Here is a 54,810-nt window from a genome sequence, read left to right as displayed (position 1 = left end):
GCCTTTTTCGTATTCCCTTGCGAGAGGAACCAGGCGGCGATACATGTCGTGTGGAATAGTTGCGTAGCCAGACAGGCCGTTGTCGTCCCGAAGGCTGTACGCTTTTCTTTGCGCAGCTTCTTGCGCCAGTTGCTTAAACCTTTCGCTCATTTTCGCTTATCTCCCTTCAACATAAAGGCGGAGCTTAAGCCGGCTTGTTACCGGCATACTCCGTTAAAAGATCGTTCAGCTTATCGTTTCGTTCGAACTGCCAGAACTGACGCATAGTTGACTCGTTCAGTCCGGTACAAATATACTTAACGCCCGACTCCCGTAAAAACCGGTACAATACCGGCGAATAACAGTAGAAAAATCTATTCTCCATTCAAACTACCTCCGCATAATCAACTGTCTCGCCAAAATCCTTTATCTCTTTGTCGGCAGCGTCCGCAATCTTCACGATCAACTTAAGCCGTTTGCGGTAAGCCTCTTTAGATTCGTCGCTGGTTAGCATATCTATGAATTTATTAACGGAAACAACACGCACTTTATCGGTAATGTTGTAGTCCTTGTCATCACCGATCAGATAAACGAGAATTAACTTATCGCAGTGGCCAACGTATTTACTTATTGACTTTGACCTTAACGCTGTTAGTTCCGTTAACTTTGCGTCAATCCACTTTTCACTTACGGGGGTTCTGACGATAAAGTCCGGTCGGCAGCCGTTTACTGTTTCTTGGATCACGTTGAGCTTTAATTCAGCTAATATATCGCCAAGGACCTCCTCAAAAAGAAGGCCCGTAGCGCTTTTAATAGAATTTAAGTTTCGATTTCGATGGAAACAGACCGCAGGATTAAGGCCGTGTTCGAGTAAAAACTCTTCGTACGTGCCATAGAGTTTCTTGGCTGCACTGTAAAAGCCCTCGATGTTACCAACACTTTGCGGATTTACTTTCTTTCCATCGGACATTAGTTCAAATAATTGTTTTCGCAGAGAATCTTTTGTCCACTCTGACATGTTTAGCCTCGCTCCTTTCAAATTAAAAAACCCGACTGGCATAATCAGTGGAGAGCATCGCCAAACTCGGGTCGAGATAGTACCTGTTGCAACGCTCCCCTCACTACTAATTACGCCATAAATTAGGTATTTCTATAGATTGACTATTGAATAAGTGTCAGTTATAATTTAAATTGAATATCTATGTCTAAATTTACTTAGAGACTAAAAATCTCTTTTATCTGTTAAATGACCGAACGCGTTAAGGTCCATTATCTTGTATTCTTTTAAATTTGATTTAAACACACGCATTAATTCACCGTTCGCATCATACCAGTAGCAAGGCTGTTCTTGAGTGAACTCCTTGTAGTCACGGCGCCTCTTAGCGTTAACGTCTCTCAACTCCTGATCCGGTGACTTCTCCAGTGTTCCCCTGCTTATTCGTGCCAATTCACCAGCCAATCGCTCAACTTCAGCAACAACTAACACATAAATTTCGTATAACGACGTTGGAGCTATTTCTTTAGTTTCGTCCTTTAAATAAGCCACAAATCCTTTTGTTGCCGATATGTCATGATCGAGCGCATCATACACGAAATCCACGGCAAATTCACGGGAACGAATCCACTCGGACAATCTCGCGTTTTGACTACTTAATTGCTCGTCGGAATCCGCCAGCTCAAGAAACGCTTTCCACTCCGTTATTTGCCTCGCAAGGTAAGAGCCTCGTCTAGTTAATTCCGGCATTTCTCTCCGTTGTTCCTCCCAGGCTTTCAACGTTCGTTCTTTAATTCGCTTCTTGATTCGGTCGAGGTCATGCGTTTTCATGCCGGCCAGCTTTTCGAAGTCGTTATCGTCAATATAATCGGAGTCTTTTTTCAGCAAGCCGGTTGAAAGGCCGTCAATAAATTCATTTTGCCTGGCGGTTAGAAATTCGTGGCGGTTATTGCGAAACCACTCAAGAAACGGATTTTTAGCGTAGGTGAAACTAGGCGCAAAGAAAGACTCCGAAACTTCTTCAACTAGCGAACCAACAACGTCACCTGCCTCGTCGTATAAAGGACGGTCGAGCGATTCAAAATTAACTGTGACGAATACTTTACCGCCAGTTTCCGGATCATACAGGCGCCGTGTGTTCGGATTAGCAATGGCGGGCAACTCGTGCTCGATTTTCCTTACTATCGCCTTTACTATTCGGTTGAGATTTAACTTATCCTCTCCGGAGATGACTTCGTCCCAATCTACATCTTCCGCCAGCGAAAAGCTACCAAGGACTTCCCAAGCTATGGTCACGGCGGAGTTGTATAATTCTCTCTCCTCAAAACTTCCCTTACGAGATAATGCCGTAATAAGACTAAGGATTGTCCGTTTAAGTTTCGGATGCCTCGGGACAAAAGTATGCTCCGTACTCCGGTTCTTTAATTCGAATAAAACTTCTTCAAATAACCTTAACCTCTTTTCAGTTTCCATTAAAATCCCCCCGTTTTGTTAGTTTAGCTTGCCTTTTATCGGGGAACGAAGTATAATATAATTGGATAAATATATCGACGCTCCCGATATTGGGCGCAAAATAATAAGCTTGATGTTGGCGCATCAGGCTATTTTATTTCAAAGACGGTCATACAACGATAAAATACCTCTCTCAGTTAAAAGCTCATGAATGAATAACCTTCCTTTTTGAGTCCATTGAGTATGTTGTTTAGCATTACCGTCACCTACAGAAAATGTTTTCGACTTGGTGTACCCCTTGTTTTTATATTTACTGTACAATAACCACTGTCCTCCAAGCCGGTATTGAACTCTTTCCTCATTTAAAATCTTATTTAAAGCCGCGCCACTCATCCCATAATCTTCCGCGATTTGTGAAATGTTTACTGCATTTTCAGAAGCAAGAATCGTATCGTAATACGTTAATTTGGGTCTATCCTCAGCTACTCTGTGCTCAAGTAGCTCACGGGCTTTACGTTCTACCTTTAAATTTTCAAGCAATCCAATCATAAAGTCCGGGTTACTAATGGCATTTACAAGCACGTTTTCGTCCATATATGCGCCGTGTTTGCGAATTGTTGGAAGAACTTCATGCGTAACCCAGCGCTTGAACTGTTTAGCTTCCGGTTTTCTGCTGGTAAGAATTAAATTGTAAAGTCCGTATTCGTTAACTATATTCGTTTCACCTTGACGACCTAAGTTAAATTTAGCCCGTTCGTCTTCGTCTAATTTTTGCAAGGCCATTGTGGGGTTGGTCAGCCCCAACACTTCGCAAACGTCTTTGGCAATAAAATGTGGTTCACCATTAAAAACTACCGTGCGAATAGGGTTTTCATTATAATTAAATAACTTTTGTACTTGATTCAATTTAACTCCCCCTTAATTTTTAATTTCGTTGATTAGTAGCTTAATTACGACAAGCTTTTCCTCCGTCAGCCCAAAAGTCTCGATAACTTTTCGTTTTACTCTATCCGTCAGCCGGCGATCACCTCCTTCAATACGTGATATTAATGAATGGCTCACGTTTATTTTTGATGCAAATTCTCGGATAGATAGGTTGCTTGACGCCCGGATAAGGCGTAGTGTTTCGCTATCCATAAGTAACAGCTCCTTTGTGATTATTCGTTGGTATCAAAGTCCGACAAGCGCATGATATTTTATGTCCTTTTTCGTCCTTCACTTACTAATACCACGGGAGGGCCAGTTTGTGGGACATTAATTTTTATTTAATTGTAATTACTCCATAACGATTTCAACTTTAATGATACGGCCATTCTCGTCTTTCTTAGCGTAAACATCATAGATGCCGTCGCCATAAGCCGTATTAAATCCAAGCGCATAACTATTTAGGATTTGCGCAGCTCCTTCTTCCTTAGTAGCTTCATAGATTTCTTCGCATTTCTCATCAGTAGCCTCTTTAACGTAGCAAGGGTCCGTAATCATCAACATTCCGCTATCGACTCCGACAGAACCGATTCGCTCCAACGATATTGACTCGCTTCGGTAAAAGTTGTACCAATCCGCAAGCTTTTCGACTAAATTATCCGTTTTAGTCACGCGTCGTAGTTCGAATTCATCCCCCAGGTTCATTATGATCGCTACTCTTTCAGGACACTGCTCTTTATCCAAGATTAAGAAATCCATTGCCTCACCTGTTTTTACCTCAACCACTTCGTAATATCTTTTTGCCATCTTAATTTCCTCCTCGAATTTGTTTTTTGTCTTAAACGGTGACTTTAACTCCTCAAAAAAATAATACGGATTAGAAAGAAGAGTCGCCCACCTTACCTAATAGATGATACATTTGAAAATCCACTTTCGGACATTCCCTTCTCAGATTTTTTAACCCCCTTTACCTATAATAGGGATTAGCATGTAGAACTCGCGCAAAATATCGCGCATTTCTGTCCTTTTGTAACATAAATGTAATATTCAGCGAAATATCATCCCACCCTTACGTAATGTATGACGCACTAGGCACCGTTTTCGGACATTAACTTCGTTTTTTGTTTCCCTAGGAAGTATGACGCGAAAGGACACAGGATTCGCGCACCTTTTCCGGAACTTTTTTGTCGCTCGTCAAATATGTCACTTTAAAATGCAGATCCGCGCACTTTTTCTCCTTACAATTACTATGCCGTCATGGTCACCGTTTTCGGACATAATTCAGCCAAACTTTTTTCAGACTCCTCATAAGATATTCGCTCGCCATTTTGAAAATTGGTTCAACCAATAATACCCGATAGTATTTAAAGCTGCGCATGACAAAAAAGACCCGACCGTATTGCCGTACGATCGAGCCTCTCGATTATTCCACTCCGAATGCTGCGTATACCCTTCCGAGGTCTTCCGTTACATTCAATTCCTGGCGTAGTTCATACGACCTTCTCACGGCCCGCTGATACTGCTCGGATGTTTTCTCTACTTCATGGCGCAAGAAGTTATACACTGGTTGCAGCCTCGCAAGCTCATCCTTTACAAGACGGCGGTTAGTCAGAATTTCTTTTAACTTCTTAGCGTGTTTGTTCCCTTCTGCCATATCGAACTCTCCAGAGCGTTCGATATCATGATACGCCTGAGCCAACTGCTTATCTAAAACGCTTTGGAACCGATTTAAAGTTTCGTGTGAATCCTTAACGTAAGCGTGCAATTCTTGCAATCTATAAAAACATTCCTCAGCAATATTTGTTATCATTTCCGTTCTCCCCTTCCGAATATTACCCGACGTTGCCTCCAGTTTGCCGCCCGCCGCCGGGGAGTAAGTATGTGGCCTATTGCCGTAGACCGTCTATATTAAGCTTGGACGAAGCTACCTCCGCCAGGGTCAGATACAATTAAATCGATCAGAAGCGTTGGATTTTCCGCTAGATGATCCGTGGCATTTACGTCCAGGTCGACGATAACCACGTCAGGATTGTCCGTTTTTACCGCCTGGTAAAGACCGAAACCTTCCTCTGTAACTAGGACTTTATCGCCGAACAGCACACCCGACTCGTTATCACGCTGATTGATTACACCTTCGAACAGGTATTGTACCGTTATCTTTTTCATTCGGTAGCACCTCCGGTCATTAGCAGTTCGATAAACAAATCCGCATTATCAAGATGTAGGTCTTCCGCACCTTGCGCAACAAGTACAACGTCTGTACCTTCGACTGGCTTAGCGTAATTAACTTCAACCGCACCCCATTGGTCGCAACGGATTACCATGCCCTGCTCCTCATAGTAAACGCCTTTTTCCGGATATTCCTCACAAACTTCTCCTTGCCAAATATCTTTTACTACCACTTTTCTAAATTTCATAGTATAATTAACCTCCAAAATGTTTTTGTTTTGAGCTCAGTCGGCCAGCCCGCCGCTGGGCTTTTTACTTTTTTGCAAACTCTCGCAATACGTCCATGAAAGATGCTTCCGAAATCCACTTGAAGCCTATCTCCAAGACTCTTCGATTATCTTCCGCCAGAAAGTCCGCTTGAAACCTCGCACAAGTTGACCGGTCAATATAGACTTTCTCTTGCGATTCTGATACCGGCTTATCTAACCGGAATATATTCGCCTCATTATCGAACCTCTCAAGCACTAGGTCCGGAGCCAGCAAAATGACTTTCGACTTAACTTCGCCGAATTCCTGATCGTCTGCTGCTGTAAATATTGCAGTGATAAACCGAGCCATTACTTTCTCCTCCTTCAGATGTTTGAAATGTATTCACTAATTTCTTCTTGCATCCAAGTCGGTGCTATGAAGTACATCGAAAACACTGTCAGCCCCGCAAGAGCAAAGTAGAAAACCGCGAATAAATAACCCATGCCTGTACACCTCCTAGATTGTATTACTTAAATCGTTTTACTATTTAAGTTAAACTAAATATAATACATTAATTTCCCAATTGCAATAGTTTTCACTAAAAAAGTTTTACTATTATCGTTATTTTGTTTTATAATGGACTTAACGGAGGGATTTTCTATGAAGGTAATTAAGGAAAACGCTATTGTTACTACTCTTGGAGACACCTTAGAAGAATTACAAATCACAAAAAACTTCTTGGCAGTGGAATCAAAGGTAAGGCCAGCGACAATTGGAGATTTAGTCAACGGAAAAGCCAAGGCCATTCAGTTCGACACTTTGACAGCTGTTATCAATGCTTTAAATCGTATTGCATTAGAACAAGGGAAGACAAGAAGATATGACGTAAATGATGTATTCGTATTTAAACTCACAGAAAAAGGCGCCGAATAACGGACGCCTCTTTTTTATATAATCTGGTATAATTAGGGATAAAAGGAGATGGTTTATTGTTTATTATCGTCTGCATTTTATTAGCTGTGGCAATCGTTATTATTGGTAGGAGAATAACAAAATATCAAACATCCCCAGAAGGAAAAATCAGTACATACGGTTATGTTCATGGAGCTGAAGGAATAGAATCTGATAAACTTTCCACTTTACTTGTTGCCAATGACGAATTAACAATAAATAACTTAGCCATAATTCCAATTAATAAAATTACAAAAGTAGAGTATTATGAATGGAATCAGCGGGTCCGCACTGGTTGGTCGACTTATTCAAATAGAATTTTCGGTGAATTAACTATTGCATTTAACAACAAAAGTGGAAAACAAGATATTATTACTTGCAAATCCCCTAGAAAGAATCAAGTCACTCTATTACTTGAATATAAACTTATGAAAGTAGCAATTGATAATAGATTGGGTAAAACTGAAGAAAAAGTAAAACTTCCAGACAAACCCTACTTATTATAAATTTAATTGACAATATATCTAATACCACCTTCCTTGGCTCTAACCGGCTGAGGCGTTTGCTTCGGTTTCAGCGCCTCCATAAACCTCGAAAATGTCTGCGCTTGAAATACTTTAAACGGCCAATCCCCATCTATTGCATAACGCTGCTCACTCACGATTAACACATGCGGAAACGGCTTCGGAATGACACCGGATCGGCAAAGGTCTACATAGCGATTCATCTTTTCCGCCATTTGCTTTTCGGAGTATAGTGTCTTCTGCACTTCGATAAAGAAAGGCGTTTTTCTAAATACGGCAAATATGTCCGGCTCAGCTACGCCCTTGCTTCCGTACTTTGGCTCGACCTGGAACGTTTCGACCGGCCCTTGCTTCCGCATTTCCTTATATACGTTGAGAATCGCGAGCCAGTGGCCTATCTTTGCGGAATTCTTCTTTATAGTAAGTTCCGGACCGTAATAGCAATACGGAATAGTTGCGGTTGTGCGCTGTATCTGGCCTTCACGCAATAACCGGAGGAGCACCGTGTTCGCTGCGCTAATTGGATTCTTTAAATTAGCGAAATGGAGCTCCGCCACGCTGTTCCGATCCATCACGCGAAATCTATTTAAATCGTTTATTATTGCTTTATCACGCTTAGTTAACATCGTTAAACACATCGCTTTCTGTTAAAACCCCCGACGTCGTGGAATTTGCTGTCCGGTTCACTCCGGCAAACATATCCGTCCAGCCGTCCGCCTTATGTGGCGCTAGCAATTCCTCAGCCTTCTCTTCCGTTAAGTAAGGCGCTTGAAGCTCCGTCAATTCGTCCCGTTTAATAAGAAAGCGTCCCGGCGTTTCCTTGCTTATGCGCTCACTTCCAGGCGTCCCAATGATCCGGCTATTCGATAGGTCAGTCGTTCGGAATCCCATACGCACAGTAAGCAATCCACGAATTTTAGTATCGAGAATATCGTGTGACGGCCTCTGAAGCGATAAGATGCAATAGATACCTAACGCACGGCCAAGCGCCACAAGCTGCACGATTTGCTTTTTCATCTGCTTATCGTCCATTATCATTACGAACTCGTCGATACACAGCAGAATATACGGAGGCTTTTTCGGCAACTTATTAATATGTGTAACGCCGTATTTATTAAGGAGCTCGCCCCGACGCTTCATTTCGCCGTGCAAATAGGCCAGCATGACGGCCATATCTTCCGCATAGACGCAGACACTCTTAACGTGCTGGACGCCTTTAAACAGAAAGAACTCGCTCATCTTAAGGTCGCCAAGGAATATCTGCAACTCATCCGGCGTCTTGGTCTGAATTAATGTCGATAGGATACTCCGGAGCTGAGTCGACTTGCCTGCGCCTGGCTCACCGGAGATAAGACAGTTCGGCTCGGATATTGCGTCATAGACCATGTAGTTGCCGGCTGAATCTTTTCCGCAGAGGATCGGCATATCATAGTCAGCTAGTTGAGTCGACGTCGACCCGTATGAATAGGTAAGTTTTCGCGGCAGACTATTTTTATTAATCATCAGCGTAAACCGTTTAATATCTCCATCCAGGCGGATATTCTTTCCGAAGTGTTGCTGGAATACATAAAGGTTTTTCGTTAGGAGTTTCGGGTCCAGGCCGTTTGGCAAAGTGAAGGTAATGGCGGTAGAGTCTGCGGATATAGTAGTGGAATGTATTTTCGGGAATGTAGGACGCTCGATGTCGCCGAGATAAAGTTCGGCTGCTTTAAATGCTTTCACAAGGCGCTGACGGGTCTGCAATTTCGCCCAGGACTCGCGCCAGTTCATCGGAGCCACCCGATAATTGCATTAGTTTCAATGAAGTAAATACCGGCAGCAAAGGCGGCTATCGGCAGGGCTATGCGCAAGATTGTGCCAAGCGCCCCGAATCCGTAGCCTTCCAGCGTCTTGTCTAATGCGGCCAGGACTATCGTAGCTCCTCCGGCCAGTAATAACGTTGGTGTAAATAACATGCGAAATTCCTCCCTTTGTTAAAACCATAAGATGCAATCGAGCACCAATTCCCAATCAAACTCTTCAGGCCAAAAGTTTTTTGCGAAAGAGTCTTTAACGATGCCAACTCGATGTGAAATAAGCCGGTAAATCATTTTCGTAGGCTCTGTCGTTTCCATTACGGATCGATTAACCGCATCCATCCAGCAAATAGCGTTATCGCCGCAAAGGTTATCGACTGCATCGTAGTCACGAAAAACGTTAAAGTCGCTGGTATGCTGATACCATTCCGTATCGTGGATAGCGGTCTTTACTTTATCCGCGACAGCTTCTCCGATAGAGTCGTACGAATTGTCTACGATAATTTGATGAATCCGATCATAGTCCGTTGGGACGCCGTTAATTTTGACAATCATAGCGATACCTCCTTAAGTCTGTCGCTCAGCTCTCACTTCGCTCCTTTCTTAACAGATTTTTATTTTCGCATTACCTGACAGTTCAAACCGACTAAACTGCGGTAATGCTACTTACGCTATAACCTATGTCATTACTGCGGTAAAGTTGCCTGTACCTACATATTTTCTGCCGGAGTAGCAGACGGCTCGTCCTCTGCGTAAAATATATCGTTAACTGGACGGCCTAGCTTGTCGCTTATCTTCAGCGCAATTTCCAGCGTTGGCTGCCGTTTGTTGCGCTCATATCGATTATATTGATCGTGGCTAATGCCGAGGAAGGCGGCAAACTCCGTCTGATTCATTCGGTTGTCGTGCCGGTATTCCTTTAAAGTATTTTTGACAGCCATCTCTATCACCTCGCCTAATATTTCTCCATTTTGGCAATAATTCCTTTTAGGGAGGTGCAATTTATGGTCGAGTATATCGTTTTTATAGGCATTTTGATCGCTGGTTTTTTAGCATATTTATTCCACAAACCCAGTGATCCTATATTATCTCCTGTTGCAGCTGAAAGAATTAGATGCCAGAGCCCAATCGAACGAATTTTGTATGATGCATTAGTATCTCAGGGCTACGTTGTAAGAACGCAAGTACCTTGCGGAAGATATTCCATCGACTTAGCCATCCCAACACTTAAATTAGCTATAGAATGTGACGGTAAAGCATTCCATAGCTCTCCTGCACAAAAAGCGCACGATAGACGTAAAAACGCTTTTTTGAGAAAGAACGGATGGCACGTTTTACGATTTAGTGGTCGACAAATTAACCAGGAATTATCAAAAGTTTTATATAGAATTAATAAAGAGGCTAATAATTAGGAGGCGCGAAAGGGGGATTAGATATGAGCAAAGGACCTTCTGAGGAAGCAATGAGAAAATTTTACGAGGCAGTAAAGCCGGCGTTGATAAGGATAGCAAAAGAATTTAAAAAGAAGAAGAAATAAGGCTCAACGAACCTTATACTCCTTACCCTTTAGCCAATCGTTGAATATATCTTTATGTACTAACCTCTTTTTGCCAATCATTTTTACAGGGAATTGCTTACTTTGAAGTAGCCCATAAGCTTTATTTTTCCCGATACCAGTGAGTTTCATTATATCGTTAACATCAAGCATCATTTTTTCGCACATATTTAAACCTCCTTGCCCTTTAACCAATCATTAAATACATCCTTATGTACCATACGCCTCCTACCGATCATTTTCACCGGAAATTGCTTACTATGTAACAAGCCGTATGCCTTATCTCTTCCTACGCCAGTCAACCTCATTATGTCTTTAGCGTCAAGCATCACTTTTTCGTTATCTTCCAGCTTGCTCACGCTACCACCTCCTAAAGATTCCTTTCTCTTAATCACTAATCACTATCTTCACTTTCTTATTCGGATGTATTTTCTGTACGGTTCTTTCTAAACCCATAAGCGCAGGATGCTTTTTCTCTAATGCAATCCTGAACCACTCCTTACGCTGCTCATCGCTGAATAACCCTAGGTTTGAGTGAATAAAGATACTGGTATGGCCGACCTTTATTAACTTTTGGTAGGGCAATCTTCGCCAATTATCAGCAATTCTCTTTTGAACTTTCATAACAGGTCTTGAACCTGCCATATGTATCATTATTTTTGGCTTCGGATATTCTGACATTGCTTAAACCTCCTTTGTTTCAAATTATCCGAAGTCGAAAGCGTGTAAACTCCGTCTATGATTCTTTTTTAGCGTCTTTATTCGTTATTAATTCGCTTTACCTAGCCCTTAAATACGTCATTAAACAATACGGTTACATGCCGCTGTTTAGCCAGCCGTTTAACCGCGCCAGTAAAATACGCAATAGGCTTCCGCAATTGCTTGCGCTTTGATTTCATAGCAAAGAACGCTTCTATGCCGATTACTGTCCGTTCCTCTTGCGCGAGGTTCATGCGGTATGTAATTGCGTAAACAGACCGCCAGTATTCCTCGATCTCTTTGACGCTATGAATATGCGAATCTAATAAAGCAAAGAATGCTTGCGGAATCCATGCCGGCTTGGCCGTACGTTCTTTAGTATTAGTATTTGTTTTAGACGGAAGTGGTTTTCTTGGTGTGACATTATCCGCAGGCTCTTGTGTGACAAGCTGTTCATTTACGACGACATCGTCGCATTTGGTCGGCAATATAACGATAGCATTAGACGTCTGCTGCATATCGCTTGCCCGTTTCATTGCGTATTGGCGGATGATCCCTAACTCTTCTAAACGCTGGCATACACGGATGATTGTGCGCCTGGACTTGCCGACAAGCTTGCCGATTGTATTTTTGCATAGGAAACTAACGCCCTTATACTTAGCTGAGTATCTGTGGAGGATATTAAGGACGCTAATTTCCGTATTTGAAAGCATTTCCTTAAATTTACACTTATATTCCCGGACTGCTTCGTTAAGCCCTTCGAGCGTTTCGAAGGTTCCGAGCGTTTCGAAAGCAGCTTCCGAAGCCACTATATCTATTCGTTTCATTGCGGACTCTCCCCGTTTAGAGAGCGCCTAACCCAAAAATATGCATACTTAAATAAGCGTTGACTAGCACGCTTTTTTTCGATACAATATAGTTAGTGATTTTAACGTAGGGTGTTCGACTGTTCCCGCAGTCGGCGCTCTTTTTTTGTTTTTTATTTGAATACGAAATTTAACGGTGAATGAACGCTATGCTGGTTACGCACGTCCATGTTTGTCATCTGCACATATCGCCTGACCATATTCATGTGAGAATGGCCGAGTATCTTTTGCAAACTAAACGGATCACCGCCGTTAAGAATATAGAAAAGAGCGCCCGTATGCCTTAGTGTGTGCGGGCTTACACGTTTATTTGTTATTTTCGCAACCTGCCCATAAAGGCGCAGATTATCACGGACAGTATGCTCGCTAATCCTTTCTCCTTCGTAAGACAGAAATACGTAATCATTCGCAAAGTCTGAGGTCTCAGCCATGTATTCGCTTAATAACTTCGCTGTTCTTGCGCTGATAGGCACGTATCTACCTTGCCGGGTCTTTGTGTCCGCAGCCTCCAAGCGAATTGTCAGCGTCTTAAAGTCAACATTTTGCCTCTTAATGTCGACCAGTTCGCAAACACGAACCATTGTGTCAAGCAAGGTAAAGGCTACGACCTTCGTACGAAATCCACTATAAGTAGTATCGTCAATGGCTCCGATTAACCTCCGAAACTCTTCCGGCGTTAAAGACTCTACAACGTCAACTGGCGCTTTAATCGGCTTGAAGCGTCTATGAATCGGCTCACTAATCCACGCCTTTTCCTCATAGCAATACCGCAAAAATGTCCGCATTGTACGGACGCGGATATTAACCGTTGCAGGCGCGTAGTCCAATTCTTCAATCATGTGCGTTATCCAACCGACAAAGAGCTCCGTTGTCATCTCTTCCGCAACAATCTCACGGTTTATGTAGTCCTTAAAATAGCCGAAATGGGCGTAGTGCTCCTTAATGGTTCTTTTCGTCAAGCCTTCGCCCTTTTTAACGATCATAAATTCCTCGAACATTTCCGTTATGGTCATCGGTATCTCAATCGTTTTCTTGCGGTTAAATCTTCGTAGGTTTCCTTTGCGCATAAAAAAATCCCCTTCCGCAATAATCTGCGTAAGAGGACAAACGGTTTATATCGACTATTAATACGGTCTTCCCTTCCGGTCGTTTACGGTCTTTCGTTAGACCGGGCGAAAACCGTGTAGGTCATCGTATCAATCACCGGATACAAAGTCCGGATAAATAGCGTAATGGCGGGACCGCCTGGGAATCGAACCCAGCTGACCACACACGGTGGTCACAAGCGGTTTTGAAGACCGTGGAGGGCACCAGCACCCCAATCAGCCCCGTAAAGACTCTTCCTATTATAAGGGCAAATGGTGCTGTTTTCAAGACTAATGCTTCCTTTCTTGTCGTATCGCGGCACAAGGCTTATAATAAAGACAGGAAAATATGTGTGTAGGTGAAGGAAATGCTAGAAGGCTGGTTTATGTATTTTATATTGTTTTGGGTTGTTGTTTTGATTTCTTTCTTCGCGATCGGCGGCTTTTTTATGTTCCGTAAATTCTTAAAGCGCATGCCGAAAGAAGATGGCAAATCGGATTTGGATTGGGAAGAGCATTACGTCAATGAAACACGCCATCTATGGCAGCAGAAGGAAAAAGATCTGCTTGAGGATCTAGTAAGTCCAGTGCCGGAGCTATTCAGAGATGTAGCAAGAATGAAAATAGCCGGCAAAATCGGCGAACTTGCCCTAAAGGAAAAGGCAGCACAAATCGATCAGGACCTCCTGATTCGCGGCTATATTTTAGCCACTCCAAAAAGAGATCACAAATTTCTCCGCAAGAAATTGACGGAAAAACAGATAAATATGACTCCATACGAGCACTTATTTTAGGCCATTTCGTATCATCGGAATGGTTTTTTATTATACGGGCTTTTAAAAGCCACACATGCTTAATTCAATTCTTGAAATTAAATAGGATAGTCTGAATATCTAATGAATAGAAATGAAGAGTACTCTTTCCAAAAAGGAGAAATCCAATGACCACAAAAGAAGTCTTATTAAAACAACTATCCGCCTGCCTAGACCAGCCCAATTGGTTTGTCCCTTTATCCGCTGCCATAGAAGGACTATCAGCAAAAGAAGCATCATTCAAGTCTGGAACCGCCAATTCGGTCTGGCAGATCATCACCCACCTTACCTTCTGGAATGACCGGTATCTAACAAGATTCAAAGAATTGCCGCTCTCCCAAACCCATATCGCCAATGACGAAACATTCAGCACCAATGAATCCTTTACGGAAGAGGATTGGCAGTCTGCCATAAAAGCTCTTCAAAACGTATTGTCTGAGTGGATCAAAGCCCTGGAAGAATGCAGTGAAGAAAAGCTTCTCTTATCCGCTTATAAAGAACCATTTGAACCCTGGTCGTCTGTCATTTCCAACCTAACCATCCACAACGCCTATCATATCGGACAGATCGTCGAAATACGGAAAATGTATGGACTTTGGGACCCTAAGAATGGAGTACATTAATCGCAAACGCAAAAAGCCGCCGAGCGAAATGCCCGGCGGCTTTCATTCTATCAAGTTGTTTTCGGATTCCCCGATCCATGCAGCTCCTGATGAAGCTTCCGAAAATTCATATACATCGCTATCCTCCACGGTAAGATCATTGAAAACGCGAGAATCCAAAACATGCCGCTCAGCTGACCATAATCAATCGTTGAGCTAAGGACCATTTTACCAATAATCCGGATAACAAGCAATCCTATCAATATAAAAGCGAAAGCTTTGGAACGCTTCAGGTAAATGTCGCTGTCTCTGATTTCAAAGGAAGAAGTCTTAATTAATAGGATGGAAAACAGCATTCCAACTGTGGCTGCTTCTAAGATCTCCATTGACGTTACGCGAAAATAAGGAACGACAAACATAAGAGCACCAGTGCTCATAAAAATCGGCGGCAAGATGATTTTCTTGGCGGAAGCCGGCTTTTTTGCAGCCTTCATGCGGATGAACATCACGAAGATCGCCATAAAAACGGCACCGATTGATGAAATTAATACAAAGTCCATTCGATTTCATCCTCTATTTCATTTGATTACTACCCATATTATATCTTAATAGGCTTGATTTAGGTACTCAGAAGGATAAAAGTTCATTAAAAAAAGCCACTTCAGCTGATACCCGGACACATCCGTATGTCCAGGGTACCCTGAGTCAGCTCCTAGCTTAATACCCGATTCACTGCTTCTAATACACGGCCTTCATCAAATGGTTTTATGATAAAGTCTTTCGCGCCGGCTTCAATGGATTCAACCACTACCTTCTGCTGGCCCATGGCTGAACACATGATTACTTTTGCATTAGGGTTGTCCCTCTTAATTTCCCTGACAGCCTCAAGTCCGCTCATTTCAGGCATTGTGATATCCATCATCACCAGATCAGGCTTCAGATTTTCGAATAGGTTCACGGCTTCTTTTCCGTTTTCCCCTTCTCCCACAATTTCGTGGTCTGCTTTTTTCAAAATGCTGCCAAGGGTAACCCTCATAAATTTTGCATCATCTACTATTAATATTCTCGCCACCGCTGTTTCCCCCTTGTAGTGCATTGGAAGCTATATCTCTATTATACTATAATCATAGTAAAAAATACCCATAATAACAAATATTAAACATCTTGGGGAAGAAATTCATTTCCTTTTGTGAAAAACACTCTTCCACGCTCAAAGAACACATATTACAATATATCGAAGTATCAGATAAATAGCAATTGAAAGAATATGACAAATTTCGACCAGATCGCATAGCCCTTTTTACTTATAGAAAAAAAGGAGCACATTCCCTAATTGAATGTGCTCCTGCTTTTAAAAACCTCTAAATCCGCCAAAAAACGGTGAAAGGAATATGATTATTTTTGTCATCCAGTCAAAGAATAAGACGACACCCATGATCATCATCAAAACACCGCCGATTTTCATGATCTTGGCGCTGTTTCGCCTGATCCATTGCATTTTTCCGATAAAGAAGGAGAGAACAAAGAATGGAATAGCAAAGCCAAGAATATAGGCAAACATGTAAACCATGGCAGAATTAGGATTTGTGACAGCTAATGACCACACCGCCCCTAATATTGGACCCGTACACGGAGTCCAGCCTGCTGCGAAGGCCATTCCGATCAAAACTGAGCCAAAAAGGCCAGATGGACGGTTCTTAAATTCAAAACGCCTTTCCTTCATAAGAAATTCCGGTTTAATGATACCTACGATCAATAATCCAAAGATGAATACAAAGATAGCGCCAATTTGCCTGATTAAATCCTGGTATTGCTGAAAGAATTGGCCAAGCAAAGTCGTGCCAAACCCAATTGCGATAAAAATCGCCGAAAATCCGATCAGGAAGAATAGGGTATGAAGCATGCTTCTTCTCTGCAGCATTGCATTCTCTTCTTTAATCTCCCCTACAGACATTCCGGTAATATACGATAAAAACGCCGGATATAATGGCAGGCAGCAAGGCGATACAAAGCTTAAAAACCCTGCCCCTAATGCAATAAATACATTCAAATCTGTCATAGTCACAACTCCTGATACTCATTCATTCCCATTTCATTCTAACAAATCCCATATAGAAAAGATAATGGATAGAATGTGAACATTTTGTGTCCCGAATATTACACACATTTCTGAGTAAACCACCTGCTATTATATTAATTCATATTAGATTTCAACCTAAAACATGTATTTTTAATGTAAATGTTAATAAAGTTTAAAACAAGTTTCTTTTGAATTAATTACCATTATTCGATATACTAGTATAGGACTTAACAAATTCTGTTATTATCTTTCAGCTTTTGACATGGAATCGAATTGGCAGAGTAAAGCCTACATATAAGAAATTATCAGAGAGGAACTATTGGCCATGTGTAAACAGGAACTGCTTACATTGATTGAACAAAAAAGAACAGAGTTAATTCAAGTGGCCATGAAAAGCGGCTTAAGCTCTGCCGCAGCAATCCGGTACAGCCAGGAACTGGATGCCCTATTAAATGAATATAACCGAACCTTTATAAAAAAAGTGCAGACACATTAGAAAACAGCCATGCAACCTATGCAGGCTGTTTTTACATTCCATCCCTCTGGTTTTAAGCAGTTATTTATTAATAACAATCGATAATTTATAATTTGCATGCTTACTTAAATCTGTTAAAAATTGATCTAACCGCTCATTGGACGGAAATTTGCATTCAAGTATATAACAGCCATCCCCGCTGATTTTAAAATTATGTATGATTTCCTGCTGTGTTTTTACGAAGGTCAGATACGGCTGATGATTCATACTTTGAGTAATAACCGTAATAAAAGCATGGATGGAATACCCTAATTTCTTCTGGTTCACTTTGATTGTGTATCCCTCAATTACACCCTGATCTTCTAATTTTGCCACTCTTGATGCGGCTGCCTGGCCAGTTAAATGGACTTTCTCCCCCAGCTCCTTCATGGTGATCCGGCTGTTTTTGGAGAGTTCATCCAAAATACGCTGATCCGTGTAATCCAGCATTTTTTCAACTCCTTTCACTTTTCAAGTTAAACGGCAAAAAGACTTGATTTTATCTATGTAAGTACCAATGGGTCTTAGTATAAACTATACGTAAATCAAAGAAAAGGAGTACATTTATATGAATATACAGCAAATCCGCAACGCTACACTAGTTGTCAATTATGCAGGGATAAAGTTTTTAATTGATCCCTTTTTAGCCGAAAAAGGGACTTACCCGCCTTTTCCAAATTCATTAAGACAAGATGAATACAATCCTTTAACAGAGCTTCCAGTCTCCATTGATGAAATTATTCATAATGTGGATGCAGTGATTGTTACCCACCTGCATTTAGACCACTTTGATGATGCAGCCAAACAGGCATTGCCAGAGGACATTAACATGTTTGTGCAAAATGAAGTAGATGCTGCTGAAGTAAAAAATGCTGGTTTTAATAATATTGAAGTCCTCCATGAGAATACTGTTTTTGAAGATATCCAACTAATAAAAACAAAGGGCGAACATGGCAGGGGCGAAATTCTAAAAATGGCCGGTCTCGTTTGTGGAGTGGTCTTCAAACACCACAGTGAAAAAACACTTTATGTAGCAGGTGATACAGTTTGGTATGATGCTGTTCAGGAAGTTATTGAAACACACAGCCCTGAAGTCATTGTTGTAAATGGCGGAGATAACCAGTTTCTTGAAGGCGGCTCGCTTGTTATGGGGAAAGAGGATATTTATGAAGTTTCCAAAGCTGCCCCGGATGCCAGGATTATTTCTGTCCATATGGAGGCAGTCAACCATTGGACACTATCAAAGGAAGAGTTAAAAAGTTATAGTAAAGACAAAGGCTTTTCCGATCAACTATTAGTGCCTGAAGATGGAGAATCCTACTCCTTTTAAGAGATGAAAAGACGTGTGGCCATTCACACGTCTTTTCTATTACCCTACTGCATCCTCCACTTTTTCAGCAGACCCATTCTGCAGCAGATACATTTTATGATACAAGCCCCGCTTTGCAAGCAATTCCTGATGCGTTCCTCTTTCTACTATTTCCCCCTGATGAAGAACGAGAATCAATTCTGCATCCTGTATCGTAGACAATCGATGAGCAATCGCAATCGTCGTCCGGCCCTTCCGCATTTTTTCCAGTGCGGTTTGAATCGCTTCCTCTGTTTCTGTATCAATATTGGCTGTTGCTTCATCGAGCACAAGAATTTTCGGATTGGCAGCAATCGTTCTTGCAAAGGCAATAAGCTGTCTTTGCCCGCTCGAAAAAGTCGAGCCGCGCTCAACTACCGCATGCTCATATCCGTCGTCAAGCTTTTCTATGAATGTATGGGCCTGAACAAACTGAGCTGCAGCTTTAATCTCGACATCTGTCATTTTCTCATTATGAAGTCTGATGTTATCTTTAATCGTCCCGTAAAATAGGAAAGGATCCTGTAGGACGAGCCCCATCTTCATGCGCAATTCTTCCGCTGGATAAGACTTAATGCTTTTTCCGTCAATGAAAATATCACCGCGCTCATATTCATAGAATCGCATCATTATATTAATGATTGAGCTCTTGCCGCTTCCGGTATGTCCAACCAGGGCAACGGTTTCACCCGGCTTGGCTGTAAAGGAAATATTTTTCAACACATCCCGTTTGCCGTCATAGGAGAAGCTGAGGTTCCTGAACTCAATCTCTCCCTCCTTAATTCTATCAGAAAGTTTATCCTCCTGTGCCGGAGCAAGCTCCTTTTCGTCCAGCAGCGCAAACGCTCTTGAAGCCGCAATGATTGCCTGCTGATACATGGAAAGCCTCATCATGATCTGATTCACAGGCTCAAAAAAGCGGTCCAGATAACTGACAAAGGCATACAGCACACCGATTTCGATCGGACTGTTAAAAGAAGAAATACCAAAGAAGCTCAATACAATAATAAGTGCCAGAACATACACAAGGTCAATGGCCGGCCTTAACAGCAATCCATCCATTTTGATATTGCGCATACCTGCTTGGTAATGCTGCTCATTGATATCACCAAATTCCTTCCGCAGCCTTTTTTCCTGCCTGAAAACTTGTATGATGGACATTCCCTGCAGTGATTCACTCAGCTTTGCATTCAGCTGGCTCAGTCTTTCCCTTAAGTCCTTATAAAATACAGAACTGTATTTACGGTACGTACGAATGATCATAAAAAGAATCGGGAGAATCACCAGGCAGAATAAAGCCAGCTTCACATTCAGGATAAACATCGCCACAAAGATCCCTGTCAAAAGGAAGGCACCCTGAATAAAGGTAACCAGGACACTGACAAACATATCTTTAATCGCCTCTGTATCATTGGTAACCCCGGATACAATGCTTCCGGCAGGCGTTTTATCAAAGTATTTCAAGCCCAGTGACTGAACTTTTGAAAAGACATCCACACGCAGCTGCTGAATGATTTTAAGGGCAATTTCCTGAAATTTCAGCAGCTGAAAATAGGATACCAGCACATTCATGATCTGAATGCCCAGATATGCTGCACCAAGAGCAAATAACGGCTCGAAAACCAGGTTCCTTGGTGTTAAATAATCGTCGATAAAAATTTTGACAAGAATCGGCCCCAGTATGTCTCCAATCGTCGTTAACAGAAGCAGACTGAAGGCAAGTATGATTGTTTTCTTATGCGGTTTTGTATAGGAAAGCAGCCGGAAAAGGACCTTCCGCTGCTCTTTCCCCTTCATAATCGGTGTCTTTTCCATCGTCTTATCCCCCATGCTCCACAAGCTCTTCCAGCTGCTGGCGCAGATACATATTCTTATACCAGCCTTCTTCAGCCATCAGTTCATCATGTGAACCCCGCTGAACAATTTTCCCTTCATCCAGCACCAATATCAGATTCGCGTGCTGAATGGCGCTCAGCCTGTGAGCGGTTATGATCGTTGTCTTGCCTGCCCGCTCACCACGCAATGAAGTGAGAATCGCTTCCTCCGTTTTCGCATCAACGGCAGAAAGGGAATCATCCAAAATCAATACCTCCGGTTTCACCAGAAGGGCTCGTGCAATAGAAATACGCTGCTTCTGTCCTCCGGAAAGAGAGACCCCTCTTTCACCCACAACGGTTTTATAGCCATCTGTGAATTCGAGAATATCTTCATGGATATTGGCCAGTTTCGCCGCCGTATAAATATCTTCAAGGTCTGCATCCGGTCTCGTGAAAGCTATATTTTCAGCAACGGTGGCCGAGAACAGGAAGTGCTCCTGCGGGACATAGCCAACTGCTTCCCTCAGCTTATCGATTTTATAGCGGTTAATAGGATGTCCGGCAAAAAGAATTTCCCCTTTATAGTCTTCAAACTCACGGATCAATAGCTTCAGCAGTGTGGTTTTGCCCGCACCCGTTTTACCTGCTATGCCGAGAGTCTCTCCTCTTTCCAGCCTAAAATGAATATCCTTAAGAAGCGCTTCCTGTTCACCCGGATAGGCGAACTCCTCAATCCTGTACTCAATATCTCCGCTAGGAACTTCATTGATGCCAGTCTCATCATCCTTAATATCGATTTCTTCTGCTAGAAGCACAGAGACTCGATCATAGGAGGCGCGGCCTCTCTCAACAATGTTGAACAGCCAGCCAAATGCGAGCATGGGCCAAATAAGGAGACCTAGATAGGTAGTAAATGAAACCAGCTGCCCGATTGTCAGCTCTCCTGCAATCACATATCTTGATCCAAATGCAATAGATAGGAAGAAAGAGATCCCTACAATAATGCTGATCGTCGGATCAAACAAAGAATCAACACGTGCAACAGAAATGTTTTTTTGCACTACATCTTCAGACTGCCTGCGGAAATCTTCAATATCTTCTTTTTCCTGGCCGAATGTCTTAATCACTTTAATTCCTGAAACACTTTCCTGAGTTTTGTCATTTAGTGAAGAAAAAGCCTCCTGTGCTTTGTGGAACCGTTTATGAAGAAGTGTTCCATACCAGCTTGTCAAAAGTGCCATGAACGGCATCGGAATCAGACTGATAAGTGTAAGCTTCCAGCTGATTGTTGTCGCCATGGCGATGATAACGAACCCGCCTGTCGCCAGTGAATCGACAAATGTGAGGACCCCCGCTCCTGCCGTCTGCTGAATCGCCTGCAGATCATTTGTTGCATGGGCCATCAAGTCCCCCACCCGCTTTTTCTGGTAGAAGGACTGTGACATATTCGTAAAATGCTGATAAAGCCTGTTGCGCAGGAGTTTGGACAGCTTAACCGCTGATCCAAAAATCATGATGCGCCAATAATAGCGGAGCACATACATCATGAGGGCTGTAACAGCAAGTATTCCTATCCACATTAATAAGGCTTTTGCAGTCAGCTCGCCATTTTTAATCGAGTCGACCACAATGCCGACCACCTTTGGCGGAACCAGCTGAAGCATTGCCACAAATAACAGCAGAATAATCCCGTTTACATAAGCCTTTTTCTCCTGCTTAAAAAACCACATCAAATCAAAAAAAACCTTCATACCCCATCCTCCGAAATTCGAAACATAATAGCTTAAATAGTTTATCAAATATTGAGAAAATAAGGAAGATTTTTTCTCGCAAGAAAAAAGCACCCCTTTGGATGCTTTATTGCCCTAATGCTTCTATTCGGTTGATCAGGCTTGTTGCTTCATTAATGGTAGTGAATAGCTCTGAGTTCTCCAGCTGATCCAATGCTAGGCTGCCGTTCTCCAATACTTTATTGATCTCAGCCAGAAGCGCTTCATTCTGTGTAACCAGCTCCTGATGAACACCCTCTGCCAGCGTCGGGATATCCTGAAGGGCGATAAACTCTTCAACTTCCTGCTTAAGTGTCGTCAATCTGTCTTCAAGTTCCTGCTTTAATGCCGGATCCGCTGCCGCCTCCTGAATCATTTGCGGCGCCTCTTCAGCAAAGTCGCTTAATGTATTGATATGCTCAGTCGCTTCATTAACATAGTCAATGGAATTATTCACTTCTCCCAGAACGGAACAGCCGCTTAATAACATGGAAACGGTAAGGAGCCCTATAAGAATTACTTTTTTCATTTGCTCGTTCCTTTCATGATTTGTCATAGTATAAATACGCTCTGTTTCAAAGAAGGTTTCATTTTGGATATAAAAAACCACCTTCCTTGTATTGTAACAGAAAAGTGGTTTCAGATGGGATGCTTGTCCCTGATTACTTGCCAGTCTGCTTGTTCATGGCATTCATCATTTGGTTGATCTTCTTCTGAGATGGCTTCATTATAAGACACTCAAAAACGTTGATATATAAGGATTTATGTACGTTAACTAATCACTTTTTTCTATTGAGAAAAATATACCATTAATCTACTAATATGTCTACCATACTTTTAAACTCCGGTTTAACATTCTTATATTATAGAAGAAACTAGTTTTACCTTCCTAACAGTTCAGAACCTACTTCCGATTCTTTTCGAAACCACCCTTCGAACCATTCAGAACCAAAAAAGAGCAAGGAATAATCCTCACTCTCCGTCAAACCACTTAAAAAATGCTTTCTTAGATATTTTGTATAACCTGCCAACTTTAACTACATGAAATGGTGGATTCTCCATCATCTCATATGTTTGCTTTTTCCCTATTTGTAATATTTCTTGAATATGCCTCGGAGTTAATGCTTCGGGTAATTCTTCTCTGTTGATCTGTGTTGTTATCAATTTTGCACCTCATAGTTGTCTTTTCATGTCCTTAAGAACACTTTGGTTATTATACGGGCAAATATTAACTTTGTCAAAATTATCAGTCAATATAAAATAATTTAATATAACCATTTAAAATACAAACTTAATTACTCCGTCCTTACTTTTATAGCTCTCAGAGAATGCATTAGGCTTTGATACAGTCGCATCAGCTTCTTCCTTAACCTTACCCTTAAACTCCTGATACTTCATTTCCTTGAATTGCTGAATAGTCTCACTCAGGTCTTCAATGCTCCTAATCTGCTTAACTTTAAAGGGATAATCATCAGCATCTAATTTAAGATTTGTTTTACCTATAATAAGCACTCTTTGATTATTCCAATACCCTTTATCAAGATATTCCTTATACTTATCCAACTTGGCATAAAGCTGTTTAATTGTATATGTGCTGTTCTGAAACTCTAAGAACCACTCATTTCCTAACCATTTACAAGCAACATCTGGGATAAAATCAGCGTGTTCTATTTTAGGTTCAATTTTGTAATCTTCAACTTTGGAATACCTACTCATATCTATATAACCTTGAGCAATCATCAAATAATGATCAATTTTCTGTGAGTCTAATTTAATTGGGGAGGGATTGTAGAAATATATATAGGGTTTAAATGATCTGTTTGTATTCACCAAAACATATCCATCCATTCGGAGCCTTTTCAGAACCCTGTTGACTGAAACAATAGGATTCTTGTTATTTGAAAAATGCAAAGCAGCTATTTGATCCCGTTCAAGACATTTAAACTTTTCTAATGAATAAAGGATATCCATATCACGTTTTCTCATGTTGTTATCCTCCTACAGAAATAAGTCTAAGTCATTTTTGTGAGGTTCATTTAGGACTTCACAAATATCAGACGATGGCTCACCCTGAACCTCTGTTACATCTTTTATATTGCTTTTAGAAACCATATAAGGATTCAGCAAATTCCTTGCTTTGTCATAGGTCAAATGAGGGGATTGTAATTCTTCAATTTCACCAGAATTTAAAATTAATCTGCCTTTTTCTTCACGTTTAATCTTTTCTGCTCCCTGAGTACCAAGCAGCATAGCATTTGTTTTATCGACTGCTCTGAAGCTCATTCTAATATTGAAATTTCCTCTTGCTTTTGTATCCATAACATCTGCATCCATTCTTTGCGCAGATGCTAATAAGAATATTCCTACAGCTCTGCCTTTCGATGAAATTTTGATTATATCGCTCATTAATTCCTTGTCATCCAGGTATTCAATAAATTCATCAACAGCAACAAGTATATACTTCTGTTTATGCTCCGTCGGTAAATCATTAACATGAGGAACATCAAACGTATCAAGCAATTCTTCCCTTTGATACATCATTTTTGTAACATCTTTTAATACTTTCCTAGCGTCTTTGTTTGAGTAAACAACCTTTTGAACGTGTTCCACCTTCTTAAATAGCCCAAATTCAGCACGTTTACCATCTATACAGTAAATGTCTAACTCCTCTGGTCGTTTATACTTAATCAAAGTAGTAAGAATAACTCTTATGGCTGAACTTTTACCTGATCCAGTAGTCCCTTGGATAATCACATGAGGAAGTTCTAGCATATCTAATACTAAAAATCTTCCATTTTTCTTTTTACCTACAACAACTGGCATTTCTAATGGTATTTTAACTACTTTGCCTTTTTTCTTCTCGACAGTGTGTAAATAAGGCAGAATATCTTCAAACTTATAAATTAGATCCGGTTTCAAAGGTTTATCGTAAATATTGAGCACAAACTTCTTTAAATCCCCTGGTAAATCAATGGATTTCCCAAAATACTGCTCTAGTACATACCTTTTCTTTATCATTAAATCATGAGGATTCATCCCATTGAGCAATGTAAATACAACCTCTGTGAATTTTTCATTTGTTTTGTATTTCACAGAATGGATTCTTGGATAAATATATACTGTTCTATTGCCAGCCTTTGCTGTGAAATAAATTTCTGCAGATCTAAAACAGTCCAATAATTTTGATTTTACTTTTTGTTTATACAGATAATCCTTCAAAGAGAACATTCGACCACCTCTTATAGAAATACTTTAAATATCCCTACAGCAAGGAAGATGTAAAATACAACTGGCATTGCAAATTGAGTAAATGCTTTAACCTGTTCAGCTTTTCGAGGATTACCATGAGCAACAAAAACATTTTCAATTAAGGTTGATACCAAAAGGACTCCCGCAATTCCAAAAACTATATAGTAAGGTGTATTGAAATCATATTCACTAAAAAAGCTTCTTGAAGTTGTATCAAGTCCCATGTAACCATACAATGGAATATGAGGTGTATTACTTTGAGTAGGTTCTTTTGGCTGACGGGCTAAAAACTCACTCACCGTAAATACCTCTTTTTTCTTTGCTGCAAGTATCATTTGCTTAACCCTCCCTAAATCATTAGATCAATAAAGTTAAATACTCCTTTCTTGAATTGCTCAAGGACAGTATCTTTTATTGGATCGAGTGCTTCCCAATTGATATGAAAATTCTCAACTTCATTATCAATTGACCTTCTTACGATACCTGATCTATGGGAGATAAACTGGTATATATCTTCAGAAAGCTTTGTTTGTTTCATAATGCTCCAATTAAACGTGTCTAACCAACAAGTCGTTTCCTGAACTGAATCTCCAAAGTTTCCACAATAAGTTTTTACTTTATTAAGATCGGTGAAAACATCCATACCTGGTTCATGCTGATTCCATTTAAAGCTTTCATACTTAGTTTTTAGTTTATCTGCAATAATTGGATAAGCTGTTCCTCTCATCTAAGCCACATCCTTAAAAAAGCTATTCCATGAAATTAACACCTTTTTATTAGCATGTTTCCAATAAATTTTATGAACAATGTAACTACCGATAAGGACAAATTTTATCATTTATCTCTCTCCCTTAATTAAAATTGGTTTCCTTCCTCTCCCCCCCCCGTGCCCCCTCTCCTTCCTTCCCGGTCACATGTCTCTCTAAATGTTTTTTAAAATTGTTTATTATTAATGGATGGACACGGTAGAAATATATTTGGATATAAACATTTAGCAGATATATTTATTGCTATATTTGTAAATGTATTTACTGATATATTTGCTAGTTAAAATATCTATATGGGCAAATGCTGAAAAGTTATCTTGTACTCCAAATTTTTTTTGATTAAAATTCATTTTTATTTTGAAAGGGTTTGTACAACATAGAGAGAATACCTTCATGAGGTGTTTATATGGCTAGTATGGAATGTAAAATCGGCTATTGGATTGAGGAAAGAGGATTAATGAAAAAATACGTAGCAAAAAAAATCGGAATTACACCTACACAATTGTCTAATTGGTTAGCTGGAAGATCCTATCCTCCCTTGGATAAAGCGTTCATATTAGCTGATTTATTGGGTGTTAAAGTAGATGATCTATATGAGCGAAAATAATTACTAAATTGGAAAAAAATGAAACTTTATAAATCAAATCTCGTATATAATTAAATTAGAAAATATAAGGATTAATGAGGGGGATTTGGAATGAGTGATTTAGTTTTAAAAGGAAAGAACGGTACATTAACAGTTACACCATCTAAGGTTATTTTGAAGTTCGGTCGTATTTTTGGTGGTGGAAAGGGAGAAAAGGAAATACGTATTAAGTCTATTACGGGGATTCAAGTGAAAAAGCCAGGCTTAACTGTAGGATTTATACAATTTGCTTTCTCAGGTTCATCAGAACAAAAGGGAAGAAAAATGACTGATGTGGTAAAAGATGAAAATACAATCACTTTTGATACAAAGAAACAGTATGAGGAATTTCTAAAAGCAAAAGAACTTATTGAATCTTATCAAGATAAATTAGAAAGTGGATCTTCTCCTGTATCTTCAGGTGCAGATGAATTAAAAAAGTTTGCAGATCTTAAAGCAGCTGGCATCATAACCGATGAAGAATTTAATGCTAAAAAGAAACAAATTCTTGGACTTTAAAAATGAAGGTAGTAATTCAAACGACACTTAACATTGAAGGTAATAGAGGTTTTAGAAATGGGGAGTTTTTTGTCCCAGACAAGGAATTTAAAAAAGACCCTAATTTTGCCGTAGCTGTGGTGGCTTATGAGTGGATTCAGCAGCAAAAGAAAGAAACAGGTCACAGAAATACGATTATTGAAAAAGTCACTTGGAATGAAGTGAATGATATTACTGAGGCTGTGAAGGAAATTGAGCCGGAATCGCCTGAGGATAATTTGCCGTTTTAATAATTATTAGGGGAGATTAAAAATGGAGAATGAGTTTTGCATCTGCGAAGTTAATAAGAGTGTTTATTCTGTCGTAGGTGATACAGGTTATTGGTTACACTGTGCTGAGTGCGAAAAGAAAATTGAAGATGGATTTCATTATTATGATGAGCCAGAAGGTGTTTACTAAAATCACCTAATAGCAGAAGAGGTAAGGAATGAAAAGATCACTTGTTTTTATTATTGGATTATTAATTTTAAGTGGATGCTCTAATGAAGTTTCAAATGACACAGTTAAGGCAGAAGATTTCGTTGAAAACCTAGAAATCATGCAGGAAATGGAAACTAGAATATCTGATTTAGAAGCAGAAAATGAAGAACTTATATGGGAAAATGAAGATTTAAAGAGTGAATTAGAGGAGTTAGATTCTCGCTTATACGATATAGAGTCATATTTGGAATTAAATTAATGTTTCAGGGAGATGATAATAAATTATGTACTCTGGTAAATATTTACCTATTTATGATTACCTTAGAAAAGTCAAGACAAATGAAGTTACATTATCTTTTGGAGAGATAGAAGAAATATTGAAATTTACATTACCTAAATCGGCATATATTCATAGTGCTTGGTGGGCAAATGATATTAAAAGCCATCCTCAAGCAAAATCTTGGTTACAGGCTGGATGGAAGACTAAAAAAATTGAACTTAGAAAAACTGTTACGTTTGAAAAAACCTTAGCTCCTTTATTATGAGGGGCTTTTTAAGTTCACAAATTAGTCACAAGAACTTTTTACCTAATTAATATAAATGTCTTCTTTGTTTACCGATATAACTGTAGGGTGAGTAAATTTATGGAATCAGTAAAAACATTGTATCTTTTTAATAAGATTGTTTTTGAACACGAGGACGGGATATCAGAACTTATTTATGTTACGAAAGAAAAGTGGGAAGGTACTCTAGTCACACCTGAGACTCTTTGCTCCTCGATGAGGAATACTCCCATCAATAAATCTACAAAAGAACTTAAGGACAGTATAGGAGTAGAATTCAAAAAATATATTCCTGAAAAACAAGCCTATGCTATATTTGAACGTATTGTAAATGAAGAAGTATTTTCTAATAAAACTTAAGCCCCTTCACAATTAAGTAAGGGGCTTTTATAATTATAATATTTCTTTATCTTCTTCTGAAATTTCTACTTCTGTTTGCAATGTCTCAATATATTCAATAAGACTAAGAAGGACTTTCTTATCTATTGTTACTGTTTCAGAATCTAAGTTCATCACAGTTTCCTTGATGTTTTGTATATCCTCTTCTGTGTTAATGCTGTCACCAGAAAATATCTTGTCCATTGCGATTCCCCTTTATTGAAAACTAATGTTATTATTAATTATCAAAATTAAGGTTATTTATTCGATAACAATTTTCTTGGCGCCATTTTTTATTTCCTTTTCAACAAGTTCTGCGATTAAATGAGCATTATCCAAATAAGCAACCTTTTTTCCATTTACATACACATTTTGTTTATTCCCATCAAGGACAGAATTAGTATCTTTTTTAGGTTGATTCAAAGGTTTATAACTTTTTCCTTCTTGTTTACATACAGTCTTCACAACACACTCATACATAGCTTCACGATACTTTTTATCTTTAATCTTTTCTGAGTTAGCACCATCAACAAAATCATACTCAATTATTGTAGTACGGCAAGCACCAGTCCTTCTGTGCATGTAATAATAATCCTGCCCATTGGAACCTTTGCGTGTAAAGATTGCCCTTGGTCTAAGTGGATAACCTGCTTTCTTGAATTCGTCCGCAAGCATCTTTTCAAATTTGCCATCTGAATAGATTGAATGAATAAATTCAGCACCATTGCCACCACCAGCATTAAAATGATGAGACAAACAATATTTATAATTCTTCACTTTATTTACCCTTGGATTCTCATCTAAAGTTACATCAGATGTACGAGTGACATCATTGCTAATACCATGATCTTTTAATCGTTTATGTACGTATAATTCTGCTTCTAGTGTATAAACTTTTTCAGTATTACCCTTTGCCACTGCACCTGGATCAGAGCCACCATGTCCACCATCATTTATCCAATCAGCCATTACTTATCCCCTTTCCCTACTTTGTTCTTATCAAAGAACTTAGTCAAAAACTTTACATCAATTCCAATACGACTAAAATTCTCAATAATACTCATACCTTCATAGGCAACAATCATTCCAATTCCTAGTTTAATAAGTAGCCCATTTACACCAAAATAAGCATCACAGAAAACTAAAAAGGCAAGGGCTATAAATTCCCCTACCTTTCTAATCATTCCTATGTAATTTATTGAGCTGTTTAATTTTCTTTCTACTGCTGCAGCTAATGATCCGGTGATAAGGTCAAAAATAATGAATCCTAATGCAACGTACCAGATGTTACCTACAACTGCTGTTATATCTAAACCATTTGTTAGCATTTGTTCCACTTTCACACCTACTTTCTAAACAAAATAAAAAAAGCCCATATTTGAGCTCTTAGACATTACACAGTTTCTTGTAGTTGTAATTCTTTGACATAACCATTCCCTTCACATGATTCACACGTGATAAAAACATCTTCAAAACCTGTACCTTTGCATACCGGACATTCTTTGTGCATAGAAGGTATTTCGCCATTAACTTCTACCATTTCAAACAACGACTTAAGCGAACCCCAAAATTTGTTGAGCATAATATACAACCACACTTTTCAACTTATTATTAGATATATCGTAATAATAAGCCATTTTTCCAGCAATTTGACAATATTATTACATTTTTTTTATAAACTTTACATATATTCTTGTAAAGTTCTTTGAGATTCTTTTCTTCGCAATTTCTTCCGAGTGTTTACTAAGCTCCCATATATCTGATTGTGAACCATATCTGATTATAATTACCGCCCGTGTGCCACGTTTTACCGGATGATGGTGGTATCTTAATCTTAATAGGGTAACTTCCGGTTAAATCACCTGCAACAGCAATTCTTTCGTTATTCCCATAAGTGGTATACACATTAAAAACCATTGGTAAGGTTGAACCATTGTTTGTATATGCAGAAGCATGAGGTGTCACGGGTAATTCTATTTGTAACATTGTTGCCCCGTCCACTGCCTTAAAAGAGAAGCGACAACTCCACTCAACAAACTTCCCAATTCTCGTAAACCAGCTTTCAGTTTGACCAAAGGTAGATACGTTGGAAACTTTTGTTGTATCAAGTGCTTGTTTCTGCCACTGATAGTCTACATCATAAATTTCAACATTCTTTCTCATTACGATAGGTTTGTCGTAGTTCCATGCGCCTGATTTGTATCCCCCTAACCCCGCTCCTTCTGGATACACAACACCTGGTAAAATAAAAGGGAATGCACTAGGATCTGAATTCATGTTTGTAAGTGGTAATGTAACCCCTTCAAATGTTCTAATGTTACTTCCAACAATTTGCATCCTTACAGCATCATTTTTTACATCTAATGTACAAGCTTCAAATGTTAGACCGAAAAACCTATTATCGGTATTGTGATACCCTACACTGGACTTTTCTTTAACTACGATTCCCGTGGGTTTTACGCTTGGGGATGTACCTAACTGTATTCCTTCTAAACTCAGAGAATAAAAAACATTGGTATCACCAGCATCAATTTGCACACCTGTATTTGTATCCTTACCAATACGAAGTGAGTAAAATTGGTTGCGATTGCATGGTGAGCCACTATCATTAACAGGGTCTTTTAACCACAACCCTCTCTTTGTTGATCGTACTTGGATACCTCTAAAAACGTTATACCAACACCCAGAATCCATTCCGTTTACTTTTGTACCTGCTTGTAAAACAATACCTTCCGTACAACCTAGAATAAAAAGAGAATCAAATTCGTTGTAGTTTTGTTGCGCTATTTTGTCAGCCGCATAGTCATAAGGAGGCACTACACCAAGTCCAAACACATTTACTTTTCCATTGCCGTAAAGCTGTAAATTCCTTGCGCCACCATAACTTGCAGTTCTTCTAATGATATATTGATTATCTCCACAGGCTTTTAATACAGTACCTTTTCCTTCACCTTCGAGATAAACATAATCAGAATGGAGATTAATTTCACTTGTTTGATAAGTGCCTTTAGGAACTATGACAACCCCACCATTTACAGAAACGTCCATAATAGCTTGGTCAAATGCTGGTTGCCAATCTTCTGTAGATAAACCTTTATCTATTACAAGGCTTTCGTAATCAGTTATACTTACTCTTGATTTCTTCGCATTCTGTGCCAACTGTGTAGTAAGATTGTTTACTCTCGGCTCTAAATAAGTGGGATCATTCTTTAAATCTGGTTTCTTTGGATTCCACGGCATTAGCGCAACACCTCCGCCCTGTAAGCGCCAGTAGCATTAATAGTTAGACTTGTAAAAGGTTCAAATAAAGATTGATAACCCTCTCCTGGCTTAACCGTTCTTATGTATCCGTTAATAGTAAAACTTAGATCCGCAGTTCCGTCATTCATAATGGAAAAACCATAACGCTTTCCAGGAAACGTTGTGATTGGATTAGCTTCTGTCCATGATTCCATGGCAATTGAACCTAGTTCACGGTAATAAGGAGCTCCATCTTCACCTTTGGCAATTACGTATTCATCAGTTATTTCATCATAGAATTGTGGAGCTATTTTTCCGTTTGCTGTTTTTAAGTCCCTGTTATTTGCTGGCATTCCACCACCTCCAAAATAAAAGAACCCTACGCTGTGTAAGGTTCTTCTGTAATATTTTCATATTGCTCAGCAGTAATTTTATTAAATTGAACATAGATTGCAATGCGTGATGGGTCTCCATATACTTCCCAATCACTTAGTGCAAAACTGTACCAGTCCATTCACAGAACCCCTTTCTTCATTAGTTCTAAGACTAAATCAGCTTGCTGCTTTTTTATTGCTTCCAGTTCAGATACAGGTGGATTTGAGACAGAAGGCTCGCCTTGAATCACTTCGTCTTTAATTTCAATAGTTTTATTACTCACATCAACTTGTAAAGTTTTCACGATATCACCTACACTCTGTATAGATTAAACCAGCTTCCGGTTGGGAAGTCTTGGTCAAATAATAAGATCCGTAAAGATTCAAGGTGTTTTAAACTATTAGTACCTCGACCTGTATATTTCCATGTCCGATTATATCCATCCAGAATTGTCGCATGAATAAACGGTACTAAACTTCTCTTGTCATAAACAATGGAAGCATCTATGTAGCATGCATAAGAAGTGGCAGGGAGAGATGCTGCGTTTGCTGCTACATTTCCAGCGCCAGTTATTGTCTCGTTATATTGATCTTGACGTTGGCCTGCCATATTGACTGATGAACTTGTATTTAAGAATAGTCTAAGATCGGCAGGGACAGCTGCGGAATTACGAAAAGACCCAATTAAACGGTACTCATTAATGTAATCTGGCAAATTGCCGAATTGCACACTTCTTACTCCTGGGGATGTAATCACAGCGCTACCAACTAAACGGTTCTCAAATTTTTCAACCATATACCTTTCGTCTGTGACCTTATCTGCAGCAATGGTTAAAACACCTGCGTCCACACGGATTTGAGCAAGTGATATTTCCCATCTTCCTGTATTTTGTGTCAATCCAGGTGCTACAGGAGTAACGGCTGGAGACCCTTGTAGAATGTGCAATCTTGTTTCATTTTCAATCCAATCAACCCGAATAACTACTCGATCAATCCTTGGATTACTCCCATCAGAAGCTCCTATTGGCAGTACTTCCTCAGCATCTGATTTATAATAATTTCCCTTAATGAAAGCGACTCCGCTATTCACTTTCACCTGCATACCTGAAGAATCAGCAAATACTTTTAATTCTTTTAGCATCTTTGGCATGATACCCGTATCAACAAAATGCTGAGCCATTTCTGTCCATTCTGCTTCTCCAACACCTGTTGTATTATCAAATGGATATGATATTTGACTCATTCAATCACCTTCTTTCCAAATTACTAATTCGCTTGTTAAATTTATTCATTTTCTTAAAGATTCCAAGAATACTATTTCCTGTTGAATCAGGAGTACCTACCATAGGAGATATTGATTCACCTTCAGGAGTAATGGTTATTTTAATTTCTCTCACAACATCCTGTAAGACTTGTAATTTCTCCTGTACTTTCCGTACCCTTTCAATATCTATAGATGCCGATTGATAAGCAGATAAGAAATAGTTAAGAGTTTCTATTGTTACGACCTCATTTGGCTGTGTGAGGACTACCGAAACTTTGTCACCAAGGTTATAATCACGCCCAAATGCCAACATATCAGTATCAATTGGGGATATACTTAAACTTGTTTTATGCGCCTTCTCTGCAAGTTCTTCCGTGATAGATTGTTCAAGTTCATCTAACTCTGTGGTGTTCCGCTGGTCAATAAATGATTCCATTCGCCCGTATTCTGCAATGCTGCTGGAATCGCCGCGCTGCTTGATGATACGGTCAGCACCTTCTCCGCCACCACCAACTATTGTGTAATTGGTTTCAGGATTATCATGGGTATATTCAAAGCTCATTAAATTGCCTAAAAGGGGACTAAAAAAAGCAGACTTTGTTTTGTCTGCTGGCTGATACACTTGAAATTCAAGCTGCTTATTCACTTGTACTACTTTAAATCCTATATCTCCTCCAGCAAGCGCAAGAGCTTGTAGAAAATCTAATAGATTGTTGAAACGCCCTTTTCCAGTAACTTGTTTTCCTATACCTCTGTTTATCTCGGTTGACAGTATTTTTCTTTCAGGTAGAGCTGTAGATCCAGCATTCACATCAACGAACTGTTTCATGACTGTTTCAGCATTTCCTTTTCGTATATCATAAGAATTTAAAGAAAAATCACCAGCTATTTCAGGATATACAATTCTCCGATTTAGCCAAACATTATCATCAGCACCAACTATTGTTAACCTATCATTATTGGAATTCCAGACCCTTTTTCTGCTTGTCACAGTACCGCTCAATATGGTTTTACCATCTCGAACCACTACAATACCGGATTTAGGCTTAATGATTTCTTTCGCTGCTTTTGAGTCAGTAGACATTTCAAGCATCCATGATCCTACTGAATTAAATCGTTGTATTATCTCAAGACTTGTAAAATCCTCTATAGGTTCAACACGATTAAAATTAGCATCTCTAACAAATAAGTGATACATTATCAAGCCCCCCAATAACGATTACGATAGGATAGTTGGATACTTGATTCCTCAGTAGCACCGGACAATTCTAAACGAATGGCATTTTTCCCTTCCTGCAATGCCCATAAAGATGATTCATCCGATAGAGTGTAGAACAGGTTGGTTCCATTGTTTTTCGTAACGGATTTATGAAAAGGTTTTGTATTAATTGTTATGCTTTCACCAATTCCAAGAGAAACATTCAGAATCATTGATTCTCCCGATGTGAGATTTCGAAGCACAATATTCTCACCGGGACCTTTAATAATCCATTCAGGAAATGTATCTACATCACCTTGATTATCGATAGTTGTATCTGCAAAAACATTTGATGAGTTTAACCTTAATGGGAAGAGTGGGAAAAATGGAACTGGTTCACCTGAAGTAAAAGTTTTTACTTGAGTCGCTGTATCGTACCAAAAGGGGTCAAAGGCGTGAAAGACTAATATTGCCTTCTGCCACCAAAAACCTTTGTTGTCCCGATTCTCAGAACCTTCCATACCCCCAGCGTATTGACAGTTCAATTCTCTTTGACTTCCATCTTCAGCAACCGATTTTAGTTTTCCTTCTTTAAAAGGATTAATCATTTTTAGTGTATTACGTACAATATTCCTTAACTCAATTTCTGATTGAGCATGTATAAGAAGTGGAATGTCCACATCACGAGGACCGATTTTAACATTTCTTTTTCTTGTTCCAACGTGAAAAGGAACTTCGTCTTCTACAATGCTAACAGGAGGCATAAACCTCCCGTTCACACCGTTTAGCACATTAAAATTCCTACCAAAACTTAATAAATGATCGGTGCCATTGGCATCGATCCAATATAGTTTGTCAGCCATATAGCACCTCTAATCTTTGCATAGTTCTCATCAATTCTTTTTCGTCCATTACTGCTTTTTGGGCGTTAACAGTTACATAGGTGTCTCCTCCGGTCATTGTTTGGGCGATTGATGAACCTATTGCGCCTAATACTTTATCTGTTAAAGGAAGAGCCGCCTCTGGTCCCGCCTCTCCGAAACCTTGAAGTCCCATAGGAGTATTAAATATGGTCGGTTTCGTAAATAAAGCACCTTTAGCATTCCATTTAACATCAAAACCTGTCGGATAACTAACAGTTTTTCCCATGATAGTTTTTGAGTCTGTAGATAATGAAAACTTAGGTAACTCAGGCAAAGAAGGTTTAGGAATTTTCAATTTTAGATTAGAGAAAAACCCTTCAATTTCTGAAATCAATCCAGCAATCTTTTCCTTTGCTTCCTTTACAGGTTTAAGCATTATATCCTTTGTTTCATTAAACTTTCTACCTGCATTGGTCTTTAAATTTTCGAACGCAGTTAAAGAGTTAGACTTGATATTTTCAGCTTTGTTGACAATATCCTTCACCATACTTTGCCAGATTTTCTTTCCACCTTGGTACATTAAGTTCATAGTTGTTACAGTCTTATTCTTAAAAACATCCCACTTGGAAAGGATTTCTCCAGTTTCCCAATTGACAGTATTTATGTGTTCACCAGCTTGTGCTTTTGCAGCTGTTACAACCTCTTGATGTGTTTCTTCTGCACGACCAACAGTAACGTTTTTCTGACGTTCTGCTTCTTTGATCATCCTATCTGCCTGTTCAGCTGTAATTTCACCAGTTTCATCACGCATTTTAATAATTTCTGCAATGGTATCTTCATACTGTTTCTCAGCAGCTTTCACAGCCTCATCTTTTTGTTTATTAGAATTAGCTACTACTTCTGCTGCCTGTTGAGCAGATAAATCTCCAGCAGACTGTTTCATTCTTTCCATAATTACTTTTGCTTCTAATTCATTCTTAGAAAGATACTGAACTGCATTTACATTCATTTGTTGCTGGAGGCTATTAATCTCCGTCTTTTCACTTTCAGTTAATGCACGTTTTTCTGCAGAAGCCCTTTCAAGAATTTCTTTGATACGTAATTCCTTATATTCTTGACCAGCAATTTCTGCTTGATTACGCATTTCTCTGTCTTTAAGAATCTTCTCTTCTTCTTCCTGAGTAAGGACATTAGACTTTGTAAAGAACTCTCTACTCTTCTCTAATTCCTTTGTATGTCTTTCATCCATTTTTGCAAGGATTTGATCATTCATTTTGGAGTATGTATTCACAAGGGCATCTTTTGTTTCAACAGTTACTTTCTGTTGAGTTAAAGATAATTCCTTAACTTTTTGAGAAGCATTGTCAGATAAGTTAAAATAACCATCCAATGCTTTTTTAGTGCTCTTTGAAACTTCATCACCATATCTATTTACCTCTGGAATAGCATCCTTCTGTAAGTGTTTATACAATGCAATTCCGCCTGCTGTAACCGCTGCTAATGCCGCTACTGTTAAACCAATCGGACCTGTTAATACAGTAAAAGCTGTTGCTAATGCTCCAATAGCAGGAGTTGCTGCAGCCACACCTGTGGTAGCTACCGCAATGGCACCTGATACTGTTCCTGCAGCAGTCATGATAGCTCCAAGTGAACTGACAAGTGCACCCGTAACAACTAAAACGGGGCCAATAGCCGCAGCAATACCTGCAATAGCAAGTATTGTCTTTTGTGTCTCAGGAGATAAAGAGGCAAACTTTCTTGTTAATTCTGTTAGCTTTTTTGTTCCATCACTAAGAATCGGGAGAAGTATGTCTGACAATTGTATAGCTAGACCTTCAAGGGCAGACATGAGAGTTTTAATATCACCCTTTGCATTATCACTCATTGTTTTAGCCATTTCTTTTGCAGCACCATCAGCAGTTTCAAGCATTTTTGTATTCTCATCTAAAGCAGTGGAACCTTTGTCTAGTAATACAGCCCAATGTTTAAATGCTTCTGCACCGAAAATAGTTGTAATAGTTGCTGCTTTTTGTTTATCGGTCCACCCCTGCATACCTTGTTCCATACCAGCAATAATATCCGGCATACTCTTCATTGATCCTTGAGCATCAAAGAAACTAAAATTCAAGTCATCTAAGGCTTGTTTCATTTTCTTAGTTGGATTCTTTGCTAATCTTGTTAAAGATGTTGCAAATGCTTGACCTGCAAGGGTACCTTGAATACCAGCATCACCAAATGCCATTACAGCTGCAGCAGATTCTTCAACTGACCAACCTAATACTTTAGCTGCTGGAGCAAGATACTTCATCGCTTCACCCATTTGAGTGACGTCAGTATTTGCGTTAGAGGCTGCCTTTGCTAATACATCAGAAACATGTCCAGATTGCTCTGCTGCGATTCCGAAACCACTCATAATATTGGATGTTATGTCAGCTGCAGCACCTAATTCCAAAGCACCTGCTGCGGCAAGGTCTAACATACCAGGCATTGCTTTTAAAATGTCATTTGTCTTGAAGCCAGCCATTGCTAGGAATTGCATACCGTCCGCTGCTTCTGTAGCAGAGAATTTAGTTTCTGCACCTAGTTTCTTAGCTAAATCTCTTAACTTATTAAAGTCTTCACCTGTTGAACCAGAAATAGCCGCTACTTTATCCATTCCCTCTTCAAAATCCGCTCCAGCTTTAACAGCTGCGACACCTACACCAACTATTGGAGCCGTTACAGTCATGGATAGTTGGGAGCCCACATTTTTCATGGATTGACCCACATTTTTCATGGATTGACCTGCTGTGGTAAGCCTTTCACCCATCTGATGCCATGCGCTTGACTGCAATCTTATTTGGTCATTAAGTCGTCTCAAATCAGCTTCTGTTCTGTTCATTGCTGCTTGAGCATTATTATAGGCAACTAACATACGCTGAGTTGCTGCATCATCTTCACCTTTAGTTGCTTTTAACTGCTCATATCTTCTCCTTAATTGGTCAACTTTAGAATGCTGTAATTGCAGAGTTTGATCTAGATAACGAGATTTTTGTCTCATCCCATCTAATGTTTTACCAAATCCTTGTACACCAGCCCCAGCTAGTTTAAATTCTGATTGGGCAATTTTTAGTTGCCTATTTACATCTTGAATACCTCTTTTAAATTCCGCAGAGGTTAATGATAGGTTAATATTTAAATTTCCGACTGTCGCCATTTCTTCCACCTCCTACAGCCACGGAACTTGCTCTGCGTAAACAACTTTTTCTTCTTTTGGTTCTGAAAACAATTCAAAATAAAAACCGATATCCATTTCATCGATTTCATGTAATTTATAACCTTGTTTCATTAAATCTTTATATATCTTCTTAATTTGTTCATAAGGATCTAAACGTTTTTTGGGTTTGATTCACCATTGCTTTCCCCTTGAAGCCCACTTAATGCCTTATTAATTACATCAGTAAGAACCCCTTGAAGTTTGATGAATATACCATCAATAGGCAGACCGTCAAAAACATCATCGGGAGTAAATTGATTATTAAATACTCCACAAACAAATTGAACAAGTTCATCTAAGGTTTCATCATCTAAACTATCTTTCTCACCTAAAGCTTTGTTCATTTTTAAAGCCTCTCTGAGCATTCTTCCTTTTATAAATGGGACTGTAAAGGTTTTTTCTTCTTCGTTTAGATATAATTTAATTTGCATTTATTTTTCCCTCCAAATAAAATAGGGCAGTCAATTTATGACTAACCTTCAATTTGATAAATTTTCTTAAGGTGTTACTGGTGTTGGTGCATAAACGGCATCAAACCAACCATCAACAACAGACTGATTTGCACTAGTATCATCAGATTCCATGTGAGCTCTCCACTTTTTATCCTCACGCGCAACAAACTTTCCTGAAATTGTTGGTGTCTGGAATTCCACACTTTCACCTTTTGTAGCAGCCTGGCTAGCAGGTGGCTGGAATTTCCCCTTATAGTACCAATAGTATTTAAACGCTCCATTTTCTTTTGGAAGCCTAAATCCTAAAGCCACATAAGGAGCAACATCATCGGCTGAATCTTCAATAACTCCATCTGTATTTTTTGTTTTTCCCAATAGAAAAGCATAATCATCAATAGACAGATCTGACGGGTTTATTTCTACATCAATATCTCCCAATGCTTCTGCAACTGCTACAGCTTGATCATCTCCATAAAGAGTTGTGATTTGAAAATTTGGGGTAATTGTAGCAGAAATAGCTGGTGCTAGTTTCTTAGGAACACCATATGTCCCATCTTCATTTACTGTTGCTGCGTGAAAATCTCTTAAACCAATTACTGGCATATTAACTCCTCCTAGTTATGTAGTTGAAACGGATCACCTTGTGAAATATTTTGGTGTCCGTTTCGTAAAGTTCAGTTTCAAAATTTCTTGAGAAACCAACCTGTTTTAAATTTTCTTTTACTTGTTTTACTAAATCTGTATAGTCAACTTTTGACCAAATATCTACTTGTACAAAATGTCTTGTTAACATTTCTTCATCATCAGAATCTAAGGCGGACCTTTGATTGTATTCGAAAAAGGTAATATAAGAAGAAGGATCGGCTAGTTTCTCTTTTTCAGTAAGAGTCTGAAACTTAACAGGTACTCCTAAAGGCTTTAATGTATTAATTATCAAGGAATTTAAACTCATAATCCTAATTCCCTTTTAATAACAGTTGCCATTTTGTCTTGAGTGGTTTGGCTTTCGTTTTCAAGTGTGGGTGCCATAAAAGGTTGGGCTTTTTGACGACTAGTACCAAATTCTTGGAAATGTCCGTAAAAAGCCTTTCCTTGCTGATCTCCACCAATTTCCACACTACCATTCTCGATATCTCCAACAACAATCTCAGAAGCAAGATTCCCTGTTTTCCCCCTTGGCGCATTCTCTTCCATCTTATTTCTAAGGTGTTCCGCTCCTTCTTTGAGAGCCTTCTTTTCCACTTCACCTTCAACTTTATTGCCCATTTGTTCAATTTGTCTCAATAATTGATCCATTCCTGTTAAATTAAGCATTTACTTCACTTCCCTCGCATGGATAGTAAGGGTTTTATTTTCTTCGTTATCGTTGATTAGGGAGATGATCTCAAAAGTTCTTCCATCCCTCATCTGAATTTGCATATCAGGAGAAATTCCTTTACGGTAACGAATAATAAACCTTGAATTATTTTCGTTTTGAGTTGTTGCAGCTTCATAGAATTCATTCCCTTTCAAGGTTCTAATCGCTGCATAAACCGTTATTATGTCTTCCCAGCCTTCAACAGGAAAACCATTCTCAGTTTCACTCTCAATGAATTGTTGAAAGGTTATACGGTGCTTGTATTGACCTGGATTCATTAAACATCACTCCTTCATAATAGATTGACGGAATACATGTCTAAAATCGATTTAATTACGGTGTTCACTTTATCATTTTGAACTGTGTAAGATCTGTTCTCATACAATTCATTAGCAAGAACCATTAGCACCATAGTCAAATCCTCTTTATTGTCCATCTGCTCTAATGTTAAGCCTGTATAACCTTTGATATATGCCTTACAAGCCATTAAAATATTTGTAAAAGTTCGGTTTATTTCAGGATCATCATTTAATTCATGAGCATACTCCTTTAAGTCTTGAATGGTGATTTCGCTAATTTTCATTATTCTTTCACCTTCCGCTTGGTTACCTTTACTTCTTCCACATATTTGGCTCGCAACAAGTCCCCATAGACTTCTTTATTAGTAATTTCTTTCTCTTCACCTTTAACCATGGTGACAATTCCAGAAAAACTAACTAATGCTTTAACTTTCAACATGTCACCCCCTAAATTAAAAAGAAAGGTGGGAATCCCCACCTTTAATTATTAAACTGCAGCCATTTTTAATACAGCAATCTTCTGTTGTTCAACAACCTTCGCATCAGCTTCAACATAACCCACTACACCTAAAGCATGTTGCGTTGCGAATTTTTCAACAAGTACTTGAATCTCAACATTTTGTGCAAGTTTTGCATATAGTCCTGTCATGTCGCCATATACAACAACTTTTTCACTTGCTGCAATTTCTGGCATGGATTCAGAAACATAAACAGGTTTATCGAGTAATTCCCAACCGAAACCATTGTTAACATTCTTATTTAGCAGATATTCACCATCAGCATTTTTCAATTTGCGAACTGCCTTGAACGTTTTCTTATTCATAATCCAAATAGCGCCAGCTTGGAATACTTCTGGAACTTCCATTTGCAAATCAATAAATTCATCAGCAGTTAATGCAGTGGCACTTGGAGCATTGATTTCTTGTGTTGCTGTTCCAAGAAGACCACCAATCTTACCTGTAGTACCCACAAGATATTCTTTTTCAAGGAAGTTAGCGATAGCTTCAGCCACCTTGTTAATAACAAATGGTAGTAAGTCCACATCAGAGCGATTCATCAGTGATTTTGAAATTTTAGCAAGAGACCCAATAATAAAGTTTTCTAGTTTAACAGTCGTAAATTTGCCAGTTCCTTCAGTCAGCTCCTGCATATCTTCAACATAGGCAGCTGAAATAGATGAAGTTCCTTCATCATACAGTGGGAATACTAAATTTCCACCAACATAGAATGTGTTTGCCATCCGTACAATCGGAGATAGTTCTTTTACTTTATCGATAATACGATTTGCAATGTGATCTGGAATAATTCCACCATTTTGACCAACATCTAATGCACGTTCTTCACCTTTAACGAATTTAAGGAAATTCTTTTCATCTAAAGCACGTTGCTCTTCTTTGCCAGTAACCTTTTTCTTTTCAAAAGAACGTGACTCTTCTTCAGCTGCCAAAGTTTTATCAATTTTACCGATTTCCTTTTTAATTTCATCAAAACGATTACTTTCTTCATCTGTAAAAGATCGTGTTTCAGCCTTTGTTTTGCTTAGTAGCCCTTCCATTTCGTCAAGTAAATTATTACGTTGCTCAACAAGTGTTGGCATAGATCTAGTTTCTACTTTTTTAACTAATTTTTTCATAATATTATTTTCCACCTTTCAATTTTAGGAATTCAATTTCATTTTCATAATTTGAGTAGTCAACTTGACTTTCCTCACGTTTTTCTTTTTGCTTTCCAGAATTATCTTCAATATTTGCAGTAAACTCTTCATTTCTTTGCTCAGTTATGTATGAATCTTCTCCTCTGGCCTCAATGGAGGTTGCAATATATGCAGGAGTTTTATCTAAAATAGACACTTCCAAGAGGTCAAGATCTTCAATAAATCTTTTTTGGATACCGTCTGAACCATCTTCCCACTTGTCTTTATTTGCAATAAATCCAAATGACCAACCTCTTAATTTACCATCTTTAGCTTTTTGTATTACTTCTTCGTCAGTTACAGTTGCAATAGCACGTAACCCGATAGAATCTTCACGTAATTCAAGATTCCCATCCTTAATGGAGCCAAGTTTCTTGTCCTTTTCATGATTAAAAAGCAAGTCAACATTTTCAGATTTAATAAGTGCTTTTTCAAATGTCTTAGGAACAATTTGCTCCTTGAATCGCCCATTTGGAGAAGGTAAAATCCTACTTTCTCTACCCACTGCATTTACATAGCCATCAAGTAAAACCTGATCTCCTCTTATCTCAATTCTCAATATTTCCACCCCCCTTCAATGCCTCTTTAGTCATTCCTGAATTTGTAACGCTATCCATATTTGGAGTAAAGTATTTCTTGGAGTTAGTATCATAAATAACTTCACCCAAGCTCATTGTTACAATATCCAAGCCCTCGATAGCTTCATAATCTTCTCTGTATCTGATTTCATTTTTACTAATCCAGCCTGCTTTGACAGCCTCACTATAAGCCTGATATCGCTTCAGAATATTGCCCTTGAGGATTTCATTGGTATCAACTGCAAAATAAAAAGACCCTTTCTCGCTCGGGAGTAATAGGTCTTTGTTTACCGCTGTTTCTATAGCTTTCAGTATCGGATTAATACATATCTTAATAAAACTCTCGTGAACTTCATCTGTCGCAGTACCTTCAAATAAGGAAGGAGGGACTTTAAACATTTTACAAACTTCTATTGAATTAGTTTTCTTATTTGAGTTAAGTTCCATTTCAACAGAGGTATTAGATGCCTCTTGAAAACTCAGCCCTTTATTCAAAATAACAACGTTTTCAGAATTATTCTTGTAAAGGTTTTTCCAAGCTTCTTTTAACGCTGTAATTGCTTCAGCATCTAATTTATTTTCAGAAGTAATTAATCCCTTTTTATTGCCCCCCGTGCGCACAAGAATATCTTCAAATACAAGAGAGTTCTACGCCACAGAAAGCATTTTATTATTTTCTTGGATTACTCCTTTACCAGTTACACCATCTTTAGTTTTTCTAGTTAGTTTGATAAATTCGTAATCACTATAAGTTGTACCATTAACTAAAATGTCATAACTTTTAAAGATAGGATCAGCATTAATATTTACAGAAACATTGTTATATGAAACATAGTGCAAACTTTTAATCTTGTTTCTTTCCCGGTTTATGTATGCATATCCAGCACCATCTAATAAATAATCTTCCACTAGCGCTTTCTTAAATTGAAAACCATCCAAAGAATCCTTTGTATCATCGTTTAACAGTGATACACGATCATCTTTCACTTCAGTGACTTTCCCATTTTCTTCTTTATAAAGAAGGATTGGCAAAGAAGCTACTGTGTCAGATATAAGCCCAACTGCAGCACTTACAGCAGGAATATTTAAAGCTTGATCTTTTGTTACTGTTTCAGTACTGATACCAGCTTGTAGTAAAATGTCTTCTAAAGTCATACTTTTTTCTTCATTCTGAAATTGCCTAAACTCTTTCCATTGTTGAATTAATCCCATTATCACACCCCCCTTCTAAATTACTTGTGCAGTCCATCCTCCACCAGAATTGAATATTACATCTTGCTGAAGCAGATATAATGCATTTATAGTAGCAAATACCATATCAACCTTTCCTGCTGTCTTAACACTTACTTTTTTATTTATGTACTTGTTTAAATTTGTATCTTCAGTGATTCTACAGTTGGTAAAATTATTTTCATAAACCAAGTTATTATAGTATGAGAATTTTTGTTCCAATATCAATTCTTTGAGCCATTTAATTGTTGGATGCAAAACAGTGCTATGTTGTTTGACTTCAATTGGTAATAAATCATGGTCTCTTTCCCATTTCTGAGCAGAGTTTCTAAGATTTCTAATGTCAAATCCTATACCAACAATATTTACACCATATTCATACTGCAAATCGACAACAAATTGCTCAAAGTGAGCATAGTCAAGTACGGTATCTCCGCATACAATAGTGTTTCCAGCTTCAATTGACTTTTGATAATTAAATCTTTCCCTTTTGCTTTTCTCTTCTATGTAATCCTCTTGAATAAAACACCATGTTTTTGAGTGAACTACTCCTGTTTCTTCATCATATCCAAGCATACAAATTGATGAATTATCGAAACTCTCAGCACCGTCTGCACCTATGTAAACATCTTTACCATTCCAATCCCATTCCTGGTCAGCTTTACACGCTTTGATTTGATCACTCGAGACATACCCATCGGCCCCTAATCCCTTGTACTTAATATTGTTATGTTTACATAGATAATTTTCACGTTTTGACTCATATAAAATAGCCATCGTCCGCTTATCGACAATGGCTTTAAAGACTTTTTCATTATCTACTGCAACTGGATTAGATTGATAAATTACCAAATCATTCGTTTCCCATTGCTTTTTGATATTTTCATCAGGCTCGTATAACAAACTAAAATATCTTTTATTTTCAACTAATCCATCTAATACCCGTTTAGCATAATCAATTTCAGTTATCATAACATTGTTGTCATTTGGATATTGCGTACTAATTATGATACCAAGCTTATCTTTTAGTGTAATCTGGGAGCTTCTCATTGCTTCAATTGGGTAATCGTCGAGAACCCCCGCCTCATCTGCCAAAAAGATGTTTGCAAGCTTTCCATCCATCTTATCATTGCTGTATGCTAATGGTGTATATTCAATGTCTGTGAGCTTACATTCAATCATGTCACGCTTAATTTTAAATCGGTTTTCCAGTGCTGGACTAGACTTAATAATTTTTTTTACGGCTACTTTTAACTCAGAAGACAATTTGTAATCTGGTGCAACAGAATAGAATCTTGAGAATTTAGGTTCAAGCAGCATACCTACAATAAAAACAATAGCACTCCCAAAAGTTTTGTAATTCTTTCTGCTGATTTCGAGAAGGCTAGACTCAAAATAGCGAGAGTTATCAGCTTTATTAATAGTACAAAGAGTGGCTGTTACAAAGAACCACTGGTAACGCTCCATCCCTTCATAAATTGAACATCCTAAATCAGGATGAACCATTAACTTCAGGATTCCGCAAACCTTTTTATACATCTCTTCATCTATGCATGCTTCTCCATTATTTCCATCTGCTATTTCTAACCATTGTTCAGCTTGCTTCTTTACATAAATTCCAACATAATCATTGTCTTCTTCAAGGCACCATTTGCAATATTTATAAGCTTTACTTTCCTTGATGCTATCCATTTACATCACCATTTAACACTTGGAGAAGTGGATCTTGATTGTCTTGTTCGTTCTTAACATTAAGTACAGCTAATTTTGACCTAGATGAAGGAGAAAGACCCAATTCCATACAACACTTATTGAAAATGACATTATAATCTTTATAAATTATGCTTGCCGGATTTCTTACTAATGTTCCATCTGTTTTTGTAATAACTAAACCATGCTCGTCTAATAACTGCTTACATTCCTGCATCTTTATAATTGCATCCACTGTGGTTTCTAAGATTGTAATGTCCAAGTTGTTTAATATATTACTTTCCTTAAGCTCTTTAACTAAGAAACGATATAACTTCTTTTCATCATTAGAAAGGTGTTTTGGTGGTTTATAGACTAAGCCATCATTACCTTTCAATTTTTGTTCAGCTTGCTTTCTTTTTGTGTATTCCTCTTTTGACAAATGTGCACTTTGTAAATCCACTGGTTTAGATGCTCTTGCCACATAAATCACCTGCCTTTCTATAAGATTCTTATCATCCCAAAATAGCCCATTTCGGAAGATTTTATGACCGTAGGGGACCGGTCGGTGTGGGAACTTTTTATTTTTTCTCAAACTCAAAGTAGGGGGGATATTTTAATAAGAATTTTTCTCCTCTTGTTCCTTAACTACCTGCAGCAACTCTTCCCTTGGTATCTCTCCATCTTCAGCCAAGCAATGATGGTAATAACAAAGACTAATAAGATAGTTCTCATCAAGCCTCTTGTCCCATCCTTCAGGATCATTTAACGGAATGATATGATGGACTTGTATATTCTCATAGTTATACTTGATCTGGGTATCATACAATTCTCTAATACAAACCTGGCACATATGCAGATCCCTATCTTCTCTTACCTGTTTCCTTTTACGCTGCCAACTGGATGTGGATCGAAACCTATCCGCCTTTGACACTTTGTTATTACGTGTAGGCTTACTGGAACATTGATGCTTAATACCATGGATTCTTCCACAGTAACTACAGCTCTTTAGCATTCTTACAATACACCCTATGTACTTCCCCACAATCATTTATAACCTTTACATAATCATCTTCTTCCCACTCATCATTACTCTTCTGATTAATCTTAGCAGCCTTTTCCTTCATGGCAACTATACATTTTTCAAGATGTTCTAAATACCCTACAATAATATCCGAGTACCATCCGAACAAATGATTATCATCATGTACATGTAGCTGATTCTCTAATTCTTTTACTTTGTTTGTAAATGAATGTGTGAAATAATCCTTATCACCAAATAACTTTCTTGCTAAATCATCTTTCCTCATTCCTATCTCTCCTTCAATAACTCCTTCATCTCTTCAAGCAATCTCAACTCTTTTTGTTTTAATTCCTGGATCTTCTTTAACCTATCTTCAGACTGACTCACTAACACCTGAGTATCCTCAATTAATGCCTGCATTTCTTCTCACCCTTATTAAAAAGGTATATACAGCCAGCAGCACTCGCAAATAACACCATTGTTAACATCACCTTCTCATCTCTCCTTAAATTTAGGCAATAAAAAAGACACCCTTAATTCAGGTGCCTAGCATTTAGTCAAGTATTATTTCTATAGAGTATACATCATCCCATGTTCGCTCATATTGTTCACCTTTATCATCAGTAACCAATATCGGGACATTTTTTTTCTTTGAATCTTTAATATATTGAAGTAAATCCCCTTTATGAGAACTATCTACATTCCATCCATCAAGCGTAACTGTTGCTCCATCTTTGAATTTTGTTATCAATTTCACTTTAATCACTCTCCCTTAGTACAAACCTATCACAAACATTTGTTCTTTGGAAGTAATTAGAAACTAATAGTTTTCGACAATTGGAAAATATGATACTATTTAACTAATCCCAATTTAAAACATGAGGTGGCTGCCTAGCGCCTTCATGGCGACTTTAAATTTGGGGGTATGACATAATGCTTAATATGATTATGGAAGTTGGAATGGAGTTATTGACTATAAAGGTAAATGCCGTGCCTATATTTGTCTTCTTCATTCCGGCGAGAAGGAAGCCCTGAAATATGGGCTTTTTCTTATGCATTAAAAAGCACCCTCGAAAGGATGCCTTAGTATTATTAACCTTGTAAATAAAATGCTTTCTTAAAAATACTATCAATAATGGTTTCATCAATCTTTACAGGATGATTATCAATCATCACACAGTAAATACCGTCAACCAAAGAGAACTCATTAAATTTTAAAGCTGCATCTCTTCCTTCTGGGTCAATAATATTTTTATAAAAAATGATTTTATTACGTTCATTATTGATTTCAAGATTTTTATCCAAAACACTGAAGGTGTAGTAACCCTTAGTTTCATCAATTGAAGTATCTGATTTAATGGGTTCTGCTAATTTAGTAAACTCATTTTTGATAAAATTAATTACATCCTCATATGTTTTCATTGATTGCCCAAGTTTTTCTTTTCTTACTTTATTATAAAAATCTTCTCTCCACGCCATAAGAATGACCCTCCTTTCTACCTACTCAATTCGACATACTTAAAGGGAATTCCTCTCACAATTACCATTATTATGCGCCTATTATGTAATTTAATGTTATAATTTAGTAGAAAGTGAGGTGAAACAAATGGCTGAAACAGTTAAAGTTAAACCTACTCCGATACAAAGAAATAAGTTTGATGTGGCAATGGAATTAACAAATCTTCACTTAAGAAATTATGGAATACCTGAAGAAGAAGTAGAAGGAGTATTCGCAAAGTATTATGCTCTTGCAGCATACTGTGAAAGTTCGGATGTTTACACTATAAAGAACCTTATAGATGCTGATTTACTTAGTAAGATGAGTAGATAGTTAGAGTATTATCAAGGAGAGGATGTGTAATCATCATCCTCTTTTTTATGAATTTATGTATTTATTTCTTCTTATCTTCCTTATAAGCAACATTTACTGCAACACCATCTTTAACCTGGTATGTATATAATTCTAATAAAACTTTAAATATTGCCTCTAATACATTTACTACAATACTGTTCCCAGCTAATTTGTATAAGGTAGAATTTTTATTATTTCTTCTACCTGGATACTCTTTTAGCACCTCATCAAAATCATCATCAGTAAAACCCATTAGCCTCCAACATTCACGTTCAGTTAAATATCGATACTGCCCATCCTTTAATTTAATAATCCCTGCATTTGGACACCTATCTTGTCTTGTTGAAATAGTCCAACAATGAGTATCAATGACATCTAAAAAACGATTATAGTTCCTATTTCCAATTGGATTTAATTCTTTAATTTTATTTAGCATACTTGGAATAGTTATATTGTATTTTTCATCTGGGCTATTCTCCAAGAACTCATTAATTGATCCGGTTTGCAACTTCTCCAACTTAGAAAAATCAAATGTTTCTTTGCCTAATATGGATACTGTAAAAACTCTTTCTCGTTTCTGAGGTATGCCAAAATCCATTGCATTAAGCACTTCAAAGCTATTTGTGTAACCTAATCGACTCATTTCATTTAAGTACTTATTAAATGAATGTATCATGTCTTTATCGAGTACACCTTTTACATTCTCCCAGACTACAAACCTCGGTTTCCATGACCCCAGATTTTCAATGATTTTTAAAGTTTCCCACATCAGAGAGCTGCGTGTCTTATCTTCATCATTCCCACCTAAACGCTTACCAGCACGAGAAAAATCCTGACAAGGAGAACCATGTACTAAGATATCAGGCATAAGGTTATAGCCGATTACACTTTGAGGCTTATGTTTATTATCATACAATGCGTTATAAGCTCGAACAGCCTTCTCATCAATCTCTACATAATCAATAGCCTTGTGATCAATACCAAGATTAATTAATGCTTTCCTTGGTGCTCCAATTCCCCCAAACAATTCTAGAATCTTAATCATTTATGTATTTCCTTCTTATCATCTTGCTTTATGATATGTACAACACCTGACTGATCCACACTATACTTAATCCTTTTCCCCATTAGATACTAGCTCCCCTAACTGCATCAGTATAACGATTAAAGGATTCAGGAATATATAACTTGTACTTACTATTTATTTGCTTAATACGCTTCTCAACAATCCTATATACTTGCTCAATTTCATCTTTTGTCAGTAAATCTAAAGGAACATTATTGTACATAGTAAATTCAGGGTACAACCTTTTCATAACTTCATCATAAGCTAATGCAGCTTGCTCAGGCTTAGAGTAGTTAGTTCCAAAATTATACTTAGTACCATCAACTTTAATAAAACATCTATACTTTCCATTTTGCTGAGTAACATTTTTATAGCCAAATTTATTATCTTTCCTTACTGGTACATTCCTGTTGTTTTCATCTGCAGTTGCTATCCTTAAATTATCTGACCGATTATCAAGGGAATTCCCATTCTTATGCTCGCTATGTAATCTGGAATTGTTGCCTGAGACCAAACGATGCATACTGATATTTTTCTTATTTTCACTATCCCATGCAACCGCATATCCTTGACGGTTCGGATCGCCTAAGATTCCTTTCCCGTCATGAGTCCAAATGTATTGACCAAGATTAAATTTTAGATAACTCTTCAGATCCGTTAAAGCATATCTCCCATGAGCATTAACACCTTGCAAATAAATATATACTAGCTGTCCAACAATTAAAGTTCTATTTGGTTTTAATTTTCTTCTTCCCATATTTCACTTCTCCCTTATGATTTAGTTAATGGAAAGGGTGTCTCACGACATGCCTGCTTTGAATCTCCAAAAATAATTCAGTTCAATCAGTACTGGGGAGAAGGCAGTACATTTCAAACTAAATTATTTATGCAAATTCAAAAAACTACTTGAATCCCAATTTTTCTTATGTTAAATTAAAATTACGGTATCGTTTAATCTTTTTAATAAAAAAAATAAAAAATGGCAGATAAAGAGGGAGTACACTGCCGATTCTTGTATATATTGACTTGGTATTCGCCTCCCCTAACACACCATTATCTCAAATAAAAAGAAAAGCCCACATACCTTGGGACTCTAAGGTTTATGGGCATATTTGTATTTATCTAAAAAAACTCATGCGGACATTTCTTTTAATATTTTCCTAGTCTTCCTTTTCCGTTCTGCGTCAAGTCTCTTCCTGTACGCTTTCTGACAACTATCGCACCTGATTTGTCTTTGCTCAGGTGTTGGAATCAGCTCTCCACATGCTCTACAATTGATTTCTGAATGCACATTCTTCCTAATAGCATCAACAACTTCTACTCCAAATGATTCAAATAACGTCTTCTTGTACTCACTGTCCTTTTTACCGAAAAGGAATCTAACTAGTACATCTGAAACCTCTTGCGCTTCTGGATGAATTGATAGTAATTCCTCTCTAATTTGAGTATAGATGTATGGTTTCTTTCCATCTTTAGTTTCTGCTTCATCATTTATGTAATATCTCTTGTTGGTGTCCAGTGCAGTATACTTCTCAATGATTTTGCTGTCTGTCTCTTCATCAATAACAAATGCATTCTCTTTAATGTTTGGAGTCCACATTAAATACTTATAGTCAAATTGTTCAACAACGCTTTTAAAGGTAATTCGTCTGTTGATGATGAAGTCTTGAAGTCGATTAACAACCTTATCGTTTTTTTTGTTTACTTTGCTTTCCGGCTTACCTTTTGCCTGAATAAAGAAGTAGGGAAGTTTTTCCTTGCAGTAATAATTCCATTCCTCTTTAACTTCGCTCGGTAACTTAACCTCATCCAAAGTTTTAGCCATATCAATCACATGATTATTGTAAGAGGTCAATTTTTTGACCAATTCGTAATCTTTTTTAACATCGAAGTTCTCCTTATTATATAATTTCGTTAGGTTGTTTGAGATGATTCCGATATTGGCTTTAAATGCTGCTTTAAGGCTCTCAAATATATTAGCACTGTTAATTAATTTTGGTTCTGATACGCCCATTTCATACTCTAATGGGACTACATCTAACAATTTGATATGCTCCTCCGCCACTCTTATTAGGGTTTTTGATGGACTTATAAGAAGCTTATCGCCATCATAATCACACATTAGGATTTTTGATATTGCTGCATCGTCTGCCGAGACATGGACTCCTTTTGTGATATACCATTTAGTCATCTTTTCCGACCGCCTGTTTTGGCGGATAACATGCTCAAACGATAAAGCTGGACTCCTTAATAAGTCTACCTTTGACTCACCATACAGGGAGCATGAGACTTCAGCTTTACCAAGTAACCCTTTAGGATTATCAATACCATCAAAAATATTCTCCATTACTGCATACCAATCAGGAAGAGCGTATGTATACTTACCTTCAAGATTAACTTTACCTGCCATCGCTTCCTCAAGAATCTTTTCCTTTTTATCCTTGAGGCTCTTCTTAGTATTCTTATCATTTAGTAACGCAGGGTAAAGATTCAGGGCTTGTTGAAATTCATTTTTATTATCATTGTCATCTGAAGCACCTAACACCCTTAGCATTGTATCTGCATCTGATCCTAAATTCTGCAATTCCTCATTAGTTAAATCAGCTATTTCCATTAAATCACTATCGCTGATATTAACTAGTGATTGCAGATACTGATAATTGGTTTTAGCATTAGGGATATTATCCTCTTCAACATTCATAAATGAAGCTTCACAATTGTATTTCTTAAAGTTAACCTGGTATTTCTTCCAACTCTCCTTTGGGTTATCCTTATTAATAAAATGTTTCCACATTTTAAACTGGGACTTGAAAAATACGATCTCAATTCCCGAATCCTTTAAATTCCACTCTTTACCATAAATATCTGTGACAACAGGATTCTCTTTATAATCTAAAAATGGTACAGCAGATAGGCAGCCCTTCATCCAAGGCAATCTAAATTGCATATTTTTATGTACACCTATTCCAAACAGTTTTTCACTCACTTGCGGGAGCATCATCCCAGCTCCGTCTGTAATTTCTAATTCAATCGACTTCTCGTTCGTCCTTTCAATCTCAAATGTTTCTCTGCTAATGAAATCAACTGTTCTTCCTTCTAAAGAGACTGCTACATCATCCACAACGATGCACTTATCAATATTGAAATTTTTCCACTTATAACTTGCACTTGAAGCCAACGCTTTATATGCGAGGTACTTATTAACCGACATACCGCCATTATTATTAATATCAACATCAGTTAACCCAGCAGTAATGGAATTTTCAATATTACTCCAAGCCTCTTTTTCGATGAAAAATGCTTTCTTGTCACGAATCTGACCACTTGATGATGACCAATAGACAAACTCCTTGTTCCTAAATTTGAATCCCTTATCAAGAATGCTATCGAAAATTTCATAATTGAATACCTCAACAACAATAATTTTTTCTGACAACTTATTCTTTTCCATTTCTAATTTTCGAGTAAGTGGAGATTCAAACAAGGAAATTACTTGACTAATATTCAACCTTAAAGGATTGAGTATTCTTACATCTTCATGTTGCTTAATCATTTCCTTTAAATCCCGTTTGAGTCCTGCTTTTGTTGGCTTTTCACCTTTGAATACCTCTTCTTCTAAATAGGCCAGATATTCCAACTGCCTTTCTTTGGATGCTATCTGATTAATCATTATGTTCTTTTTATGTTCGTTATTTTCAATAATTGAGTCATCTTTTAACGAAGCAATTTCTACTTGAATACTACTCTTTTCTTTACTTAACCTTTTCAGATCATGCAACCTATCCTTTAATACCTTCAACTTCATTTCTTCTCTAGAAAAAAATACATCAGTTGTTACAGAATAAACATTTACTTGATTTAATGATTGTTTCATTTAACATTCTCCTCTATGTGTAAGATTATTTCTAAAAACACGTACATTTAAATTAAATTATGTAATTTCGTTCGTTTTTCATCTGATTTAAGATAATAAAAATTGACCACTCGATTTGTGATCTGATTGTTCGTAATTTGCATTTTTTTAAAACCCATGAAATTTAGTATAGTTAAAAGATAGATGAATCATTTATTACTATATAATTTAATATTTAATTAATTTATATATAGAATATTAATGAATAATAAACTTCAAAATAACCTGTATATATACTATGTATACTAAATATCCAAGGTTTTAGATTTTCATAAATTTGAAGGTAATCCCCACATTTGATCATCTATTTCTTCTGCTGTAGGTGCTGTTCTTTTTGACTCCTGCATTGCCCTATAATCAACCAGGCTCATCCTGTCGATAGTTTTGATTGGAATCTTTGTCTCGGAAAACAGTTTATATGAGTTTGCAACATAACTGGTCGCCTTCCGTTCTTCCTTACTTAATCCATGAACAAAGTAATCCATTTGATCAACAATGTTCACCATTCTGTATTGTCTAACAAGCTTCATATCATCTTCTAAAGTACTTTTAGGGATGCCTGTTTCTTCAGATAGTCGCTCATATGAGGCATCATAACCACCTCCATAAAAGCCATTCATGCGCTTAATATAGCAATAAAGGTAAAATCCTCTTACTCCTAACTCCTTTTTCCCCATGCAAAACAGGAAGATTTCAAATGGAATAACGTCAAAATCA

At 38.0% G+C, this 54,810-nt stretch carries 78 protein-coding genes, 1 tRNA gene and 1 pseudogene (2 of these 80 running past the window's edge); 15 read left to right on the top strand and 65 right to left on the bottom strand.

The genetic code is table 11. The features are described from left to right. The 10 genes from A361_RS10810 to A361_RS10760 form a co-directional block, all read right to left on the bottom strand. Positions 1-150: the 5' portion of a hypothetical protein gene (locus A361_RS10810; RefSeq protein WP_019381924.1), read on the bottom strand. Its footprint begins 312 nt before the window's first position; only the first 150 of its 462 coding nucleotides appear in the window; the start codon lies at positions 148-150; the stop codon falls past the left edge of the window. Between the two features lie 214 nt (positions 151-364). Beyond that, positions 365-997 carry a hypothetical protein gene (locus A361_RS10800; protein ID WP_019381922.1) on the bottom strand — a complete coding sequence of 211 codons (633 nt, stop codon included), beginning with the start codon at positions 995-997 and terminating at the stop codon, positions 365-367. Between the two features lie 204 nt (positions 998-1,201). Further along, entirely contained in the window at positions 1,202-2,446 is a 1,245-nt protein-coding gene (locus A361_RS10795) for a hypothetical protein (RefSeq protein ID WP_019381921.1), read from the bottom strand. Positions 2,447-2,584: 138 nt separating this feature from the next. Next, positions 2,585-3,331, bottom strand: a complete 747-nt coding sequence (locus A361_RS10790) for a phage antirepressor (protein WP_019381920.1) — start codon at positions 3,329-3,331, stop codon at positions 2,585-2,587. Between the two features lie 12 nt (positions 3,332-3,343). Further along, on the bottom strand, positions 3,344-3,562 hold the full coding sequence (locus A361_RS10785) for a helix-turn-helix domain-containing protein (RefSeq protein WP_019381919.1): 219 nt from the start codon (positions 3,560-3,562) through the stop codon (positions 3,344-3,346). Between the two features lie 138 nt (positions 3,563-3,700). Continuing rightward, positions 3,701-4,156 carry a DUF4241 domain-containing protein gene (locus A361_RS10780; protein ID WP_019381918.1) on the bottom strand — a complete coding sequence of 152 codons (456 nt, stop codon included), beginning with the start codon at positions 4,154-4,156 and terminating at the stop codon, positions 3,701-3,703. Between the two features lie 616 nt (positions 4,157-4,772). Further along, positions 4,773-5,123: a hypothetical protein gene (locus A361_RS29900; RefSeq protein ID WP_162272003.1), complete on the bottom strand. Its 351-nt coding sequence runs from the start codon at positions 5,121-5,123 to the stop codon at positions 4,773-4,775. Between the two features lie 134 nt (positions 5,124-5,257). Then, on the bottom strand, positions 5,258-5,515 hold the full coding sequence (locus A361_RS10770; RefSeq protein WP_019381916.1) for a hypothetical protein: 258 nt from the start codon (positions 5,513-5,515) through the stop codon (positions 5,258-5,260). Continuing rightward, positions 5,512-5,766 (bottom strand): hypothetical protein, encoded by a 255-nt coding sequence (locus tag A361_RS10765; RefSeq protein ID WP_019381915.1) that lies wholly within the window; start codon positions 5,764-5,766, stop codon positions 5,512-5,514. The genes A361_RS10770 and A361_RS10765 overlap by 4 nt, the downstream gene beginning before the upstream one ends. 64 nt (positions 5,767-5,830) lie before the next feature. After that, positions 5,831-6,136, bottom strand: a complete 306-nt coding sequence (locus A361_RS10760) for a hypothetical protein (RefSeq protein ID WP_019381914.1) — start codon at positions 6,134-6,136, stop codon at positions 5,831-5,833. A gap of 291 nt (positions 6,137-6,427) precedes the next feature. On the opposite strand from A361_RS10760, the gene A361_RS10755 reads away from it, so the two are divergent. Continuing rightward, entirely contained in the window at positions 6,428-6,700 is a 273-nt protein-coding gene (locus tag A361_RS10755; protein ID WP_019381912.1) for a helix-turn-helix domain-containing protein, read from the top strand. Between the two features lie 56 nt (positions 6,701-6,756). Continuing rightward, positions 6,757-7,224, top strand: coding sequence for a hypothetical protein (locus A361_RS10750; protein ID WP_019381911.1), 468 nt, complete (start codon positions 6,757-6,759; stop codon positions 7,222-7,224). 2 nt (positions 7,225-7,226) lie between these two features. Here A361_RS10750 and A361_RS10745 read toward each other — a convergent pair whose 3' ends face one another. From A361_RS10745 to A361_RS10725, 5 genes are all read right to left on the bottom strand, one after another. Beyond that, a complete protein-coding gene (locus A361_RS10745; RefSeq protein ID WP_236888021.1) occupies positions 7,227-7,814 on the bottom strand; it encodes a hypothetical protein in 588 nt (195 codons plus the stop codon). Positions 7,815-7,857: 43 nt separating this feature from the next. Beyond that, complete coding sequence (locus tag A361_RS10740; protein WP_019381909.1) at positions 7,858-9,012, bottom strand: FtsK/SpoIIIE domain-containing protein; 1,155 nt, start codon at positions 9,010-9,012, stop codon at positions 7,858-7,860. After that, positions 9,009-9,197: a hypothetical protein gene (locus A361_RS10735; protein ID WP_019381908.1), complete on the bottom strand. Its 189-nt coding sequence runs from the start codon at positions 9,195-9,197 to the stop codon at positions 9,009-9,011. The genes A361_RS10740 and A361_RS10735 overlap by 4 nt, the downstream gene beginning before the upstream one ends. Positions 9,198-9,215: 18 nt before the next feature. Then, positions 9,216-9,593, bottom strand: coding sequence for a hypothetical protein (locus tag A361_RS10730; protein WP_019381907.1), 378 nt, complete (start codon positions 9,591-9,593; stop codon positions 9,216-9,218). A gap of 155 nt (positions 9,594-9,748) precedes the next feature. Next, positions 9,749-9,979: a helix-turn-helix transcriptional regulator gene (locus A361_RS10725; RefSeq protein ID WP_019381906.1), complete on the bottom strand. Its 231-nt coding sequence runs from the start codon at positions 9,977-9,979 to the stop codon at positions 9,749-9,751. 63 nt (positions 9,980-10,042) lie between these two features. On the opposite strand from A361_RS10725, the gene A361_RS10720 reads away from it, so the two are divergent. Further along, positions 10,043-10,450 carry an endonuclease domain-containing protein gene (locus tag A361_RS10720; protein WP_019381905.1) on the top strand — a complete coding sequence of 136 codons (408 nt, stop codon included), beginning with the start codon at positions 10,043-10,045 and terminating at the stop codon, positions 10,448-10,450. A gap of 128 nt (positions 10,451-10,578) precedes the next feature. On the opposite strand, the gene A361_RS10715 is transcribed toward A361_RS10720, so the two are convergent. The 6 genes from A361_RS10715 to A361_RS29895 form a co-directional block, all read right to left on the bottom strand. Further along, on the bottom strand, positions 10,579-10,761 hold the full coding sequence (locus A361_RS10715; protein ID WP_019381903.1) for a helix-turn-helix domain-containing protein: 183 nt from the start codon (positions 10,759-10,761) through the stop codon (positions 10,579-10,581). Between the two features lie 2 nt (positions 10,762-10,763). Next, positions 10,764-10,952 carry a helix-turn-helix domain-containing protein gene (locus A361_RS10710; RefSeq protein ID WP_019381902.1) on the bottom strand — a complete coding sequence of 63 codons (189 nt, stop codon included), beginning with the start codon at positions 10,950-10,952 and terminating at the stop codon, positions 10,764-10,766. Positions 10,953-10,980: 28 nt separating this feature from the next. Beyond that, positions 10,981-11,274 carry a hypothetical protein gene (locus A361_RS10705; protein ID WP_019381901.1) on the bottom strand — a complete coding sequence of 98 codons (294 nt, stop codon included), beginning with the start codon at positions 11,272-11,274 and terminating at the stop codon, positions 10,981-10,983. Positions 11,275-11,375: 101 nt separating this feature from the next. Beyond that, positions 11,376-12,119, bottom strand: coding sequence for a helix-turn-helix domain-containing protein (locus A361_RS10700; RefSeq protein ID WP_019381900.1), 744 nt, complete (start codon positions 12,117-12,119; stop codon positions 11,376-11,378). Between the two features lie 152 nt (positions 12,120-12,271). After that, the gene (locus A361_RS10695; RefSeq protein ID WP_019381899.1) at positions 12,272-13,225 is read right to left on the bottom strand and encodes a tyrosine-type recombinase/integrase; all 954 of its coding nucleotides are present in this window, start codon (positions 13,223-13,225) and stop codon (positions 12,272-12,274) included. A gap of 166 nt (positions 13,226-13,391) precedes the next feature. After that, a tRNA-Sec gene (locus A361_RS29895) sits at positions 13,392-13,488 on the bottom strand. Between the two features lie 123 nt (positions 13,489-13,611). Here A361_RS29895 and A361_RS10690 point away from each other — a divergent pair. Beyond that, entirely contained in the window at positions 13,612-14,037 is a 426-nt protein-coding gene (locus A361_RS10690) for a DUF2621 domain-containing protein (protein WP_019381898.1), read from the top strand. A 146-nt stretch (positions 14,038-14,183) separates the two neighbouring features. Further along, complete coding sequence (locus tag A361_RS10685) at positions 14,184-14,678, top strand: DinB family protein (protein ID WP_009330549.1); 495 nt, start codon at positions 14,184-14,186, stop codon at positions 14,676-14,678. 50 nt (positions 14,679-14,728) lie between these two features. Here the strand turns inward: A361_RS10685 and A361_RS10680 are convergent, their stop codons facing one another. From A361_RS10680 to A361_RS10670, 3 genes are all read right to left on the bottom strand, one after another. Further along, the gene (locus tag A361_RS10680) at positions 14,729-15,217 is read right to left on the bottom strand and encodes a CcdC family protein (RefSeq protein WP_019381897.1); all 489 of its coding nucleotides are present in this window, start codon (positions 15,215-15,217) and stop codon (positions 14,729-14,731) included. A gap of 152 nt (positions 15,218-15,369) precedes the next feature. Further along, positions 15,370-15,729 (bottom strand): response regulator, encoded by a 360-nt coding sequence (locus A361_RS10675; protein WP_019381896.1) that lies wholly within the window; start codon positions 15,727-15,729, stop codon positions 15,370-15,372. A gap of 279 nt (positions 15,730-16,008) precedes the next feature. Continuing rightward, positions 16,009-16,716, bottom strand: a complete 708-nt coding sequence (locus tag A361_RS10670; RefSeq protein WP_009330552.1) for a cytochrome c biogenesis CcdA family protein — start codon at positions 16,714-16,716, stop codon at positions 16,009-16,011. Between the two features lie 346 nt (positions 16,717-17,062). On the opposite strand from A361_RS10670, the gene A361_RS10665 reads away from it, so the two are divergent. Next, positions 17,063-17,233: an aspartyl-phosphate phosphatase Spo0E family protein gene (locus A361_RS10665; RefSeq protein ID WP_009330553.1), complete on the top strand. Its 171-nt coding sequence runs from the start codon at positions 17,063-17,065 to the stop codon at positions 17,231-17,233. 60 nt (positions 17,234-17,293) lie between these two features. Here A361_RS10665 and A361_RS10660 read toward each other — a convergent pair whose 3' ends face one another. After that, positions 17,294-17,701 carry an Lrp/AsnC family transcriptional regulator gene (locus tag A361_RS10660; RefSeq protein WP_019381895.1) on the bottom strand — a complete coding sequence of 136 codons (408 nt, stop codon included), beginning with the start codon at positions 17,699-17,701 and terminating at the stop codon, positions 17,294-17,296. Between the two features lie 118 nt (positions 17,702-17,819). On the opposite strand from A361_RS10660, the gene A361_RS10655 reads away from it, so the two are divergent. Then, positions 17,820-18,581: an MBL fold metallo-hydrolase gene (locus A361_RS10655; protein ID WP_019381894.1), complete on the top strand. Its 762-nt coding sequence runs from the start codon at positions 17,820-17,822 to the stop codon at positions 18,579-18,581. Between the two features lie 39 nt (positions 18,582-18,620). Here the strand turns inward: A361_RS10655 and A361_RS10650 are convergent, their stop codons facing one another. The 8 genes from A361_RS10650 to A361_RS10615 form a co-directional block, all read right to left on the bottom strand. Then, positions 18,621-20,414, bottom strand: a complete 1,794-nt coding sequence (locus A361_RS10650; protein WP_019381893.1) for an ABC transporter ATP-binding protein — start codon at positions 20,412-20,414, stop codon at positions 18,621-18,623. Positions 20,415-20,418: 4 nt separating this feature from the next. Next, entirely contained in the window at positions 20,419-22,167 is a 1,749-nt protein-coding gene (locus A361_RS10645) for an ABC transporter transmembrane domain-containing protein (RefSeq protein WP_019381892.1), read from the bottom strand. A 106-nt stretch (positions 22,168-22,273) separates the two neighbouring features. Beyond that, positions 22,274-22,741, bottom strand: a complete 468-nt coding sequence (locus A361_RS10640; protein ID WP_192908503.1) for a DUF6376 family protein — start codon at positions 22,739-22,741, stop codon at positions 22,274-22,276. 416 nt (positions 22,742-23,157) lie between these two features. Next, positions 23,158-23,349: a helix-turn-helix domain-containing protein gene (locus A361_RS10635; RefSeq protein ID WP_019381890.1), complete on the bottom strand. Its 192-nt coding sequence runs from the start codon at positions 23,347-23,349 to the stop codon at positions 23,158-23,160. A gap of 114 nt (positions 23,350-23,463) precedes the next feature. Next, on the bottom strand, positions 23,464-24,171 hold the full coding sequence (locus tag A361_RS10630; RefSeq protein WP_019381889.1) for a replication-relaxation family protein: 708 nt from the start codon (positions 24,169-24,171) through the stop codon (positions 23,464-23,466). 12 nt (positions 24,172-24,183) lie between these two features. Continuing rightward, complete coding sequence (locus A361_RS10625) at positions 24,184-25,413, bottom strand: FtsK/SpoIIIE domain-containing protein (protein ID WP_019381888.1); 1,230 nt, start codon at positions 25,411-25,413, stop codon at positions 24,184-24,186. An 11-nt stretch (positions 25,414-25,424) separates the two neighbouring features. Then, positions 25,425-25,769 (bottom strand): hypothetical protein, encoded by a 345-nt coding sequence (locus tag A361_RS10620; RefSeq protein ID WP_019381887.1) that lies wholly within the window; start codon positions 25,767-25,769, stop codon positions 25,425-25,427. 14 nt (positions 25,770-25,783) lie between these two features. Further along, positions 25,784-26,161: a hypothetical protein gene (locus A361_RS10615; RefSeq protein ID WP_019381886.1), complete on the bottom strand. Its 378-nt coding sequence runs from the start codon at positions 26,159-26,161 to the stop codon at positions 25,784-25,786. A gap of 446 nt (positions 26,162-26,607) precedes the next feature. On the opposite strand from A361_RS10615, the gene A361_RS10610 reads away from it, so the two are divergent. The 7 genes from A361_RS10610 (at position 26,608) to A361_RS10585 (ending at position 28,727) form a co-directional block, all read left to right on the top strand. Continuing rightward, positions 26,608-26,808, top strand: coding sequence for a helix-turn-helix domain-containing protein (locus tag A361_RS10610; protein WP_019381884.1), 201 nt, complete (start codon positions 26,608-26,610; stop codon positions 26,806-26,808). A gap of 90 nt (positions 26,809-26,898) precedes the next feature. Further along, positions 26,899-27,345, top strand: a complete 447-nt coding sequence (locus A361_RS10605) for an SHOCT domain-containing protein (protein WP_019381883.1) — start codon at positions 26,899-26,901, stop codon at positions 27,343-27,345. Positions 27,346-27,347: 2 nt separating this feature from the next. Beyond that, the gene (locus tag A361_RS10600; RefSeq protein WP_019381882.1) at positions 27,348-27,614 is read left to right on the top strand and encodes a hypothetical protein; all 267 of its coding nucleotides are present in this window, start codon (positions 27,348-27,350) and stop codon (positions 27,612-27,614) included. 22 nt (positions 27,615-27,636) lie between these two features. Further along, positions 27,637-27,783 (top strand): hypothetical protein, encoded by a 147-nt coding sequence (locus A361_RS29885; RefSeq protein WP_019381881.1) that lies wholly within the window; start codon positions 27,637-27,639, stop codon positions 27,781-27,783. A 28-nt stretch (positions 27,784-27,811) separates the two neighbouring features. Next, positions 27,812-28,063 carry a lipoprotein gene (locus tag A361_RS10595; RefSeq protein WP_019381880.1) on the top strand — a complete coding sequence of 84 codons (252 nt, stop codon included), beginning with the start codon at positions 27,812-27,814 and terminating at the stop codon, positions 28,061-28,063. A gap of 25 nt (positions 28,064-28,088) precedes the next feature. Continuing rightward, positions 28,089-28,349 carry a DUF7662 domain-containing protein gene (locus A361_RS10590; RefSeq protein ID WP_019381879.1) on the top strand — a complete coding sequence of 87 codons (261 nt, stop codon included), beginning with the start codon at positions 28,089-28,091 and terminating at the stop codon, positions 28,347-28,349. Between the two features lie 99 nt (positions 28,350-28,448). Next, on the top strand, positions 28,449-28,727 hold the full coding sequence (locus tag A361_RS10585) for a hypothetical protein (RefSeq protein WP_019381878.1): 279 nt from the start codon (positions 28,449-28,451) through the stop codon (positions 28,725-28,727). A gap of 33 nt (positions 28,728-28,760) precedes the next feature. On the opposite strand, the gene A361_RS10580 is transcribed toward A361_RS10585, so the two are convergent. From A361_RS10580 to A361_RS10460, 28 genes and pseudogenes are all read right to left on the bottom strand, one after another. Beyond that, entirely contained in the window at positions 28,761-28,949 is a 189-nt protein-coding gene (locus A361_RS10580) for a hypothetical protein (RefSeq protein WP_019381877.1), read from the bottom strand. A 57-nt stretch (positions 28,950-29,006) separates the two neighbouring features. Further along, positions 29,007-29,714, bottom strand: a complete 708-nt coding sequence (locus A361_RS10575) for an N-acetylmuramoyl-L-alanine amidase (protein ID WP_019381876.1) — start codon at positions 29,712-29,714, stop codon at positions 29,007-29,009. After that, the gene (locus A361_RS10570) at positions 29,714-30,073 is read right to left on the bottom strand and encodes a phage holin family protein (protein WP_019381875.1); all 360 of its coding nucleotides are present in this window, start codon (positions 30,071-30,073) and stop codon (positions 29,714-29,716) included. Before A361_RS10570 ends, A361_RS10575 begins: the two co-directional genes overlap by 1 nt. 415 nt (positions 30,074-30,488) lie before the next feature. Continuing rightward, complete coding sequence (locus A361_RS10560; protein WP_019381873.1) at positions 30,489-31,985, bottom strand: hypothetical protein; 1,497 nt, start codon at positions 31,983-31,985, stop codon at positions 30,489-30,491. After that, on the bottom strand, positions 31,985-32,338 hold the full coding sequence (locus tag A361_RS10555; protein WP_019381872.1) for a hypothetical protein: 354 nt from the start codon (positions 32,336-32,338) through the stop codon (positions 31,985-31,987). The genes A361_RS10560 and A361_RS10555 overlap by 1 nt, the downstream gene beginning before the upstream one ends. Before the next feature lie 26 nt (positions 32,339-32,364). Then, entirely contained in the window at positions 32,365-32,499 is a 135-nt protein-coding gene (locus A361_RS29360) for an XkdX family protein (protein ID WP_019381871.1), read from the bottom strand. Further along, complete coding sequence (locus A361_RS29880; protein ID WP_019381870.1) at positions 32,500-32,664, bottom strand: hypothetical protein; 165 nt, start codon at positions 32,662-32,664, stop codon at positions 32,500-32,502. Between the two features lie 8 nt (positions 32,665-32,672). Then, entirely contained in the window at positions 32,673-33,602 is a 930-nt protein-coding gene (locus A361_RS10550; RefSeq protein ID WP_019381869.1) for a hypothetical protein, read from the bottom strand. A gap of 4 nt (positions 33,603-33,606) precedes the next feature. Next, positions 33,607-34,821, bottom strand: a complete 1,215-nt coding sequence (locus tag A361_RS10545; protein WP_019381868.1) for a siphovirus ReqiPepy6 Gp37-like family protein — start codon at positions 34,819-34,821, stop codon at positions 33,607-33,609. A 2-nt stretch (positions 34,822-34,823) separates the two neighbouring features. Further along, a complete protein-coding gene (locus A361_RS10540) occupies positions 34,824-35,684 on the bottom strand; it encodes a phage distal tail protein (protein ID WP_019381867.1) in 861 nt (286 codons plus the stop codon). Then, positions 35,677-38,880 (bottom strand): phage tail tape measure protein, encoded by a 3,204-nt coding sequence (locus tag A361_RS10535; protein WP_019381866.1) that lies wholly within the window; start codon positions 38,878-38,880, stop codon positions 35,677-35,679. Before A361_RS10535 ends, A361_RS10540 begins: the two co-directional genes overlap by 8 nt. Positions 38,881-39,050: 170 nt before the next feature. Then, positions 39,051-39,371 carry a phage tail assembly chaperone G gene (gene gpG / locus A361_RS10530; protein ID WP_019381864.1) on the bottom strand — a complete coding sequence of 107 codons (321 nt, stop codon included), beginning with the start codon at positions 39,369-39,371 and terminating at the stop codon, positions 39,051-39,053. A gap of 66 nt (positions 39,372-39,437) precedes the next feature. Continuing rightward, a complete protein-coding gene (locus A361_RS10525) occupies positions 39,438-39,995 on the bottom strand; it encodes a major tail protein (protein WP_019381863.1) in 558 nt (185 codons plus the stop codon). A 1-nt stretch (position 39,996) separates the two neighbouring features. Next, positions 39,997-40,344, bottom strand: a complete 348-nt coding sequence (locus A361_RS10520; RefSeq protein ID WP_019381862.1) for a hypothetical protein — start codon at positions 40,342-40,344, stop codon at positions 39,997-39,999. After that, positions 40,341-40,706, bottom strand: coding sequence for an HK97-gp10 family putative phage morphogenesis protein (locus A361_RS10515; protein WP_019381861.1), 366 nt, complete (start codon positions 40,704-40,706; stop codon positions 40,341-40,343). Before A361_RS10515 ends, A361_RS10520 begins: the two co-directional genes overlap by 4 nt. Continuing rightward, the gene (locus A361_RS10510; protein WP_019381860.1) at positions 40,707-41,027 is read right to left on the bottom strand and encodes a phage head closure protein; all 321 of its coding nucleotides are present in this window, start codon (positions 41,025-41,027) and stop codon (positions 40,707-40,709) included. It lies immediately after the preceding gene. Positions 41,028-41,041: 14 nt separating this feature from the next. Next, a complete protein-coding gene (locus tag A361_RS10505; RefSeq protein WP_019381859.1) occupies positions 41,042-41,332 on the bottom strand; it encodes a head-tail connector protein in 291 nt (96 codons plus the stop codon). Further along, entirely contained in the window at positions 41,332-41,487 is a 156-nt protein-coding gene (locus A361_RS29875; RefSeq protein WP_157888529.1) for a hypothetical protein, read from the bottom strand. The genes A361_RS10505 and A361_RS29875 overlap by 1 nt, the downstream gene beginning before the upstream one ends. 48 nt (positions 41,488-41,535) lie before the next feature. Then, positions 41,536-42,681, bottom strand: coding sequence for a phage major capsid protein (locus A361_RS10500; protein ID WP_019381857.1), 1,146 nt, complete (start codon positions 42,679-42,681; stop codon positions 41,536-41,538). 4 nt (positions 42,682-42,685) lie between these two features. Beyond that, positions 42,686-43,300, bottom strand: a complete 615-nt coding sequence (locus A361_RS10495; RefSeq protein WP_019381856.1) for an HK97 family phage prohead protease — start codon at positions 43,298-43,300, stop codon at positions 42,686-42,688. Next, positions 43,290-44,474: pseudogene (locus A361_RS30835) on the bottom strand (phage portal protein). The gene A361_RS10495 and the pseudogene A361_RS30835 overlap by 11 nt, the downstream one beginning before the upstream one ends. 72 nt (positions 44,475-44,546) lie before the next feature. After that, a complete protein-coding gene (locus A361_RS10485) occupies positions 44,547-46,241 on the bottom strand; it encodes a terminase TerL endonuclease subunit (RefSeq protein ID WP_019381853.1) in 1,695 nt (564 codons plus the stop codon). Beyond that, the gene (locus tag A361_RS10480; protein WP_218971696.1) at positions 46,234-46,833 is read right to left on the bottom strand and encodes a phage terminase small subunit P27 family; all 600 of its coding nucleotides are present in this window, start codon (positions 46,831-46,833) and stop codon (positions 46,234-46,236) included. Before A361_RS10480 ends, A361_RS10485 begins: the two co-directional genes overlap by 8 nt. 21 nt (positions 46,834-46,854) lie before the next feature. Next, positions 46,855-47,067, bottom strand: coding sequence for a hypothetical protein (locus A361_RS30830; protein WP_236888019.1), 213 nt, complete (start codon positions 47,065-47,067; stop codon positions 46,855-46,857). Positions 47,068-47,236: 169 nt separating this feature from the next. Further along, on the bottom strand, positions 47,237-47,548 hold the full coding sequence (locus A361_RS10470; protein ID WP_019381850.1) for a hypothetical protein: 312 nt from the start codon (positions 47,546-47,548) through the stop codon (positions 47,237-47,239). A 2-nt stretch (positions 47,549-47,550) separates the two neighbouring features. Then, on the bottom strand, positions 47,551-47,682 hold the full coding sequence (locus A361_RS31225) for a hypothetical protein (RefSeq protein WP_019381849.1): 132 nt from the start codon (positions 47,680-47,682) through the stop codon (positions 47,551-47,553). Between the two features lie 133 nt (positions 47,683-47,815). Continuing rightward, positions 47,816-48,019 carry a hypothetical protein gene (locus A361_RS10465; RefSeq protein WP_019381848.1) on the bottom strand — a complete coding sequence of 68 codons (204 nt, stop codon included), beginning with the start codon at positions 48,017-48,019 and terminating at the stop codon, positions 47,816-47,818. A gap of 335 nt (positions 48,020-48,354) precedes the next feature. After that, positions 48,355-48,741: a hypothetical protein gene (locus A361_RS10460; RefSeq protein ID WP_019381846.1), complete on the bottom strand. Its 387-nt coding sequence runs from the start codon at positions 48,739-48,741 to the stop codon at positions 48,355-48,357. A 127-nt stretch (positions 48,742-48,868) separates the two neighbouring features. Between A361_RS10460 and A361_RS10455 the strand changes: the two genes are divergently transcribed. Then, positions 48,869-49,093 (top strand): hypothetical protein, encoded by a 225-nt coding sequence (locus tag A361_RS10455; protein ID WP_019381845.1) that lies wholly within the window; start codon positions 48,869-48,871, stop codon positions 49,091-49,093. A gap of 61 nt (positions 49,094-49,154) precedes the next feature. Here the strand turns inward: A361_RS10455 and A361_RS10450 are convergent, their stop codons facing one another. The 4 genes from A361_RS10450 to A361_RS10435 form a co-directional block, all read right to left on the bottom strand. Continuing rightward, entirely contained in the window at positions 49,155-50,159 is a 1,005-nt protein-coding gene (locus A361_RS10450; protein WP_019381844.1) for a DNA cytosine methyltransferase, read from the bottom strand. 82 nt (positions 50,160-50,241) lie between these two features. Further along, positions 50,242-50,937: a hypothetical protein gene (locus A361_RS10445; RefSeq protein ID WP_019381843.1), complete on the bottom strand. Its 696-nt coding sequence runs from the start codon at positions 50,935-50,937 to the stop codon at positions 50,242-50,244. Positions 50,938-51,312: 375 nt separating this feature from the next. Further along, positions 51,313-54,054: a hypothetical protein gene (locus tag A361_RS10440; RefSeq protein ID WP_019381842.1), complete on the bottom strand. Its 2,742-nt coding sequence runs from the start codon at positions 54,052-54,054 to the stop codon at positions 51,313-51,315. A 308-nt stretch (positions 54,055-54,362) separates the two neighbouring features. Beyond that, positions 54,363-54,810 carry the end of a hypothetical protein gene (locus A361_RS10435; protein ID WP_019381841.1) on the bottom strand. The gene runs 635 nt beyond the window's last position, so the window shows 448 of its 1,083 coding nt (coding positions 636-1,083); its start codon lies off the right edge, out of view; its stop codon occupies positions 54,363-54,365.

Origin of the sequence: Cytobacillus oceanisediminis 2691 (genome assembly GCF_000294775.2) — a bacterium.
Taxonomy (GTDB): domain Bacteria; phylum Bacillota; class Bacilli; order Bacillales; family Cytobacillaceae; genus Cytobacillus; species Cytobacillus pseudoceanisediminis.
Note: the sequence above shows the minus strand (reverse complement) of the source record. Positions and strands in the feature narration are given on the sequence as shown.

Bases quoted from the DNA above. Each gene is read 5' to 3' on its own strand.
- A361_RS10800 (WP_019381922.1), bottom strand. From the start codon at position 997: ATGTCAGAGTGGACAAAAGATTCTCTGCGAAAACAATTATTTGAACTA.
- A361_RS10795 (WP_019381921.1), bottom strand. From the start codon at position 2,446: ATGGAAACTGAAAAGAGGTTAAGGTTATTTGAAGAAGTTTTATTCGAA.
- A361_RS10785 (WP_019381919.1), bottom strand. From the start codon at position 3,562: ATGGATAGCGAAACACTACGCCTTATCCGGGCGTCAAGCAACCTATCT.
- A361_RS10780 (WP_019381918.1), bottom strand. From the start codon at position 4,156: ATGGCAAAAAGATATTACGAAGTGGTTGAGGTAAAAACAGGTGAGGCA.
- A361_RS10770 (WP_019381916.1), bottom strand. From the start codon at position 5,515: ATGAAAAAGATAACGGTACAATACCTGTTCGAAGGTGTAATCAATCAG.
- A361_RS10765 (WP_019381915.1), bottom strand. From the start codon at position 5,766: ATGAAATTTAGAAAAGTGGTAGTAAAAGATATTTGGCAAGGAGAAGTT.
- A361_RS10760 (WP_019381914.1), bottom strand. From the start codon at position 6,136: ATGGCTCGGTTTATCACTGCAATATTTACAGCAGCAGACGATCAGGAA.
- A361_RS10755 (WP_019381912.1), top strand. From the start codon at position 6,428: ATGAAGGTAATTAAGGAAAACGCTATTGTTACTACTCTTGGAGACACC.
- A361_RS10745 (WP_236888021.1), bottom strand. From the start codon at position 7,814: ATGGATCGGAACAGCGTGGCGGAGCTCCATTTCGCTAATTTAAAGAAT.
- A361_RS10740 (WP_019381909.1), bottom strand. From the start codon at position 9,012: ATGAACTGGCGCGAGTCCTGGGCGAAATTGCAGACCCGTCAGCGCCTT.
- A361_RS10735 (WP_019381908.1), bottom strand. From the start codon at position 9,197: ATGTTATTTACACCAACGTTATTACTGGCCGGAGGAGCTACGATAGTC.
- A361_RS10730 (WP_019381907.1), bottom strand. From the start codon at position 9,593: ATGATTGTCAAAATTAACGGCGTCCCAACGGACTATGATCGGATTCAT.
- A361_RS10725 (WP_019381906.1), bottom strand. From the start codon at position 9,979: ATGGCTGTCAAAAATACTTTAAAGGAATACCGGCACGACAACCGAATG.
- A361_RS10720 (WP_019381905.1), top strand. From the start codon at position 10,043: ATGGTCGAGTATATCGTTTTTATAGGCATTTTGATCGCTGGTTTTTTA.
- A361_RS10715 (WP_019381903.1), bottom strand. From the start codon at position 10,761: ATGTGCGAAAAAATGATGCTTGATGTTAACGATATAATGAAACTCACT.
- A361_RS10705 (WP_019381901.1), bottom strand. From the start codon at position 11,274: ATGTCAGAATATCCGAAGCCAAAAATAATGATACATATGGCAGGTTCA.
- A361_RS10700 (WP_019381900.1), bottom strand. From the start codon at position 12,119: ATGAAACGAATAGATATAGTGGCTTCGGAAGCTGCTTTCGAAACGCTC.
- A361_RS10695 (WP_019381899.1), bottom strand. From the start codon at position 13,225: ATGCGCAAAGGAAACCTACGAAGATTTAACCGCAAGAAAACGATTGAG.
- A361_RS10690 (WP_019381898.1), top strand. From the start codon at position 13,612: ATGCTAGAAGGCTGGTTTATGTATTTTATATTGTTTTGGGTTGTTGTT.
- A361_RS10685 (WP_009330549.1), top strand. From the start codon at position 14,184: ATGACCACAAAAGAAGTCTTATTAAAACAACTATCCGCCTGCCTAGAC.
- A361_RS10680 (WP_019381897.1), bottom strand. From the start codon at position 15,217: ATGGACTTTGTATTAATTTCATCAATCGGTGCCGTTTTTATGGCGATC.
- A361_RS10670 (WP_009330552.1), bottom strand. From the start codon at position 16,716: ATGACAGATTTGAATGTATTTATTGCATTAGGGGCAGGGTTTTTAAGC.
- A361_RS10665 (WP_009330553.1), top strand. From the start codon at position 17,063: ATGTGTAAACAGGAACTGCTTACATTGATTGAACAAAAAAGAACAGAG.
- A361_RS10660 (WP_019381895.1), bottom strand. From the start codon at position 17,701: ATGCTGGATTACACGGATCAGCGTATTTTGGATGAACTCTCCAAAAAC.
- A361_RS10655 (WP_019381894.1), top strand. From the start codon at position 17,820: ATGAATATACAGCAAATCCGCAACGCTACACTAGTTGTCAATTATGCA.
- A361_RS10650 (WP_019381893.1), bottom strand. From the start codon at position 20,414: ATGGAAAAGACACCGATTATGAAGGGGAAAGAGCAGCGGAAGGTCCTT.
- A361_RS10645 (WP_019381892.1), bottom strand. From the start codon at position 22,167: ATGAAGGTTTTTTTTGATTTGATGTGGTTTTTTAAGCAGGAGAAAAAG.
- A361_RS10640 (WP_192908503.1), bottom strand. From the start codon at position 22,741: ATGACAAATCATGAAAGGAACGAGCAAATGAAAAAAGTAATTCTTATA.
- A361_RS10630 (WP_019381889.1), bottom strand. From the start codon at position 24,171: ATGAGAAAACGTGATATGGATATCCTTTATTCATTAGAAAAGTTTAAA.
- A361_RS10625 (WP_019381888.1), bottom strand. From the start codon at position 25,413: ATGTTCTCTTTGAAGGATTATCTGTATAAACAAAAAGTAAAATCAAAA.
- A361_RS10620 (WP_019381887.1), bottom strand. From the start codon at position 25,769: ATGATACTTGCAGCAAAGAAAAAAGAGGTATTTACGGTGAGTGAGTTT.
- A361_RS10615 (WP_019381886.1), bottom strand. From the start codon at position 26,161: ATGAGAGGAACAGCTTATCCAATTATTGCAGATAAACTAAAAACTAAG.
- A361_RS10610 (WP_019381884.1), top strand. From the start codon at position 26,608: ATGGCTAGTATGGAATGTAAAATCGGCTATTGGATTGAGGAAAGAGGA.
- A361_RS10605 (WP_019381883.1), top strand. From the start codon at position 26,899: ATGAGTGATTTAGTTTTAAAAGGAAAGAACGGTACATTAACAGTTACA.
- A361_RS10600 (WP_019381882.1), top strand. From the start codon at position 27,348: ATGAAGGTAGTAATTCAAACGACACTTAACATTGAAGGTAATAGAGGT.
- A361_RS29885 (WP_019381881.1), top strand. From the start codon at position 27,637: ATGGAGAATGAGTTTTGCATCTGCGAAGTTAATAAGAGTGTTTATTCT.
- A361_RS10595 (WP_019381880.1), top strand. From the start codon at position 27,812: ATGAAAAGATCACTTGTTTTTATTATTGGATTATTAATTTTAAGTGGA.
- A361_RS10590 (WP_019381879.1), top strand. From the start codon at position 28,089: ATGTACTCTGGTAAATATTTACCTATTTATGATTACCTTAGAAAAGTC.
- A361_RS10585 (WP_019381878.1), top strand. From the start codon at position 28,449: ATGGAATCAGTAAAAACATTGTATCTTTTTAATAAGATTGTTTTTGAA.
- A361_RS10580 (WP_019381877.1), bottom strand. From the start codon at position 28,949: ATGGACAAGATATTTTCTGGTGACAGCATTAACACAGAAGAGGATATA.
- A361_RS10575 (WP_019381876.1), bottom strand. From the start codon at position 29,714: ATGGCTGATTGGATAAATGATGGTGGACATGGTGGCTCTGATCCAGGT.
- A361_RS10570 (WP_019381875.1), bottom strand. From the start codon at position 30,073: ATGCTAACAAATGGTTTAGATATAACAGCAGTTGTAGGTAACATCTGG.
- A361_RS10560 (WP_019381873.1), bottom strand. From the start codon at position 31,985: ATGCCGTGGAATCCAAAGAAACCAGATTTAAAGAATGATCCCACTTAT.
- A361_RS10555 (WP_019381872.1), bottom strand. From the start codon at position 32,338: ATGCCAGCAAATAACAGGGACTTAAAAACAGCAAACGGAAAAATAGCT.
- A361_RS29360 (WP_019381871.1), bottom strand. From the start codon at position 32,499: ATGGACTGGTACAGTTTTGCACTAAGTGATTGGGAAGTATATGGAGAC.
- A361_RS10550 (WP_019381869.1), bottom strand. From the start codon at position 33,602: ATGAGTCAAATATCATATCCATTTGATAATACAACAGGTGTTGGAGAA.
- A361_RS10545 (WP_019381868.1), bottom strand. From the start codon at position 34,821: ATGTATCACTTATTTGTTAGAGATGCTAATTTTAATCGTGTTGAACCT.
- A361_RS10540 (WP_019381867.1), bottom strand. From the start codon at position 35,684: ATGGCTGACAAACTATATTGGATCGATGCCAATGGCACCGATCATTTA.
- A361_RS10535 (WP_019381866.1), bottom strand. From the start codon at position 38,880: ATGGCGACAGTCGGAAATTTAAATATTAACCTATCATTAACCTCTGCG.
- gpG (WP_019381864.1), bottom strand. From the start codon at position 39,371: ATGCAAATTAAATTATATCTAAACGAAGAAGAAAAAACCTTTACAGTC.
- A361_RS10525 (WP_019381863.1), bottom strand. From the start codon at position 39,995: ATGCCAGTAATTGGTTTAAGAGATTTTCACGCAGCAACAGTAAATGAA.
- A361_RS10520 (WP_019381862.1), bottom strand. From the start codon at position 40,344: ATGAGTTTAAATTCCTTGATAATTAATACATTAAAGCCTTTAGGAGTA.
- A361_RS10515 (WP_019381861.1), bottom strand. From the start codon at position 40,706: ATGCTTAATTTAACAGGAATGGATCAATTATTGAGACAAATTGAACAA.
- A361_RS10510 (WP_019381860.1), bottom strand. From the start codon at position 41,027: ATGAATCCAGGTCAATACAAGCACCGTATAACCTTTCAACAATTCATT.
- A361_RS10505 (WP_019381859.1), bottom strand. From the start codon at position 41,332: ATGAAAATTAGCGAAATCACCATTCAAGACTTAAAGGAGTATGCTCAT.
- A361_RS29875 (WP_157888529.1), bottom strand. From the start codon at position 41,487: ATGTTGAAAGTTAAAGCATTAGTTAGTTTTTCTGGAATTGTCACCATG.
- A361_RS10500 (WP_019381857.1), bottom strand. From the start codon at position 42,681: ATGAAAAAATTAGTTAAAAAAGTAGAAACTAGATCTATGCCAACACTT.
- A361_RS10485 (WP_019381853.1), bottom strand. From the start codon at position 46,241: ATGGATAGCATCAAGGAAAGTAAAGCTTATAAATATTGCAAATGGTGC.
- A361_RS10470 (WP_019381850.1), bottom strand. From the start codon at position 47,548: ATGAGGAAAGATGATTTAGCAAGAAAGTTATTTGGTGATAAGGATTAT.
- A361_RS31225 (WP_019381849.1), bottom strand. From the start codon at position 47,682: ATGCAGGCATTAATTGAGGATACTCAGGTGTTAGTGAGTCAGTCTGAA.
- A361_RS10460 (WP_019381846.1), bottom strand. From the start codon at position 48,741: ATGGCGTGGAGAGAAGATTTTTATAATAAAGTAAGAAAAGAAAAACTT.
- A361_RS10455 (WP_019381845.1), top strand. From the start codon at position 48,869: ATGGCTGAAACAGTTAAAGTTAAACCTACTCCGATACAAAGAAATAAG.
- A361_RS10450 (WP_019381844.1), bottom strand. From the start codon at position 50,159: ATGATTAAGATTCTAGAATTGTTTGGGGGAATTGGAGCACCAAGGAAA.
- A361_RS10445 (WP_019381843.1), bottom strand. From the start codon at position 50,937: ATGGGAAGAAGAAAATTAAAACCAAATAGAACTTTAATTGTTGGACAG.
- A361_RS10440 (WP_019381842.1), bottom strand. From the start codon at position 54,054: ATGAAACAATCATTAAATCAAGTAAATGTTTATTCTGTAACAACTGAT.